Annotated in this window: 41 protein-coding genes, 2 tRNA genes, 3 rRNA genes and 4 pseudogenes (1 of these 50 running past the window's edge); 18 read left to right on the forward strand and 32 right to left on the reverse strand. The window is 64.9% G+C overall.

What is annotated here, in order from left to right:
• From D3880_RS22045 to D3880_RS22080, 8 genes are all read right to left on the reverse strand, one after another.
• A protein-coding gene (locus D3880_RS22045) for a peptidoglycan DD-metalloendopeptidase family protein (RefSeq protein WP_119895543.1) crosses the window boundary here: on the reverse strand, positions 1 to 463 show its 5' portion. It extends 434 nt beyond the left edge of the window; the window shows 463 of its 897 coding nt (coding positions 1-463); its start codon is at positions 461 to 463; the stop codon falls past the left edge of the window.
• Positions 464 to 675: 212 nt separating this feature from the next.
• On the reverse strand, positions 676 to 1,572 hold the full coding sequence (locus tag D3880_RS22050; protein ID WP_119895544.1) for a response regulator: 897 nt from the start codon (positions 1,570 to 1,572) through the stop codon (positions 676 to 678).
• Between the two features lie 81 nt (positions 1,573 to 1,653).
• Positions 1,654 to 2,397, reverse strand: a complete 744-nt coding sequence (phoU, locus tag D3880_RS22055; RefSeq protein WP_119895545.1) for a phosphate signaling complex protein PhoU — start codon at positions 2,395 to 2,397, stop codon at positions 1,654 to 1,656.
• Between the two features lie 154 nt (positions 2,398 to 2,551).
• Positions 2,552 to 3,385 carry a phosphate ABC transporter ATP-binding protein PstB gene (pstB, locus tag D3880_RS22060; protein ID WP_119895546.1) on the reverse strand — a complete coding sequence of 278 codons (834 nt, stop codon included), beginning with the start codon at positions 3,383 to 3,385 and terminating at the stop codon, positions 2,552 to 2,554.
• Between the two features lie 128 nt (positions 3,386 to 3,513).
• On the reverse strand, positions 3,514 to 5,184 hold the full coding sequence (pstA, locus tag D3880_RS22065) for a phosphate ABC transporter permease PstA (RefSeq protein WP_119895547.1): 1,671 nt from the start codon (positions 5,182 to 5,184) through the stop codon (positions 3,514 to 3,516).
• 180 nt (positions 5,185 to 5,364) lie between these two features.
• The gene (locus D3880_RS22070) at positions 5,365 to 7,398 is read right to left on the reverse strand and encodes an ABC transporter permease subunit (RefSeq protein WP_177412205.1); all 2,034 of its coding nucleotides are present in this window, start codon (positions 7,396 to 7,398) and stop codon (positions 5,365 to 5,367) included.
• Positions 7,399 to 7,773: 375 nt separating this feature from the next.
• Entirely contained in the window at positions 7,774 to 8,745 is a 972-nt protein-coding gene (locus tag D3880_RS22075) for a phosphate ABC transporter substrate-binding protein PstS family protein (RefSeq protein ID WP_119895549.1), read from the reverse strand.
• Between the two features lie 577 nt (positions 8,746 to 9,322).
• Entirely contained in the window at positions 9,323 to 10,612 is a 1,290-nt protein-coding gene (locus tag D3880_RS22080; RefSeq protein WP_119895550.1) for an MFS transporter, read from the reverse strand.
• A 274-nt stretch (positions 10,613 to 10,886) separates the two neighbouring features.
• On the opposite strand from D3880_RS22080, the gene D3880_RS22085 reads away from it, so the two are divergent.
• Entirely contained in the window at positions 10,887 to 11,294 is a 408-nt protein-coding gene (locus D3880_RS22085) for an acyl-CoA thioesterase (RefSeq protein WP_119895551.1), read from the forward strand.
• Positions 11,295 to 11,345: 51 nt separating this feature from the next.
• On the opposite strand, the gene D3880_RS22090 is transcribed toward D3880_RS22085, so the two are convergent.
• Genes D3880_RS22090 through D3880_RS22105 form a run of 4 tightly spaced genes read right to left on the reverse strand, consistent with a single transcriptional unit; the run spans position 11,346 to position 15,590 of the window.
• The gene (locus D3880_RS22090) at positions 11,346 to 12,542 is read right to left on the reverse strand and encodes an ABC transporter permease (protein WP_119895552.1); all 1,197 of its coding nucleotides are present in this window, start codon (positions 12,540 to 12,542) and stop codon (positions 11,346 to 11,348) included.
• Positions 12,542 to 13,753, reverse strand: coding sequence for an ABC transporter permease (locus D3880_RS22095; RefSeq protein WP_119895553.1), 1,212 nt, complete (start codon positions 13,751 to 13,753; stop codon positions 12,542 to 12,544). Before D3880_RS22095 ends, D3880_RS22090 begins: the two co-directional genes overlap by 1 nt.
• Positions 13,753 to 14,436, reverse strand: coding sequence for an ABC transporter ATP-binding protein (locus D3880_RS22100; RefSeq protein ID WP_119895554.1), 684 nt, complete (start codon positions 14,434 to 14,436; stop codon positions 13,753 to 13,755). The genes D3880_RS22095 and D3880_RS22100 overlap by 1 nt, the downstream gene beginning before the upstream one ends.
• On the reverse strand, positions 14,433 to 15,590 hold the full coding sequence (locus D3880_RS22105) for an efflux RND transporter periplasmic adaptor subunit (protein WP_119895555.1): 1,158 nt from the start codon (positions 15,588 to 15,590) through the stop codon (positions 14,433 to 14,435). Before D3880_RS22105 ends, D3880_RS22100 begins: the two co-directional genes overlap by 4 nt.
• A 408-nt stretch (positions 15,591 to 15,998) precedes the next feature.
• Here D3880_RS22105 and D3880_RS22110 point away from each other — a divergent pair, with 408 nt between their 5' ends.
• Both D3880_RS22110 and D3880_RS22115 read left to right on the forward strand, forming a co-directional pair.
• Positions 15,999 to 16,913, forward strand: coding sequence for a D-hexose-6-phosphate mutarotase (locus D3880_RS22110; RefSeq protein WP_119895556.1), 915 nt, complete (start codon positions 15,999 to 16,001; stop codon positions 16,911 to 16,913).
• Between the two features lie 203 nt (positions 16,914 to 17,116).
• Positions 17,117 to 18,457, forward strand: coding sequence for a tetratricopeptide repeat protein (locus D3880_RS22115; RefSeq protein WP_119895557.1), 1,341 nt, complete (start codon positions 17,117 to 17,119; stop codon positions 18,455 to 18,457).
• Positions 18,458 to 18,464: 7 nt separating this feature from the next.
• Here D3880_RS22115 and D3880_RS22120 read toward each other — a convergent pair whose 3' ends face one another.
• Together D3880_RS22120 and D3880_RS22125 are read right to left on the reverse strand one after the other, a co-directional pair.
• A complete protein-coding gene (locus D3880_RS22120; RefSeq protein ID WP_338014448.1) occupies positions 18,465 to 18,953 on the reverse strand; it encodes a gamma-glutamylcyclotransferase in 489 nt (162 codons plus the stop codon).
• A pseudogene (locus D3880_RS22125) lies at positions 18,872 to 19,240 on the reverse strand (transposase); the annotation flags it as partial. The pseudogene D3880_RS22125 and the gene D3880_RS22120, both read right to left, overlap by 82 nt.
• Between D3880_RS22125 and tssM the strand changes: the two are divergent.
• The 3 pseudogenes from tssM to D3880_RS22140 all read left to right on the forward strand — a co-directional run.
• Positions 19,228 to 22,212 (forward strand): annotated as a pseudogene (gene tssM / locus D3880_RS22130) (type VI secretion system membrane subunit TssM); the annotation flags it as partial. The pseudogenes D3880_RS22125 and tssM overlap by 13 nt on opposite strands.
• Positions 22,212 to 22,840: pseudogene (locus D3880_RS22135) on the forward strand (PP2C family protein-serine/threonine phosphatase). The pseudogenes tssM and D3880_RS22135, both read left to right, overlap by 1 nt.
• Positions 22,837 to 23,827, forward strand: a pseudogene (locus tag D3880_RS22140) (serine/threonine-protein kinase). The pseudogenes D3880_RS22135 and D3880_RS22140 overlap by 4 nt, the downstream one beginning before the upstream one ends.
• A gap of 146 nt (positions 23,828 to 23,973) precedes the next feature.
• Here D3880_RS22140 and rrf read toward each other — a convergent pair.
• From rrf to D3880_RS22195, 10 genes are all read right to left on the reverse strand, one after another.
• Positions 23,974 to 24,089 (reverse strand): 5S ribosomal RNA (gene rrf / locus D3880_RS22145).
• A 149-nt stretch (positions 24,090 to 24,238) separates the two neighbouring features.
• Positions 24,239 to 27,129: ribosomal RNA gene (locus D3880_RS22150) — 23S ribosomal RNA — on the reverse strand.
• 235 nt (positions 27,130 to 27,364) lie between these two features.
• Positions 27,365 to 27,440: transfer RNA gene (locus D3880_RS22155), tRNA-Ala, on the reverse strand.
• 30 nt (positions 27,441 to 27,470) lie between these two features.
• Positions 27,471 to 27,547, reverse strand: a tRNA-Ile gene (locus D3880_RS22160).
• A gap of 93 nt (positions 27,548 to 27,640) precedes the next feature.
• A 16S ribosomal RNA gene (locus D3880_RS22165) occupies positions 27,641 to 29,177 on the reverse strand.
• The 16S, 23S and 5S rRNA genes sit together here with 2 tRNA genes alongside, the layout of an rRNA operon.
• A gap of 525 nt (positions 29,178 to 29,702) precedes the next feature.
• Complete coding sequence (locus D3880_RS22175) at positions 29,703 to 30,233, reverse strand: DUF3299 domain-containing protein (protein ID WP_119895559.1); 531 nt, start codon at positions 30,231 to 30,233, stop codon at positions 29,703 to 29,705.
• 85 nt (positions 30,234 to 30,318) lie between these two features.
• Positions 30,319 to 30,564 (reverse strand): GlsB/YeaQ/YmgE family stress response membrane protein, encoded by a 246-nt coding sequence (locus tag D3880_RS22180; protein ID WP_119895560.1) that lies wholly within the window; start codon positions 30,562 to 30,564, stop codon positions 30,319 to 30,321.
• A 127-nt stretch (positions 30,565 to 30,691) separates the two neighbouring features.
• Positions 30,692 to 31,777 carry a 5-(carboxyamino)imidazole ribonucleotide synthase gene (locus D3880_RS22185; RefSeq protein WP_119895561.1) on the reverse strand — a complete coding sequence of 362 codons (1,086 nt, stop codon included), beginning with the start codon at positions 31,775 to 31,777 and terminating at the stop codon, positions 30,692 to 30,694.
• A gap of 5 nt (positions 31,778 to 31,782) precedes the next feature.
• Positions 31,783 to 32,274, reverse strand: a complete 492-nt coding sequence (gene purE / locus D3880_RS22190; protein WP_119895562.1) for a 5-(carboxyamino)imidazole ribonucleotide mutase — start codon at positions 32,272 to 32,274, stop codon at positions 31,783 to 31,785.
• A 202-nt stretch (positions 32,275 to 32,476) separates the two neighbouring features.
• Positions 32,477 to 33,385: a LysR substrate-binding domain-containing protein gene (locus D3880_RS22195; protein WP_119895563.1), complete on the reverse strand. Its 909-nt coding sequence runs from the start codon at positions 33,383 to 33,385 to the stop codon at positions 32,477 to 32,479.
• 174 nt (positions 33,386 to 33,559) lie between these two features.
• Between D3880_RS22195 and D3880_RS22200 the strand changes: the two genes are divergently transcribed.
• From D3880_RS22200 to D3880_RS22225, 6 genes are all read left to right on the forward strand, one after another.
• Positions 33,560 to 34,984, forward strand: coding sequence for an aspartate ammonia-lyase (locus D3880_RS22200; RefSeq protein WP_119895564.1), 1,425 nt, complete (start codon positions 33,560 to 33,562; stop codon positions 34,982 to 34,984).
• A 125-nt stretch (positions 34,985 to 35,109) separates the two neighbouring features.
• Complete coding sequence (locus tag D3880_RS22205) at positions 35,110 to 36,102, forward strand: asparaginase (RefSeq protein WP_119895565.1); 993 nt, start codon at positions 35,110 to 35,112, stop codon at positions 36,100 to 36,102.
• A 261-nt stretch (positions 36,103 to 36,363) separates the two neighbouring features.
• Complete coding sequence (locus D3880_RS22210) at positions 36,364 to 36,810, forward strand: GNAT family N-acetyltransferase (RefSeq protein ID WP_119895566.1); 447 nt, start codon at positions 36,364 to 36,366, stop codon at positions 36,808 to 36,810.
• A 58-nt stretch (positions 36,811 to 36,868) separates the two neighbouring features.
• Complete coding sequence (locus D3880_RS22215; RefSeq protein WP_119895567.1) at positions 36,869 to 37,864, forward strand: AraC family transcriptional regulator; 996 nt, start codon at positions 36,869 to 36,871, stop codon at positions 37,862 to 37,864.
• Positions 37,865 to 38,012: 148 nt separating this feature from the next.
• Entirely contained in the window at positions 38,013 to 39,041 is a 1,029-nt protein-coding gene (locus D3880_RS22220) for a histone deacetylase family protein (RefSeq protein WP_119895568.1), read from the forward strand.
• A gap of 29 nt (positions 39,042 to 39,070) precedes the next feature.
• Positions 39,071 to 40,171 (forward strand): polyamine ABC transporter substrate-binding protein, encoded by a 1,101-nt coding sequence (locus D3880_RS22225; protein WP_119895569.1) that lies wholly within the window; start codon positions 39,071 to 39,073, stop codon positions 40,169 to 40,171.
• A gap of 111 nt (positions 40,172 to 40,282) precedes the next feature.
• Here the strand turns inward: D3880_RS22225 and oadA are convergent, their stop codons facing one another.
• Both oadA and D3880_RS22235 read right to left on the reverse strand, forming a co-directional pair.
• Positions 40,283 to 42,106, reverse strand: a complete 1,824-nt coding sequence (gene oadA, locus D3880_RS22230) for a sodium-extruding oxaloacetate decarboxylase subunit alpha (protein WP_119895570.1) — start codon at positions 42,104 to 42,106, stop codon at positions 40,283 to 40,285.
• Positions 42,107 to 42,116: 10 nt separating this feature from the next.
• Positions 42,117 to 43,532 (reverse strand): acetyl-CoA carboxylase biotin carboxylase subunit, encoded by a 1,416-nt coding sequence (locus D3880_RS22235; RefSeq protein ID WP_119895571.1) that lies wholly within the window; start codon positions 43,530 to 43,532, stop codon positions 42,117 to 42,119.
• A 203-nt stretch (positions 43,533 to 43,735) separates the two neighbouring features.
• Here D3880_RS22235 and D3880_RS22240 point away from each other — a divergent pair, with 203 nt between their 5' ends.
• The gene (locus tag D3880_RS22240; RefSeq protein ID WP_162935061.1) at positions 43,736 to 44,674 is read left to right on the forward strand and encodes a LysR family transcriptional regulator; all 939 of its coding nucleotides are present in this window, start codon (positions 43,736 to 43,738) and stop codon (positions 44,672 to 44,674) included.
• On the opposite strand, the gene D3880_RS22245 is transcribed toward D3880_RS22240, so the two are convergent.
• Together D3880_RS22245 and hexR are read right to left on the reverse strand one after the other, a co-directional pair.
• Positions 44,625 to 44,849, reverse strand: a complete 225-nt coding sequence (locus D3880_RS22245; RefSeq protein ID WP_119895573.1) for a PA3496 family putative envelope integrity protein — start codon at positions 44,847 to 44,849, stop codon at positions 44,625 to 44,627. The two genes, D3880_RS22240 and D3880_RS22245, sit on opposite strands and share 50 nt — an antisense overlap.
• A 95-nt stretch (positions 44,850 to 44,944) precedes the next feature.
• Complete coding sequence (gene hexR / locus D3880_RS22250; protein ID WP_119895574.1) at positions 44,945 to 45,811, reverse strand: transcriptional regulator HexR; 867 nt, start codon at positions 45,809 to 45,811, stop codon at positions 44,945 to 44,947.
• A 107-nt stretch (positions 45,812 to 45,918) separates the two neighbouring features.
• Here hexR and zwf point away from each other — a divergent pair, with 107 nt between their 5' ends.
• Complete coding sequence (gene zwf, locus D3880_RS22255; RefSeq protein WP_162935031.1) at positions 45,919 to 47,403, forward strand: glucose-6-phosphate dehydrogenase; 1,485 nt, start codon at positions 45,919 to 45,921, stop codon at positions 47,401 to 47,403.
• 246 nt (positions 47,404 to 47,649) lie between these two features.
• Here the strand turns inward: zwf and D3880_RS22260 are convergent, their stop codons facing one another.
• A complete protein-coding gene (locus D3880_RS22260) occupies positions 47,650 to 48,369 on the reverse strand; it encodes a hypothetical protein (RefSeq protein WP_119895576.1) in 720 nt (239 codons plus the stop codon).
• Between the two features lie 143 nt (positions 48,370 to 48,512).
• On the reverse strand, positions 48,513 to 51,398 hold the full coding sequence (locus D3880_RS22265) for a putative bifunctional diguanylate cyclase/phosphodiesterase (RefSeq protein WP_119895577.1): 2,886 nt from the start codon (positions 51,396 to 51,398) through the stop codon (positions 48,513 to 48,515).
• 166 nt (positions 51,399 to 51,564) lie between these two features.
• Here D3880_RS22265 and uvrD point away from each other — a divergent pair, with 166 nt between their 5' ends.
• On the forward strand, positions 51,565 to 53,751 hold the full coding sequence (uvrD, locus tag D3880_RS22270) for a DNA helicase II (protein WP_119895578.1): 2,187 nt from the start codon (positions 51,565 to 51,567) through the stop codon (positions 53,749 to 53,751).
• A gap of 164 nt (positions 53,752 to 53,915) precedes the next feature.
• Complete coding sequence (locus tag D3880_RS22275) at positions 53,916 to 54,494, forward strand: TetR family transcriptional regulator (RefSeq protein ID WP_119895579.1); 579 nt, start codon at positions 53,916 to 53,918, stop codon at positions 54,492 to 54,494.
• A gap of 196 nt (positions 54,495 to 54,690) precedes the next feature.
• On the opposite strand, the gene D3880_RS22280 is transcribed toward D3880_RS22275, so the two are convergent.
• Positions 54,691 to 55,329, reverse strand: a complete 639-nt coding sequence (locus D3880_RS22280) for an FMN-binding negative transcriptional regulator (protein ID WP_119895580.1) — start codon at positions 55,327 to 55,329, stop codon at positions 54,691 to 54,693.
• A gap of 169 nt (positions 55,330 to 55,498) precedes the next feature.
• Between D3880_RS22280 and D3880_RS22285 the strand changes: the two genes are divergently transcribed.
• The gene (locus tag D3880_RS22285; protein WP_119895581.1) at positions 55,499 to 56,353 is read left to right on the forward strand and encodes a Tim44 domain-containing protein; all 855 of its coding nucleotides are present in this window, start codon (positions 55,499 to 55,501) and stop codon (positions 56,351 to 56,353) included.
• A 165-nt stretch (positions 56,354 to 56,518) separates the two neighbouring features.
• On the opposite strand, the gene D3880_RS22290 is transcribed toward D3880_RS22285, so the two are convergent.
• Positions 56,519 to 56,983 carry an aminoacyl-tRNA deacylase gene (locus tag D3880_RS22290; protein WP_119895582.1) on the reverse strand — a complete coding sequence of 155 codons (465 nt, stop codon included), beginning with the start codon at positions 56,981 to 56,983 and terminating at the stop codon, positions 56,519 to 56,521.
• Positions 56,984 to 57,154: 171 nt separating this feature from the next.
• Here D3880_RS22290 and D3880_RS22295 point away from each other — a divergent pair, with 171 nt between their 5' ends.
• Positions 57,155 to 57,562 carry an SMI1/KNR4 family protein gene (locus D3880_RS22295; RefSeq protein ID WP_119895583.1) on the forward strand — a complete coding sequence of 136 codons (408 nt, stop codon included), beginning with the start codon at positions 57,155 to 57,157 and terminating at the stop codon, positions 57,560 to 57,562.
• The last annotated feature ends 109 nt before the right edge of the window (positions 57,563 to 57,671 follow it).

Below are 57,671 nucleotides of genomic sequence, written 5' to 3' on the forward strand. Positions count from 1 at the left end.
CGCGCCAGGGCAGCGGATAGGCGTAGAGCTGCGGTTGCAGGCGCGGGTCGCCGAGGGCGTAGCGCAGTTTCGGGGTGTAGCGCAGCGGCTTGCCGGGCTCACGCGGGGCCAGGGTGGCCAGGCGGATCTTGCTGCGCGCCGGCAGTACCCAGCGGATCGGCTCGTCCGGCGCACCCGTGGCGTTGTCCACGGCGGTCAAACGCAGCTCCACCTCCACCGGTGCGTACAGGTCGTTGCGCACCAGCAGGGTCTCGCCGGCGGCGTGCTTCTTGGTTTCCAGCTGCACCAGGTTGTCTAGACGTTCGATCATGCGATCGCGGAAGACGAACACCTGCGCGCCGGACACCGCCTTGTCGCTGTAGGTGACCACGCCGTTGGCGTCGGTGTACTTGTAGATGGTCAAGGCCAGCGCCGGCGCGGCCATGCCGAGCCCGGCCAGCACCAGGAATATGCGCCCCAGCATGATTCCCCCGCTCCCGTTTTTATCGTTATGTCGGCGACGACCGGCCCGGCCTGGCGTTGCCCACGGCCCGGCGGCGTCTTTGTTTGGCTGATCTGTGGCCAAGACTAGCAGCGGCGCCGGGCGCCGACGAGCCGCCGGCCGTCGGCTTGTGCGCCAGGTCGCGGAGCTTGCCGGCGATCACGTTCGATGGGTATCGCTGCGCTCAACCCATCCTACGCGCCGGGGACGAAATGCCGCTGCGCCGTGCCGCGGGCGATCAGGCGCGACAGGTAGTCGAGCTTCTGCGGGTCCTGGTCGACGAAGCGCAGGGTCAGTTGCAGCCAGTCGCTGTCCGGCTTCGGTTCGAAGGCGGCGACCGCGTGCAGGTAGCCGTTGAGGCGCGCCACCTCCGCGCCGCCCTCGCCCTGCTGCAGATCCAGCACCGCGCTTTCCAGCACCTGCGGCAGCAACTCGCCACGCTTCACCAGCAGCAGCGCTTCCTTGAGGCTCAGGGCCTTGATCACGCAGGCCAGGGTGCCGCCGGGTAGGCGCAGCTGGCCCTGACCATGGCTGCCCGCCGGCGCCTTGCTGGTGGCGGCCGCGGCAGGTGCGAAAGCCGCGGCGGCGCGCGGTGCAACAGCGGTGGGCTTGAGCACTTCGGCCCTGCCGCCGGTCAGGGTCGCCAGCGAGTCGTTGGCGAACGCCGAGGTCGCGGCCTTCGGCGCGCTGGCCAGCAGGCCGTCGAGCTTGCCGGCGCGGCTCAGGGCCTTCTTCACCTTGGTGATCAACTGGTCGTTGGAGAAGGGTTTGCCAATGTAGACGGATACCCCGGCCTGGATGGCCTGCACCACGTTGTCCTTGTCGCCGCGGCTGGTGACCATGAAGAACGGTGTGGTCTGCAGGCTGTCCTGCTGGCGGCACCAGGCGAGCAGTTCGAGGCCGCTCATTTCCGGCATTTCCCAGTCGCAGAGGATCAGGTCGAAGGCCTGGCGGCCGAGCAGCTGCTGGGCCTTGCGGCCATTCACCGCCTCGTCGATGAGGATGCCGGGGAAATGGCTGCGCAGGCTCTTCTTGACCAGATCGCGGATAAACGGCGCGTCATCGACCACCAGCACACTGACTTTGCTCATCGGCCACTCCTCAGGGAATCGCCGCAAGCATAGCCGCGAGTGCTGGCCAATAGCCAACCGTGCTGCCGGCCGGCTCCGGGCTCAGACCCCGCTGTCGTCCTTGCCCCGGTCGCCCTGCACTTCTTCCTGCATGCGCGTCAGGCCGAGGTGGCGCACGTCGGTGCCGCGCACCAGGTAGATCACCAGTTCGGCGATGTTGCGCGCGTGGTCGCCGATGCGTTCCAGCGAGCGCAGCGCCCAGATCACGTTGAGCACCCGGGAGATCGAGCGCGGGTCTTCCATCATGTAGGTGACCAGCTCGCGCAGCGCGGTCTTGTATTCGCGGTCGATGGTCTTGTCGTACTGCGCCACCGACAGCGCCAGATCGGCGTCGAAGCGGGCGAAGGCATCGAGCGCCTCCTGGACCATCTTGCGCACCTGTTCGCCGATGTGGCGGACCTCGACGTAACCGCGCGGCGACTCGCCTTCCTCGGTGAGGAGGATGGCGCGCTTGGCGATCTTGGTCGCCTCGTCGCCGATGCGCTCGAGGTCGATCACCGACTTGGAGATGCTGATGATCAGGCGCAGGTCGGAGGCGGCCGGCTGGCGGCGGGCGAGGATGCGCAGGCATTCCTCGTCGATGTTGCGCTCCATCTGATTGATCTGGTCGTCGACCTCGCGCACCTGCTGGGCCAGGCCGGAGTCGGCGTCGATCAGCGCGGTGACCGCGTCGTTGACCTGCTTCTCGACCAGGCCGCCCATCGCCAGGAGGTGGCTGCGCACGTCCTCCAGTTCGGCGTTGAACTGCTGGGAGATGTGATGGGTGAGGCTGTCTTTGTTGATCATGGTCGAGCCCTTGCGAAACTGATTAAGGTTCTTTAATTCGTAACCGACCCGGCCCTTTGGAAATTGTGTTGGGCAAGGAGGCGCCGCGCAGACAGTACGATTAGTACGGCAAGCGGCGCCGACGCAGCCCAGCGCGATTTCACATGGCCAGGGGTTAACCGTAACGGCCGGTGATGTAGTCCTCGGTCTGCTTCTTCGCCGGGTTGGTGAACAGCGTGTCGGTGTCGCCGTACTCGATCAGCTTGCCCATGTACATGAACGCCGTGTAGTCGGAAACCCGCGCGGCCTGCTGCATGTTGTGGGTGACGATGACGATGGTGAACTTGGACTTCAGCTCGTAGATCAGCTCCTCGACCTTGAGGGTCGAGATCGGGTCGAGCGCCGAGCAGGGTTCGTCGAGCAGCAGCACTTCCGGCTGCACGGCGATGGTGCGGGCGATCACCAGACGCTGCTGCTGGCCGCCGGACATGCCCAGCGCCGACTCGTGCAGGCGGTCCTTGACCTCTTCCCACAGCGCCGCGCCGCGCAGCGACTGCTCCACGGCCTCATCGAGCACGCGCTTCTGGTTGATGCCCTGGATGCGCAGGCCGTAGGCGACGTTCTCGTAGATGCTCTTGGGGAAGGGATTGGGCTTCTGGAACACCATGCCGACCCGGCGGCGCAGCTCGGCGACGTCCTCGCCCTTGCGGTAGATGTTGCTGCCGTCGAGGTTGATCTCGCCTTCCACCCGGCAGCCGTCGACCAGATCGTTCATCCGGTTGAAGCAGCGCAGCAGGGTCGACTTGCCGCAGCCGGACGGGCCGATGAAGGCCGTCACCCGCTGCTTGGGGATGTCCAGGCTGACGTCGTAGAGCGCCTGCTTGTCGCCGTAGAACAGGCTCAGGCCGGGCACTTCCAGGGCCACGGTTTCTTCGGCCAGATGCAGGCTCTGCTTGTCGCGACCGAGGGCGGACATGTTGATGCCGCGGCTGTGGGTTTCTTGCTGCATGGAGGAACCTCAATGCTTCGTTGTGTGCTTGGGGCGGCTCCGGCGCGCAAGGCCGGAACCACCCATCAGTCGGGTCCAACGCTGGCGCACTCGCGCGGCCAGCGTGGCTTGCTCGCGGACGAGCCTTATCAGTTGTCCAGCGCCTTGTATTTCTCGCGCAGGTGGTTGCGGATCGCCACCGCCGACAGGTTGAGCACGGCGATCACCAGCACCAGCAGCAGCGCGGTGGCGTACACCAGCGGCCGCGCGGCCTCGACGTTGGGGCTCTGGAAGCCGACGTCGTAGATGTGGAAGCCGAGGTGCATGATCTTCTGGTCGAGGTGCAGGTAGGGGTAGTTGCCGTCCACCGGCAGGCTCGGCGCCAGCTTGACCACGCCGACCAGCATCAGCGGCGCGACTTCGCCGGCGGCGCGCGCCACGGCGAGGATCATGCCGGTCATGATCGCCGGGCTGGCCATCGGCAGCACCACCTTCCACAGGGTTTCGGCCTTGGTCGCACCGAGCGCCAACGAACCCTCGCGCAGCGCCCGCGGAATCCGCGCCAGGCCTTCCTCGGTGGCGACTATCACCACCGGCACGGCGAGCAGCGCCAGGGTCAGCGAGGCCCACATCAGCCCGGGGGTGCCGAAGGTCGGCGCCGGCAGCGACTCGGGGAAGAACAAGCGGTCGAGCGAGCCGCCCAGCACGTAGACGAAGAAGCCCAGGCCGAACACGCCATAGACGATCGCCGGGACCCCGGCGAGGTTGTTCACGGCGATGCGGATGATCCGCGTCAGCACGCCCTGCTTGGCGTACTCGCGCAGGTAGACGGCGGCCAGCACGCCGAACGGGGTGACGATCACCGCCATGATCAGGGTCATCATCACGGTGCCGAAAATCGCCGGGAAGATGCCGCCTTCGGTGTTGGCCTCACGCGGGTCGTCGCTGAGGAACTCCCACAGCTTCTTGAAGTAGAAGCCGAGCTTGCTCAGCGCCGACATGCTGTTCGGCTGGTAGGCGTGAACGATATTACCGAGGCCGATCTCCACTTCCTGGCCGTTGGCCGCGCGCATCACCACGCTGTCGCGGTTGAATTGCTGGTGCAGGCCGCTCAGCTCGGTTTCCAGCACCTGATAGCGGGCCTCTAGTTCGGCGCGCTCGGCGGCGATGTCGGCCTGCGCGGCCTCGGTGAGCTGACCATTCAGCTCCAGCTTGCGGCTTTGCAGACGCAGGCGCTCGAGGCCGTGGTTGATCCCGCCGATGTCCTGCTTCTCCAGCTTGGAGACCTGCGCATACAGCGCATCGACGCGCTGCAGGCGCTTTTGCAGCTCGGCCATGGCGGCGACGCCTGCGGCTACTACCTGGCCCTGCTCCTTGATGCTGACCAGGCTGCCGTAGAAGTTGCCCCACTCGCGGCGCTCGAGGGTCACCAGCTCGGCCGGCGTACTCGGTTCATGCAGCCATTCACCGACCACCCAGCTGAAGTCGCTGCCATAGACATCGCGGTTGCCGACCTTGAGCAGCTCGCGGGTCATGAACTCGGAGCCTTCGGCCGGCACTGGCAGGCCGGCGTTCTTCAGCCGCGCGCGCGTCACCTCTTCGGCCTGCACCAGCTCGCCGACGATCGCCACCGGCGCCTGCCCCGGCACCGCGTAGCTGGCCTGCACCAGGTCGGCCGGCCAGAAGTGGCCGAGGCCGCGCACGGCGATCACGGCGAGCAGCCCGATGGTCATGATCACCGCGATCGACACCGCACCACCGCTCAGCCAGACGCCGGGAGCGCCGCTCTTGAACCAGCTTTTCAGGGAATTCTGTTTCACAGTTCAGAACCTTTCATCGATCGCTCCCCTCTCCCGCCCTTCTCTACATGAAGAGAGGGAGAGGGGTTGGGGGAGAGGGCTAGGGCCAGCACGCAATTGCCGACTTCCCCTCTCCCGCCCTGCGGGCACCCTCTCCCCAGAGGGGCGAGGGTCATCGGTTGGCCTGCTGCGCAGGCATGTTTAAAGGGACGCATATTTCTTCCGCAGGCGCTGACGAATCAGTTCCGCCAGGGTGTTCATCACGAAGGTGAACAGCAGCAGCACCAGGGCGGAGAGGAACAGCACCCGGTAGTGCGAGCCGCCGACCTCGGATTCGGGCATCTCCACCGCGACGTTAGCGGCCAGGGTGCGCATGCCCTCGAACAGGTTCATCTCCATCACCGGGGTGTTGCCGGTGGCCATCAGCACGATCATGGTCTCGCCGACCGCGCGGCCCATGCCGATCATCAGCGCCGAGAAGATGCCCGGGCTGGCGGTGAGGATCACCACCCGCGTGAGGGTCTGCCAAGGCGTCGCGCCGAGCGCCAGGGAGCCCAGGGTCAGGCTCTTCGGCACGCTGAACACGGCGTCCTCGGCGATCGAGTAGATGTTCGGGATCACCGCGAAGCCCATCGCCAGGCCGACGATCAGGGCGTTGCGCTGGTCGTAGGTGATGCCTAAGTCGTTGCTGATCCACAGGCGCATGTCGCCGCCGAAGAACCAGGCCTCGAGGTGCGGGCTGACGCCCAGGGCGAACCAGCCGACCGCCAGCACCACCGGAATCAGCAGCGCGCTTTCCCAGCCTTCGGGAATACGCTGACGCCACGACTCGGGCAGGCGCGAGCCGAAGAAACCGGCGAGGAGGATGCCCAGCGGCGTCAGCAGCAGCAGGCTGAAGATCCCCGGCAGGTGGCCTTCGACGTAGGGGGCGAGGAACAGCCCGGCGAAGAAGCCGAGGATCACCGTCGGCAGCGCCTCCATCAGCTCGATCACCGGCTTGACCTTGCGACGCATGCGCGGGGCCATGAAGTAGGCGGTGTAGATCGCCGCGGCGATGGCCAGCGGCGCGGCCAGGAGCATGGCGTAGAACGCCGCCTTGAGGGTGCCGAAGGTCAGTGGCGCGAGACTCAGCTTGGGTTCGAACTCGGCGTTGGCGGCGGTGGACTGCCAGATGTACTTGGGCTCGTCATAGCTCTCGTACCAGACCTTGCTCCACAGCGCGCTCCACGACACTTCCGGGTGCGGGTTGTGCAGGCTGAAGGGCTTGAGCTGGTGCTCGCTCTCGATCAGCACGCGGTTGGCGCGCGGCGACAGGGCCAGCAGCTCGGCGCCCTTGGCCAGCGGCTCGATCAGCAGGGTGCGCTGCGCCGTGCTGTGGAACACGCCCAGTTCGCCGGCGGCATTGCTGGCGATAAAACCCTTGCGCCGCTCTTCCGGCTTGATCTGCTGCACCGCGCTGGCGCCCAGGCGGAAGTCGCGGATGTGCTTCAGGCGCGGCTCGCCGTCCGGGTCGCGGGCCATGAACCACTGACCGATGCCACCCTTGGAGTCGCCCACCAGCAGGGAGATGCCGCCGAGCAACTGGGCGCTGGCGGTGACTTCCGCGGCGGAATCCTCGAGCAGCTTGTAGCGACCGTTGAGGCTCTTGCTGCGCAGGTCGAAGACGTCGGCCTGGGCGCGGCCGTTGATCACATACAGCCACTGCTGGCGTGGGTCGACGTACAGCGCCTTGATCGGCTCGGCGATCTGCGGCAGGACGATGCGCTGCTGCTCCAGGCTGGTCTCGCCGGTGAGCATGTTCTCTTCCTGAGTCAGCGCCAGCAGGTGCAATTCGTTGCCAGTCGAGCCGGCCAGCAGCAGGGTTTCGTCAGTCGCACTGAGGCTGACATGCTCCAGCGCGCGACCCTGCGCATCCAGGTTCAGCGGCGCCTCGCCGTAGGGGTAGGCGATCTGTGGGCTGATGGTCTTCTGATTGTCCGGGTAGGTCACCTTGTAGACATGCTTGAACACCAGCGCGCTGCCGTTGGACAGGCCCAGCGCCAGCAGATTGCTGCCCGGCAGGCCCTGGCCGATCGAACTGATCTGGGTGCCGGCCGGCAACGGCAGGCTGACGCGGTTGAGCTCGGCACCGTTCTTGGCGGCGAAGAACACCACCTCGCCGTTGGCGGCGACGCGCATGCCGACCTGGTTCTGCTCCTCCAGGGCCAGCAGCAGCGGCGCGCCGGCCTGCTGCAACCAGGCTGGAGTCTGCGCCTTGCGCGCCGTCAGTTCGGCGCCCTGGAACAGCGGCACCACCACGTAGGCGAGGTAGAAGAAGATCAGGGTGATGGCGCCGAGCACGGCCAGGCCGCCGACCAGCACATACCAGCGGGTCAGGCGGTCCTTGAGGGCCCGCAAGGAGCGTTTGCGCTTGAGCTCGGGCGTATTGAAATCAATCTGCACGGGCGGGGGATTCGCAGTCATGGGGGAGTTGGCCAGATCGTTCATGGGCACACCCTAACGGCTCCATATGACAAAAAGATTACAGCCTGTTGACGTGCTGAAGCCCACCCAAAGGCAACCCCTTGGGCGGGCTCACGCCAGAGGAGCGGCGGCGCCGCTCCTCGTGGCTTACAGACCGAGGTCTTTCAGCACTTTCTCAGCCACCTTGGCCGGCACCGGGATGTAGCCATCCTTGACCACCACCTGCTGACCGGTCTGCGACAGCACCAGCTTGATGAACTCGGCTTCCAGCGGCGCCAGCGGCTTGTTCGGCGCCTTGTTGACGTAGACGTAGAGGAAGCGCGACAGCGGATACTTGCCGCTCAGGGCGTTCTGCTCGTTGGCTTCTTCGAGCGCACCGCCTTCGCTCTTGGTCAGCGGCACGGCGCGCACGCTGGCGGTCTTGTAGCCGATGCCGGAGTAGCCGATGCCATTCAGCGACGAGCTGATCGACTGCACCACCGAGGCCGAACCCGGTTGTTCGTTGACGTTGGCCTTGAAGTCGCCTTTGCACAGGGCTTCTTCCTTGAAGTAGCCGTAGGTGCCGGACACCGAGTTACGGCCGAACAGCTGGATCGGCTTGGCCGCCAGGTCGCCGGTCACGCCCAGGTCGCCCCAGGTCTTGACGCCGCTCTTGGCCCCGCACAGACGGGTGGCGGAGAAGATCGCATCGACCTGCTGCACGGTCAGGCCCTTGATCGGGTTGTCCTTGTGCACGAATACCGCCAGGGCATCGACGGCCACCGGGATGGCAGTCGGCTTGTAGCCGTATTTCTCTTCAAAGGCTTGCAGCTCGACGTCCTTCATCTTGCGGCTCATCGGACCGAGGTTGGCAGTGCCCTCGGTCAGGGCCGGCGGCGCGGTGGAGGAGCCGGCGGCCTGGATCTGGATGTTGACGTTCGGGTATTCGCGCTTGTAGGCCTCGGCCCACAGGGTCATCAGGTTGGCCAGGGTGTCGGAGCCGACGCTGGACAGGTTGCCGGAAACGCCCGTGGTCTTGGTGTAGGCCGGGATGGCCGGATCGACAGCAGCAACCGCGCTTGCGGTGGCGACGCCAGCGGCGACGAAAGTCAGGGCCGCCATCAAACGCTTCAGTTTCATGCCTTGCTCCTAGCAGGATAGGGTTGTGATGGAACGGGCCCAAGTATCTGCAGGCCGCATGACTACTCTATGAACGGAATATGACAATTAGATGAAAGGCCAGCATAGCGCTGGCCTGGCAGAAACAGCGCGGTTGCACCCATCTCTCGTTTACGAAAGAGGGGCGAGAGAAAGGGTAGGTTAGCGGTGCCTGCGCGCAAGCCGGGTTCCCCGCAAGGGGCCGGCGCGCCACGTAACCCAGCGGCGGCAGATCGCGCCGGTGATGGATTCGCGGCGCTTAGAGCCTGTTTACGATCTCGCGAGCTAGAGCCATTTTTAAGGCTCTGTCCCAGTTACCTGTTGGAGATGTCGTAGCCCGGATGCAATCCGCGGTGCCGCATCCCCTGCCCCTGTGGGCTGTCAGCACATGCCGAACCTGTAGGAGCGAATTCATTCGCGAAAGGGTTGGCACCGCCTTTATCCCGGGTTCGCGGATAAATCCGCGCCTACCAAAAGCACCGACCCGTGCAACCCGTAACTGGGACATTGCCATTTTTAACGCCGTATGGCCGACGCGCAGCAGATCGTAAACAAGCCCTTAGCGCCGCTGGCTGAGCAGATACAGGCCGACCAGCAGGCCCAGGCCGCACAACGCCGCCACGTAATAGGCCGGGCCCAACGGGTCGGCCTTGAGCAGCAGGGTCACGACCATCGGCGTCAGGCCGCCGAAGATGGCATAGGCCAGGTTGTAGGAGAACGACAGCCCGGAGAAGCGCACCACCGCCGGGAAGGCGTTGACCATCACATAGGGCACCGCGCCGATCACGCCGACGCACAGGCCGGTCAGCGCATACAGCGGGAACAGCCAGTCCGGGTGCGCCGCGAGGCTGCTGTAGAAGGTCCAGGACACCGCCGCCAGCAGCAGGCTGCCGACCAGTAACACGCGCCCGGCGCCGAAACGGTCGGCCAGTGCGCCGGCGGCGACGCAGCCGAAGCTGAGGAAGACGATGGCCAGGCTGTTGGCCTTGAGCGCGGTGGCGGCGGCGAAACCGTACTGCGTCTGCAGCAGGGTCGGGGTCATCAGGATCACCACCACGATGCCGGCGGTCAGCACCCAGGTCAGCAGCATCGACAGCAGCACCGCCGCGCGATGCTCGCGCACCACCGTCTTCAGCGGCAGCTCCTCGGCCAGCGCCTTGCGCAGCTGCAGCTCGGCGAACACCGGCGTCTCGTGCAGCCACTGGCGCAGGTAGACGGCCAGCAGGCCGAACACCCCGCCGAGCAGGAACGGCAGACGCCAGGCCCAGGCGAGCACTTCTTCGGCGGAATAGATGCTGTTGATCAGCGTCGCCATCAGCGAGCCGAGCAGGATGCCGGCGGTCAGCCCCGCGGTCAGGGTGCCGCAGGCGTAGCCGACATGCCGGGTCGGCACATGCTCGGAAACGAACACCCAGGCGCCCGGCACCTCGCCGCCGATCGCCGCGCCCTGAATCACCCGCAGCGACAGCAGCATGATCGGCGCCCAGATGCCGATCTGCGCGTAGGTCGGCAGCAAGCCCATCAACAGGGTCGGCACCGCCATCAGGAAGATGCTCAGGGTGAACATGCGCTTGCGCCCGAGCAGGTCGCCGAAATGCGCCATGACGATGCCGCCCAGCGGCCGCGCCAGGTAGCCGGCGGCGAAGATGCCGAAGGTCTGCAGCTGGCGCAGCCATTCGGGCATGTCGGCGGGGAAGAACAGCTTGCCGACCACCGCGGCGAAGAACACGAAGATGATGAAGTCGTAGAACTCCAGCGCGCCGCCGAGGGCGGACAGCGACAGGGTCTTGTAGTCGTTACGGGTCAGTGGGCGCGCGCTGGGCACGGCGCTGAGAGACGCGGATGACATGGTGGCGGCTTTCTCATTATTTAAGGGGGCGCGGCAGGTGGCGCACGATAGCAAATTGCTCACGCCGACACAGCCTGCGCGCCCCGGCCGGTCGAATGTGGAACCGAACGGTCGTCGCCCGCCGCAAGCCCCGATATACTGCGCCCTGAACCTCGACAACCGCGGACCAGCTCCCAGTTAGAGCGGCCGGGGGTATGCAGTCCACATCACGGTGCGGGTCGCCGTCTTGCCCGTAGGCCGACCATCACGCCCAACCAGTAAGAGGCCCCTCGGCATGATCGAACACGAAGAAGAAGAAAACCTCACGCCACTGGGCGACCTCGCCTTGCAGATCACCGCCCTGCCGCGCGAAACCAACGGCTTCGGCGATATCTACGGCGGCTGGCTGGTGTCGCAGATGGACCTCGCCGGCACTGCCATGGCCAGCAAGGTCGCCGGCGGCCGGGTGTCCACCGTGGCCATCGACCGCATGGCCTTCCTGGTGCCGGTCGCGGTCGGCGCGCAACTGTCGTTCTACACCCAAACCCTGCAGGTCGGCCGCAGCTCGATCCAGATGCTGGTCGAAGTGTGGAGCGACGACCCGCTGTCCAGTGAGCAGCGCAAGGTCACCGAAGCGGTGTTCGTCTTCGTCGCCATCGACGGCAGCGGCCGCACCCGCCCCGTCCCGCCGCGGCGCGGCTAAAAAAGCACAGAAACGCCGGCAGACGCCGGCGTTTCTGCCTGAGCCGCCCGCCTATTCGCTGCGCAACGCCTCCACCGGCCGCAACCGCGCCGCCCGCCGCGCCGGCGCCAGGCCGGCGGCCACGCCCACCAGTGCCGCCAACAGCAAGGCCAGCAGCACCAGCGCCGGGCTCAGGCGCAGCGGCAGACCCGGCGCCAGCTCCTGCAGGGTCACCAACAGCAGCCCCACCAACCCCAGGCCGAGCAGCCCGCCGAGCAGGGACAACAGCGTCGCCTCGGCGAGGAACAGTCCCAGCACCTGCCGCGGCGCGGCGCCAATGGCGCGCAGCAGGCCAATCTCCGCGCTGCGCTCGCCCACCGTGGTGGTCATGATGGTGAGGATGCCCACCGCCCCCACCAGCAGCGAGATGCCACCCAGTGCCGCGATCCCCAGGGTCAGGGTGGCGAGGATGCGGTTCAGGCTGCCGAGCAAGTCGTCCTGCGAGGTGAGGCTGAAGTCCTCGCGGCCGTGCCGCTCCACCAGCAGTCGACGCACCCGCTCGGCGAAGGGCGCCGCGCGGGTGCCGGTATCGAACAGCACATGGACCTTCACCAGGCCGTTGCGGTTGAACAGGCTCTCGGCCCAGTCCACCGGAATGTAGGCGATGTCGTCGAGGTCGAAGCCGAGCAGGTTGCCCTTGCGCCCCATCACCCCGATCACCCGGAAGCGCGTGCCGCCGACCCGCACCAGGGCGCCCAGCGGGTTGGCCGTGCCGAACAGCTCCTCGCGCAGTTTGTGGCCGAGCACCACGTAGGGCGGCGAACGGCCGTCGCGCGGCGCCGGCAGGAACTGCCCGAGGGCCATCCGCACCTGCCAGGCCGTGGCCAGCTGATGACCGCTGCCGAGGATGTCGACGCGCCGGTTCAGGGCGCCGCTGTGGATATCGCCGTTACCTTGGATGATCGGCACCACCGCCTCGACATGCGGCAGCCGGCGCAGCGCCTCGGCATCGGCGATGGCCAGCGGCCTGACGCTGGCGAGCAGGCCGCCGAGGCCGGCGGTGTGGATCTTGCCCGGACGCACCGTGACCACCCGCGTGCCGAACTGGGCGAAGCTCTCCAAGACGTAGCCGCGCAGGCCCTCGCCGATGGCGGTGAGGATGGCCACCGCGGCGATGCCGACGGCTACCCCAAGCAGGGTCAGCAGGCTGCGCAGCGGCTGGCTGGTCAGCGCCGAGCCGGTCAGCCGCAAGCCGTCCTGCCAGCGCATCAATGGCTCCCCGCCGGCTGCAGTGCCTGCACCGGCCGCAGCGCCGCGGCATGGCTGGCCGGCAGCCAGGCGAACAGCAGCGCAGCGCCCAGGGCCAGCGCCAGGGCGCTGCAGCGAGCCCACCAGGGCGCGTACAGCGGCAGGTCGCTGGCCAGCCGCCCCAGCCACAACAGGCTTTCGCCCAGCAGCAGGCCCGCGCCGGCGCCCAGCAACGCCAGCAGCGCCGCCTCGCCGAGAAACAGCAGGCGTACCTGCGCCGCGCTGGCGCCGATGGCCTTGAGCAGGCCGATCTCGGCGGTACGCTGCAGCACCGCGACCCAGGTGACATTCATGATCAGGATGCCGGCCACCACCAGGCTGATGGCGGCGATGCCGGCCAGGGCCAGGGTCAGGGCCCGGAGGATGCCGTCGCTGGCGGCGAGCAGCGAGTCCTGGCTGAGCAGGGTGACGTCCTCCTCGCCCTCGTGGCGCGCCGTCAGGGTCGCCAGCACCTGGCGCCGGGCACTCGCGAGGAAGCCCGGTCCGCGCACCTCGACGAACACCCGCTGCAGCCCCGCGCGGTTGAACAGCGCCTCGGCGCTGGCCACCGGAATGATCAGCGCCTCGGCGAAATCCATGCCGAGGGATTCGCCGCGGTCGGCGAGGATGCCCACCACCCGCAAGCGCCGGTCGCCGGCCCGCAGCCACTGGCCGAGGGCCGGGGCGCTGCCGAACAGCTCGGCGCGCAAGCGGCTGCCGAGCACGCAGACATCCTCCGCCTGCCCCGCCGCCAACTCCGGCAGCGCCTGCCCCTGGGCGAGGCGCAGCTGGCGGATGGCAAAGAAGGCGCGGGTGGTGCCGAGGGTCAGCGCCTCACGGCTGCGATTGCCCTGGCTGACCTGCAGTTGCCCGGCGTGCAGCGGTGCCACCCGGCGGATCGCCGGCAGCCGGGCGATGGCCGCAGCGTCGCCCAGGGTCAGGTCGCGCGGTGCCATGCCGGTGATCGGCGGCATGCCGCCGGTGGTTTCATTGCGCCCAGGGAGGACGATCAGGATATTGCGCCCGAGCAGGGAGAACTCGCCGAGGACGAAGGCCCGCACACCCTCGCCGAGGCCGCTGAGCAGGGTCACCGCCAGCACGCCGATGCCGATCGCCAGCAGCAGCATGACGCTGCGCGAGCGATGCCCGCGCAGGGCGCCGAGCCACAGCCGGCAGGCGTCCCCGGCGCGCATCAGGCGGCTCCCTGGCGCCTGTCGCTGAGGATGCGCCCGTCGCGCAGCTGCAGCTGGCGGTGGGCACGGGCGGCGTGCTGGGCATCGTGGGTGACCAGGATCAGGGTCAGCCCCTCAGCATTCAACTCCTCCAGCAGCGCCACCACTTCGGCACCGGACTGACTGTCGAGATTGCCGGTGGGCTCGTCGGCCAGCAGCAGCGCCGGCTGCATGACCATCGCCCGGGCGATGGCCACCCGCTGGCGCTGGCCGCCGGAGAGCTCGGCGGGGCGATGGCGCAGGCGCTCGCCGAGGCCCAGGCGCTCCGCCAGGCGCAGGCTGCGGCGGCGCCGCTCGGCCGGCACCAGGCCGGCCAGGAGCATGGGCAGCTCGATGTTCTCCAGTGCCGTCAGCCGCGGGATCAAGTGGAAGGCCTGGAACACGAAGCCGATCTGCCGGCTGCGCAGGCTGGCCCGGCGCTCCTCGCTGAGGCCCGCGGTCGGCTCGGCATTCAGCCAGAACTCGCCGGCGTCCGGCGCATCCAGCAGGCCGAGAATGTTGAGCAGGGTCGACTTACCCGAGCCCGAGGCCCCGGTGATCGCCAGGTACTCGCCGTCCGCCACTTCCAGATCGAGCGCATCGAGGCCGCGGACCTGCTGGTCGCCCAGCTGGAAGCAACGGCTCACCTGGCGCAGGCGGATCATCGCGGCGACTCCGCGGCGCCGCCCGCTTGCGGGCTCACCAGGCGACCATCCGCGAGGCCTTCCTGGTCCAGGCTGGCGGTAACCCGGTCGCCGACCTGCAGGCCGCCGGTCACCTCGCTCCAGCGCCAGTTGGCCAGGCCGACCTCGACCTGCTGCTCGCGCAGATGACCGCTGGCGGGGTCGTAGCGCAGCACCCGGCCGCCCTCCAGCAGGCTCTCGGTGGGCACCCGCAGGGCCTGCGGGCGTTGCGCCAGGAGGATCTCCACATCGGCGCTGTAGCCGCTGAGCAGCACCAGCTCCGGCGTCAGCCGTTCGAAGCGCACCTCGATGTCGACGGTGCGCGCCTGCTTCTCCAACTCGCGCACGAAGGGTGCGATGCGGCTGACCCGGCCGTCGAAACTGCGACCCCGAAAGGCATCCAAGCTGATGCGCACCGGCATCCCGGGACGCACCAGGGCGGCATCCACCTCATCGATAGGCGCCTCGACATACAGGCACTGGTCATCGATCAGGTCGACCGCCGGTGGCGTCGGGATGCCCGGCGGCGACGGGGTAACGAACTCGCCGAGTTCGCCGTTGATCTCCGCGACTATGCCGGCGAAGGGCGCCCGCAGGGTCGCCTGGTCGAGCTGCGAGTGCTGCAGCGCCAGGCTGGCCTCGGCCTCGCGGATCTTCGCCGCGCCGCCCGTGCACAGCAGCTGTGACAGCCGGGCGCGGGTTGCGCTCTGGTCCAGCAGGTCCTCCGAGGCCAGCCGGCGTTCGGCCAGGTGACGCAGGCGCTTGAGATCGCGCTGGTCCTGGCTGGCCTGCTGGCAGCTTTGCTCGCGCTGGCTGCGCTGCGCATCGAGCCGCGCCTGGGCCTCGGCGACCCGCGCCTCCAGGTCGTCCTGACGCAGGCGCATCAGCACAGCGCCGGCCTCCACCCGCTGGCCTTCCTGGATCAGCAGCTCGCTCACCTGGCCCCCGCGATTGAACGACAGATGCGAGCGCCGACAGGCCTTGACGGTGCCCGCCCGGGTGTTGGCGACCAGGGTTTCCACCGGGCCTGGAGCCACCTCCACCAACTGCACCGGCAGGGGTTGCGGACGCTTCCAAAAGCCGAGCAAAGCCATCAAAACGGCTAAAATAGGAATAATTATCAATAGCTTGCGCATGTTGGCGGGCTCCACTCGCGAGCGGTCACCTGAGTCTAGGCCAGCCCGGCGCGCTGCCAGCCCGCCCATCTGCCAGTCGTCGACTCAGGCCCCGTGCGGGTGGCCCGCCGATGTTCCCAAGGGGGGGCCCCAGCCCCCGAAAATCAAGGTCTTAGCCTCGCCGCGGGGGACCTGCGACTAAAGTCTGGACTCGGTCGAAATCGTCAATTAACCGACGAGTGGCGTGCGAACGAGCACATAAGTAACACTCGCGTCAACTTGTCGGCGAAATATGCCGCGCCGCGCCACCTATGGGCCCAGACCTGGGCGAAAACAGCGAATAGCACTTGCCGCACCCGCCCTGCTGGTTCGAAATAGCAACTGGCGCCCGAGCGCTCTCAACCCGGCCACAGCCAGCGGAGACCAGCGATGTACGACGAAACCCTGCCCACCGTGGACCAGCTACAGCTTGGCGAATTGGCCTGCTGGCGCGTGCATACCCGCCATGCCGAACTGCTGGTGGCGCAACAAGGCGCGCAGGTATTGAGCTACCAGCCCCACGGCCAGGAGCCGTTGATCTGGCTCAGCGAGCAGGCCGACTACCAGCCCGGCCAGTCCGTGCGCGGCGGCGTGCCAGTGTGCTGGCCCTGGTTCGGCGACCTCAAACGCAACCCCGCCACCCTCCAGGCGCTCTATCACGGCAGCGCGCCGGCGCCGGCCCACGGCCTAGTGCGCGGCCTCGACTGGGAACTGCTCGGCATCGACACCGAGGACTCCGCCGTCAACCTTCGCTTCGCCTGCCTGCAGCCCGAAGCGGGCCTGCCCGGCTGGCCGCACGCGGTCGACCTGCAGCTGCACATCCAGCTCGACGAGCGCCTGTGCCTGACGCTCAGCAGCCACAACCGCGGCGACCAGCCCATCGTCCTCAGCCAGGCCCTGCACACCTACTTCGCCGTCAGCGACATCCACCAGACCCGCGTCAGCGGCCTGGCCGGCAGCCGCTACATCGAAACCCTCGAAGGCTGGCAGGAGCGCCAACAGGCCGGCGACCTAAAATTCCACGGCGAAACCGACCGCATCTACCTCGACACCCCCGCCCGCCTGAGCATCCTCGACCCCGGCTGGCAGCGACAGATCCACCTCGAGGCCAGCGGCTCGCGTTCGGCTGTGGTCTGGAACCCCTGGATCGACAAGGCGCAACGCCTGTCGCAATTCGCCAGCGACGCCTGGCAAGGCATGCTCTGCATCGAAACCGCCAACGTCCTCGATGACGTACTGCACCTGGCGCCCAACGAGCAGAAGAGCCTGGCGGTTAGTTTGTGGGCGGAGCCTTTGCAGGAGTAATTCCTGCCCTTAATGAAGGTTTGCTCTTTCTAACTAGTGACACATTCGTCATAGAAACCAGAATGCGGTGACAGCTAACGGGCCAGAAGCAGCCATTCACGTTTCGTCGGAAAAGTGTCTCTGAGCCAAGTTCGGGGGGACAATCGAGAGCGATCTTCACATCTCGATCATGTATGCCCTTAGGGCGTGGTCAGGAGGAAACCATGAGCAAACGCGACAAGCGTGGCAATCCTGTTTCCTATGACTCGCAGGAGGCAATCGATGCTCTGGATAGAGCTTGCGACTTGCTGCATGCCTACCAGGCCGATCCTCTGGCTGCGGCTGACAAAATTATCGCGGAGCACCCGGATTTTGCGCTGGCCTACGCCTTTCGTGCTGGCGCGATTGCGACTGCGACCGACAAAGCGTTTGACTCAGAGCTGTTCAAGAGCTTGGACGCGGCAGAGCGGTTGGCACCGAAAGCGAATGATCGCGAGCGGCAGCATATCCATGCAGTACGCGCTTGGTTCGACGGCGACTGGGAGCGGGCAATCGCAAACTGGGGGCGTGTTTCGATTGAGCACCCCCGCGATCTGCTGGCACTGCAATACGCCCATTTGGGCGACTTCTATCTAGGTTACTCGCACATGCTACGTGATCGCGTGGCTCGTGTGATGCCGCGCTGGGATAACGACGTTCCTGGCTTTGGCTTTGTGAAAGGGATGTATGCCTTTGGCCTGGAAGAGGCAGGGGATTACCGGCAGGCCGAAGAGCAGGGTCGCGAGGCTGTTGCCTTGAACCCGCAGGATGGTTGGGCAGTGCATGCCGTCACTCATGTCATGGAAATGCAGGGCCGTAGCGAAGAGGGGGCTAAGTACCTTTCATCCAGCGCCAATGCTTGGGCTCCCAATAGCATGTTTGCCTTCCATTTGTGGTGGCACAAAGCGCTATTCCTCCTTGAGGCTAATGACGTGGCTGGCGCGCTTCGTCTCTTTGATGAGGACATTTCAGCGGGTGGATTTGGTCAAGCGCTTGAGCTACTTGATGGATCAGCGCTGCTCTGGAGACTCTCCCTGCTCGGTCATGACGTTGGAGATCGGTGGAAAGGACTGGCCAAAAAATGGGAGTCCCGTTGTGAAGACGGCTTCTACGCCTTTAACGACGTGAACGCGATGATGTCATTCGTGGGTTCTGGAAACAGTCGCGCACAAGCTCAGCAGTTGGATGCCCTGAAGCGGGCCGCTGCTGGCAGTGGTACCAACGCCATGATGAGTAGAGAGATTGGTGTGCCAGCGTGCGAAGGGTTGGTGGCGTTTGGTCGTGGGGATTACGCCCAAGCTATAGCGTCGTTGATGCCGCTACGCGCCAAAGCTAACCGCTTCGGCGGTAGTCACGCGCAGCGCGATGTCTTCTCATGGACGCTGACCGAAGCAGCTATTCGCCTTGGCAACCGCGCACTTGCCGAGGCACTGGTTGCCGAGCGCCTTGCATTAAAGCCTGAGAGCCCGATCAACCGCGCCTGGAAAATGCGCGCTGGTCAATTACAGTCGCTGCATGCGGGATAGCAGGAAGTCAATCAGCCGCGCACTGCGAAGGCGCGCCCGATCTCGTTTGCGACGAGGGATTGGAGGCGCCACATATTGCGATCATGAATTCCGTGCTGCTAAAGCATGGTGACGGTTCGCAGCAGGTATTGTGCAGCCGACCCCAGTGCCCCGCCGCGTGGGCGAGTATGTGGGCAACCTCGGGAAGCGGTAACTTCCCAGCATAAGCCCGTCCATTTCGGTCAGCGACAAAGGCCAGCGCGAGCAATGGGCCACTGTCGGTCTGTATCTTTATCCAACGTGGAATATTCGTCGGCGGGTTGGCATCAATCTCGCGGCGCATCAACAGATCAAGTTGCCCTCGGTGATCTTTTGACGGAAGCCTGTAAGCCATTCCGTGAGGGTGTGCAGAATTTTGTGTAACCGGGGTTGGGGTTACGGCTGTGACAGCCTGTCCTCGTAGCTGATCGTAAAGCGGGTCAGCGCCGCCTTCCAGTCGCGGATCGGCATCGTCCATTTCTTGCTGATGTTGCGCAGCGCCAAATAGAAGAGTTTCAGCAGCGCTTCGTCGCTGGGGAACGAGCCGCGGTTCTTGGTGATCTTGCGCAGGCTCATGTTCACCGATTCGATGGCATTGGTGGTGTAGATCACCTTGCGGATTTCCGGCGGGAAGTCGAAGAACGGCGTGATCCGTGCCCAGTTGCGCCGCCAGGATTGGCTTATCGGCAGATAGTCGTCCCACTTGGCCTCGAACTCGCCGAGGCGTAGTTCGGCTTCATCCGCCGTGGTGGATTGATACCGCCGGCCGCTACCTGACCCAGCCCGAGCCGCAGGTCGACGGCCGCGCCTGGGCCAGCCTGCTCGGCCTGCTGCGCCAGTCCCGCGCCCGCCCGCTCAACGGCGTGCTGGTGAATATTCCGATCGAGCAGCTGAAAAATGGCAACGAACGGGAGCTGGAGACCCTGTCCCGGCAGACCCGCCAGCGCCTGCAGGAGATCCACCAGCGCTTGGGCGCCGACCTGCCGGTCTACCTGGTGCTGAGCAAGGCCGACAAGTTGCTCGGTTTCGACGAGTCCTTCGACCAGCTGTCGCGCGAGGAAAGCGATCAAGTGCTCGGCGCCAGCTTCCGCAAGGAACAGGACGCCACCGACGCACGGGTGGTACGCCAGGAGCTCGAGGAACTGCTGCGTCGCCTCAATAGCCAGGTGATCCTGCGCATCCATCAGGAGCGCGATCCTCAGCGCCGTGGCCGCATCCTCGACTTCCCCCACCAGCTCGGGCAGATCGGCGAGCACCTGGGCCTGCTCATCGAGCTGGCCTTCGCCGGCAATCGCTATCAGCGCGCCAGCCAGTTGCGCGGCTTCTACCTGACCAGCGCACCGCAACTGGCGGCCACGCTCGACCCACTGACCGCCGGCATCGGCGACCGCATCGGTCTGCCGCGCAATGTCCTGCCGACCTTCCGCAGCGGCCGAGCGCGCTTCATCAACCAGTTGCTCGGCCGAGTGATTTTCCCCGAGGCCGAACTGGCCGGTCTGGACCAACGCGAAGTACGCCGCATCGACTGGGGCCAGCACGCCATGTACGCCACCGCCCTTGCCATGCTGGCGTTGTTCGGCGTGCTTTGGGCCACTGGCTTCTCGGCCAACCATGGGCGCCTGGAACAGCTGCGCGAGATCGCCCAGCAACTGAGCCGTCAGCATGACGCCATCGCCCCGCAAGACGACGCCCTGCAGACCCTCGAGGCGCTGGACAACAGCTATGCCGCGACCCGCGTGTTTCCGCCGGTGGGCGAGGTTTCCGCCCTGCAGCACAGCGGCCTGTACCAGGGCGAACGGGTCGACCCAACCCTGCACCGCAGCTACCGCAGCGAACTGGAAAACCTGCTGTTGCCCCGCGTGGCACACCAGCTGGAAGTGCGGATCCGTGCCAATCTGGGCGACCGCGAGCGCCTGCTCGACAGCCTGCGCGCCTATCTCATGCTCAATCTCGAGGAGCGCCGTGATGTGCGCTTCCTGCAGGAGTGGCTGGCCGCCGACTGGTCGCTGCGCTACCCCGGCAACAGCAGCGGCCAGCGTCGCCTGAATGAGCACTTCGGGCGCCTGCTGAGCGAGCCCTTCGCCCCCTACGCGCTGAATGCCCAGCTGGTGGCGCAGGCGCGGCAGGCGCTGCGCAGCGAATCCCAGGCCAACGTGGTCTACCGCATGCTCCGCGAGGAGGCCCTCAGCCTGCCGGACTACCGCCTGAGCGACAAGCTCGGCCCGCAGGGCGCAGTATTCGCCGGCGGCGACACCAGCATTCCTGGCCTCTACACCCAGCATGGCTATCAGCAGTACTTCGCCGCCCGGAGTGCCGGCCTGGTGCGCGAGCTGCTGCGCGACAACTGGGCACTCGGCGAGGGTGACGAGCTCAGCAGCGGCGACCTCAACGCCCTGCTAGTGGAAATGGAGCAACTGTACTTCCGCGATTACGCCAACTATTGGAGCGAGGCCATCGCCCAGCTGAGCCTGGAGCCGATCAGTAGCGTCGAGCAGGGCGCCGGGCAACTGAACGCGCTGACCGCGGCCAACTCACCGCTGCTCGCCCTGCTGGTGGAAGTGCGCGACAACACCCGCTTCCAGGGTCTGGCCGCAGCCACCGATGACATCGATGAAACTGCCAAAGCCCTGCAGGGCGCCAAGGGCCAGCTGGGCAAGGCCCCCAAACTGGCCGGCGCCACGGCTCAGCAAGTACAAGCGGCGCTGGTGCAGAACCTGCCGGACACTGCCCGTCAGGCCCTGGAACGCCGCTTCGCGCCGCTGCATCAATTGCTCGACGGCAGCGGCGGCCCCAGCGCCAATCTGGTCGCGGCCCTGCAGACACTCGACGCCCTGCAGCAGCAGCTCGCCGGCCTGGTCCATGCCAGCGCCCCGGAGCAAGCCGCCTTCGAACTGGCCAAGGCGCGCATGGGCGGTCAGCACGATGCCGTTAATCAGCTGCGCAGCAGCGCTGCACGGTTGCCGCCACCGCTTGCCGGCTGGCTCGGTCTACTCGCCGAAGACAGCTGGATGCTGGTGCTCAACGATGCCTACCAGTTCCTCAACCAGCGCTACCAGAGCGAGCTGTACGCCGCGTACAAGGGTTCGCTGAAGCAGCGCTACCCGTTCAGTGCGCACAGTGAGAGCGACGTGGCGCTCGCCGACTTCCGCGAGTTCTTCAAGCATCAGGGCATTGCCGAGCAGTTCTTCGACAGCTACCTGAAACCCTTTGTCAGCGGCAGCGCGGGCGACTACCAGCTGCGTCACATCGACGGACGCAGCCTGCCGCTGTCACGCGAATTTCTCGCCCAGATGGGCCAGGCGCAGGCCATTCGCCGCAGTTTCTTCGCCGAGAATCCGGTCGAGCCGTTGGTGCGCTTCAAGCTCGAACCCTATTCGCTGGATTCCAGCCTCGGTCGCGCCGACTTCCGTCTTGGCGACCAGCAGCTGGAATATCGTCACGGCCCTATCGCCCAGGCAGACTTCCGCTGGCCGGCGGAGGCCGGCGAAGGGCGTACCAGCTTGGTAGTGGAAGAGCTAGGGGGGCGTAGGGTCGGTATCGAGAAGAACAGCGGTCCGTGGTCGCTGTTCCGTCTGCTCGACCTGATGCAGACCGAGTACCACAGCGGCCGCGATGTGCTGATGGTCAAGGCCAACCTGGGCGGCCTACATGCCAATTACCTGCTGCATAGCCAGCGCGCGCCGAATCCCTTCGATATCGCCATGCTGCGCAACTTTAAGCTGCCGGCCAACCTGTGATGAACGTCGTCACCAGCCCCTGGCGCAGCGCCGCGCGCACGGACACCGGTAAGGTCAGGAGGCGCAACGAGGACGCCTTCCTCGACCTCCCGGAGCAGGGCCTGTGGGTGGTCGCCGATGGCATGGGCGGCCACCAAAACGGCGCCCTGGCCAGCCGCCTGATCGTCAAGCAGCTCGCCGAACTGCCCCATGACGGCGGTCTGGACCGGCGCCTGAATGGGCTCCGTCAGTGCCTGCATAGCCTCAATCGCCGCCTCGGCCAAGAGCTGACAGTCACCGCCGCTCGCCCGGACACCTTGATCGGCAGCACCGTGATCGCCCTTCTAGTGGAGGGCCAACGCGGTGTCTGCGTGTGGGCCGGCGACAGCCGCTGCTACCTGTCGCCCACGCGCTGACCCGCGCAGTGGGCGCCAGTGATCGACTGGTGCTGGATACCCTCGAGTTCAGCGTTTACCCCGGCGATACCCTGCTGCGGTGCAGCGATGGCCTGTATCAGAACCTAACGGCGGACAGCATCGGCGCCGCACTCGATCTGCCATCTGTTGGGCTGAGCCTGCAGCGCTTGTTCGCTCAGGCGCTCGACGGCCCGGCCCGCGACAACCTCAGCGCCGTGGTGATCCGCCTATGAGCGCACCAATAGAAGACCAGCTGCCGGCAGATGCGTCATCGAACCTGACCTACTTCGCCTTCGCCGCCGCTAGCAGTGCCGCACCCGCCGCAGGGACGACGGCTCGGCCGCTGGGGGAGCTGCCGAAGCTGCTATGCAACCGCTACAAGATCGAACGCCTGCTTGGCGTCGGCGGCATGGGCGCGGTCTACCGCGCGCGATCTGCTGCGTGAACAGTTCGGCGAGCCCGAGCCCTACGTGGCGCTGAAGACCTTGAGCGAGGACTTTGCCGAATATCCGGACGCCAATGCCCTGCTTTACAGCGAGTTCGCCCTCACCAGCCGCCTGCGTCACCCCCATGTGATCCAGCTGCATGCCTTCGAGGTTGGCCCGACCAGCCAGCGGGCCCTCCTCACCTTGGAACTGCTCAAGGGCTGCACCCTCGATCAACTGCTCAGCGCGCACCCGCGAGGCCTGCCCTGGGCCCTTGCCCGCGAGATCGCCGTGCCACTGCTGGAGGCGCTGACCCATGCCCATAGCCTCGGCGTGCTGCATGGCGACCTCAAGCCGAGCAATGTGATGCTCGGCGACCAGTGTTTGCGCCTGTTCGATTTCGGCCTCGGCCAGGCCGAGGAAAGCTGCCTGCCCGGTTTGCCGCGCCTGTGCCGCAGCCGCTTCGCCGCCTGGACCCCACGCTATGCTGCGCCGGAACTGCTGAACGGTGGACCGCTGAGCCGCGCGACGGATGTCTATGCCATTGCCTGTGTACTCTATGAGCTGTGCAGCGGGCAGCACCCGTTCCGCCGTCTCAGTGCCAAACAGGCCAAGGCCATGGAGCTGCTACCGACACCGCCCATGGCTCTGCCACAGCCGGCCTGGCAAGTGTTGCACCGCGGCCTGGACTTCAACCAGCACAGCCGTTGCTCGCTTACAGAGTTACTCAGCGTTTTCCGCGATACCCCGGCGTCTTCACGTCAGCGCCGCTGGTTCAAATTGCCCCACCGCTGAACCCGGCCAAGCCGCCCACTCGGCGTCGAATCACAGGCGTCCCGCCAGTTGTGGCCCGGCGTTGCCTAGGAACGGCGGGCAAACTTTTCCCGCGCGCAAAGACAAACCCCCAGCCTGCTGTCGCGGGCTGGGGGTTTGGGATAGGAGCTTGACGATGACCTACTCTCACATGGGGAGACCCCACACTACCATCGGCGATGAGTCGTTTCACTACTGAGTTCGGGATGGGATCAGGTGGTTCCAACTCTCTATGGTCGTCAAGCAATTGGGTTGGGATGTCGTGGTGAGACGCCATCCCGAATGGGTATGTGACAGTGCCTTGCGGCGGGTATTAAGCGAGTTCTGTCGAACTTTCGGTATTTGTCGACTTCACCGTCCAACACCACAATCGTCAGATTGTTTGGGTGTTATATGGTCAAGCCTCACGGGCAATTAGTATTGGTTAGCTCAACGCCTCACAGCGCTTACACACCCAACCTATCAACGTCGTAGTCTTCGACGGCCCTTCAGGGAGCTCAAGGCTCCAGTGAGATCTCATCTCGAGGCAAGTTTCCCGCTTAGATGCTTTCAGCGGTTATCTTTTCCGAACATAGCTACCCGGCAATGCCACTGGCGTGACAACCGGAACACCAGAGGTTCGTCCAACCCGGTCCTCTCGTACTAAGGTCAGCCCCTCTCAAATCTCAAACGTCCACGGCAGATAGGGACCGAACTGTCTCACGACGTTCTAAACCCAGCTCGCGTACCACTTTAAATGGCGAACAGCCATACCCTTGGGACCGGCTTCAGCCCCAGGATGTGATGAGCCGACATCGAGGTGCCAAACACCGCCGTCGATATGAACTCTTGGGCGGTATCAGCCTGTTATCCCCGGAGTACCTTTTATCCGTTGAGCGATGGCCCTTCCATACAGAACCACCGGATCACTAAGACCTACTTTCGTACCTGCTCGACGTGTCTGTCTCGCAGTCAAGCGCGCTTTTGCCTTTATACTCTACGACCGATTTCCGACCGGTCTGAGCGCACCTTCGTACTCCTCCGTTACTCTTTAGGAGGAGACCGCCCCAGTCAAACTGCCCACCATACACTGTCCTCGATCCGGATGACGGACCAGAGTTAGAACCTCAAGCATGCCAGGGTGGTATTTCAAGGATGGCTCCACGCGAACTGGCGTCCACGCTTCAAAGCCTCCCACCTATCCTACACAAGCAGGCTCAAAGTCCAGTGCAAAGCTACAGTAAAGGTTCACGGGGTCTTTCCGTCTAGCCGCGGATACACTGCATCTTCACAGCGATTTCAATTTCACTGAGTCTCGGGTGGAGACAGCGCCGCCATCGTTACGCCATTCGTGCAGGTCGGAACTTACCCGACAAGGAATTTCGCTACCTTAGGACCGTTATAGTTACGGCCGCCGTTTACCGGGGCTTCGATCAAGAGCTTCGCTTGCGCTAACCCCATCAATTAACCTTCCGGCACCGGGCAGGCGTCACACCCTATACGTCCACTTTCGTGTTTGCAGAGTGCTGTGTTTTTAATAAACAGTCGCAGCGGCCTGGTATCTTCGACCGGCATGGGCTTACCGAGTAAATCGTTCACCCTCACCGGCGCACCTTCTCCCGAAGTTACGGTGCCATTTTGCCTAGTTCCTTCACCCGAGTTCTCTCAAGCGCCTTGGTATTCTCTACCCAACCACCTGTGTCGGTTTGGGGTACGGTTCCTAGTTACCTGAAGCTTAGAAGCTTTTCTTGGAAGCATGGCATCAACCACTTCGCGCTCTAAAAGAGCACTCGTCATCAGTTCTCAGCCTTAAGATCCCGGATTTACCTAAGACCTCAGCCTACAACCTTAAACTTGGACAACCAACGCCAAGCTGGCCTAGCCTTCTCCGTCCCTCCATCGCAGTAACTAGAAGTACAGGAATATTAACCTGTTTCCCATCGACTACGCTTTTCAGCCTCGCCTTAGGGACCGACTAACCCTGCGTCGATTAACGTTGCGCAGGAACCCTTGGTCTTTCGGCGTGGGTGTTTTTCACACCCATTGTCGTTACTCATGTCAGCATTCGCACTTCTGATACCTCCAGCAAGCTTCTCAACTCACCTTCACAGGCTTACAGAACGCTCCTCTACCGCTCGTCTTACGACGAACCCGTAGCTTCGGTGTATGGTTTGAGCCCCGTTACATCTTCCGCGCAGGCCGACTCGACTAGTGAGCTATTACGCTTTCTTTAAAGGGTGGCTGCTTCTAAGCCAACCTCCTAGCTGTCTAAGCCTTCCCACATCGTTTCCCACTTAACCATAACTTTGGGACCTTAGCTGACGGTCTGGGTTGTTTCCCTTTTCACGACGGACGTTAGCACCCGCCGTGTGTCTCCCGTGCTGACACTTGCTGGTATTCGGAGTTTGCATCGGTTTGGTAAGTCGGGATGACCCCCTAGCCGAAACAGTGCTCTACCCCCAGCAGTGATACACGAGGCGCTACCTAAATAGCTTTCGAGGAGAACCAGCTATCTCCGAGCTTGATTAGCCTTTCACTCCGATCCACAGGTCATCCGCTAACTTTTCAACGGTAGTCGGTTCGGTCCTCCAGTCAGTGTTACCTAACCTTCAACCTGCCCATGGATAGATCGCCCGGTTTCGGGTCTATACCCAGCGACTAAACGCCCTATTAAGACTCGCTTTCGCTACGCCTCCCCTATTCGGTTAAGCTCGCCACTGAATATAAGTCGCTGACCCATTATACAAAAGGTACGCAGTCACCTAACAAAGTAGGCTCCCACTGCTTGTACGCATACGGTTTCAGGATCTATTTCACTCCCCTCTCCGGGGTTCTTTTCGCCTTTCCCTCACGGTACTAGTTCACTATCGGTCAGTCAGTAGTATTTAGCCTTGGAGGATGGTCCCCCCATATTCAGACAAAGTTTCTCGTGCTCCGTCCTACTCGATTTCACTTCAAAGATCCTTTCATATACGGGGCTATCACCCACTATGGCCGCACTTTCCAGAGCGTTCTATTAGAATCAATGAAGCTTAAGGGCTAATCCCCGTTCGCTCGCCACTACTAAGGGAATCTCGGTTGATTTCTTTTCCTCAGGGTACTTAGATGTTTCAGTTCCCCTGGTTCGCCTCTTGCACCTATGGATTCAGTACAAGATAACCATCTTATGATGGCTGGGTTCCCCCATTCAGAGATCTCCGGATCAAAGTCTGTTTGCCGACTCCCCGAAGCTTATCGCAGGCTACCACGTCTTTCATCGCCTCTGACTGCCAAGGCATCCACCGTATGCGCTTCTTCACTTGACCATATAACCCCAAGCAATCTGGTTACTGTCTCGAACGTGAAGACGACATTCGCCGAAAATTCGCGCTTGAACTCGCAAATTTTACCTTGACTTGAATAATCACCAGTGAAAGAGATTATTCAGTCTACTTCTATCACATACCCAAATTTTTAAAGAACAGTTACTGGCGCAAAGACCAGAATTCAAGGCTCACTCTTTAAGCATTCAATTCTGAGCTTTCAGCGATTGCGTGATAATGGTGGAGCCAAGGAGGATCGAACTCCTGACCTCCTGCGTGCAAAGCAGGCGCTCTCCCAGCTGAGCTATGGCCCCATCTAATGACCGGCCACATCCCTTGACAATTGGTGGGTCTGGGCAGATTCGAACTGCCGACCTCACCCTTATCAGGGGTGCGCTCTAACCAACTGAGCTACAGACCCAATCGTCTCACTCTCGGGTCTAAACCCAATCGCTTTTCGCAAGTGAATCAAGCAATTCGTGTGGGAGCTTATGAGAAAGCTGATGTCGTCGATTAAGGAGGTGATCCAGCCGCAGGTTCCCCTACGGCTACCTTGTTACGACTTCACCCCAGTCATGAATCACACCGTGGTAACCGTCCCCCTTGCGGTTAGACTAGCTACTTCTGGTGCAACCCACTCCCATGGTGTGACGGGCGGTGTGTACAAGGCCCGGGAACGTATTCACCGTGACATTCTGATTCACGATTACTAGCGATTCCGACTTCACGCAGTCGAGTTGCAGACTGCGATCCGGACTACGATCGGTTTTGTGGGATTAGCTCCACCTCGCGGCTTGGCAACCCTCTGTACCGACCATTGTAGCACGTGTGTAGCCCTGGCCGTAAGGGCCATGATGACTTGACGTCATCCCCACCTTCCTCCGGTTTGTCACCGGCAGTCTCCTTAGAGTGCCCACCATAACGTGCTGGTAACTAAGGACAAGGGTTGCGCTCGTTACGGGACTTAACCCAACATCTCACGACACGAGCTGACGACAGCCATGCAGCACCTGTCTTACAGTTCCCGAAGGCACCAATCCATCTCTGGAAAGTTCTGTAGATGTCAAGGCCAGGTAAGGTTCTTCGCGTTGCTTCGAATTAAACCACATGCTCCACCGCTTGTGCGGGCCCCCGTCAATTCATTTGAGTTTTAACCTTGCGGCCGTACTCCCCAGGCGGTCGACTTAATGCGTTAGCTGCGCCACTAAGTTCTCAAGGAACCCAACGGCTAGTCGACATCGTTTACGGCGTGGACTACCAGGGTATCTAATCCTGTTTGCTCCCCACGCTTTCGCACCTCAGTGTCAGTATCAGTCCAGGTGGTCGCCTTCGCCACTGGTGTTCCTTCCTATATCTACGCATTTCACCGCTACACAGGAAATTCCACCACCCTCTACCGTACTCTAGTCAGGCAGTTTTGGATGCAGTTCCCAGGTTGAGCCCGGGGCTTTCACATCCAACTTACCAAACCACCTACGCGCGCTTTACGCCCAGTAATTCCGATTAACGCTTGCACCCTTCGTATTACCGCGGCTGCTGGCACGAAGTTAGCCGGTGCTTATTCTGTCGGTAACGTCAAAATACTCACGTATTAGGTAAGTACCCTTCCTCCCAACTTAAAGTGCTTTACAATCCGAAGACCTTCTTCACACACGCGGCATGGCTGGATCAGGCTTTCGCCCATTGTCCAATATTCCCCACTGCTGCCTCCCGTAGGAGTCTGGACCGTGTCTCAGTTCCAGTGTGACTGATCATCCTCTCAGACCAGTTACGGATCGTCGCCTAGGTGAGCCTTTACCTCACCTACTAGCTAATCCGACCTAGGCTCATCTGTTAGCGTGAGGTCCGAAGATCCCCCACTTTCTCCCGTAGGACGTATGCGGTATTAGCGTCCGTTTCCGGACGTTATCCCCCACTAACAGGCAGATTCCTAGGCATTACTCACCCGTCCGCCGCTCGCCGGCATCCCGAAGGACCCGCTGCCGCTCGACTTGCATGTGTTAGGCCTGCCGCCAGCGTTCAATCTGAGCCATGATCAAACTCTTCAGTTCAATACTGCTTGGGTTTTGTGAAAACCCTAAACTTGGCTCAGCAATCGCAAATAAACTCTCGAATTCACGAGTGTTACTTGTGATGCTGATAATCAGGTGACTATCAGTCTTACCTCACAAGCACCCACACGAATTGCTTGATTCAGTTGTTAAAGAACAGTTGGCTAAGTCTTTCGTCTCAACCGAGGCGCGCATTCTACAGCAGCCCCTCATTTCGTCAAGCGATTTCGAAAATTTCTTTTCTACTTCAACCGCTTGCGCTTCCGATCAGCCTTCAGCATCTCGTCAGCGGGAGGCGAATTCTACAGCGTTTCAAACCGCTGTCAACCTCCTCTTGCACCGCTGTCGATCACACCGATCGAACCACCTCCAGCACCCTGAAAATCTCTCTAACCTATTGATTATCAAGATCTTTTACATCAGGACTGCGCCGGAAGTGGTGCGCATTATAGGCCCACTAAAACTCCCGTCAACAGCTTATTGCGCAATTTACTGACTTTTAGGTTAAACCCTCGTGAATGGGGCCTAAAGATCAGTTTCCTCCACCACCTTCACCTTGGCTGCATCCAATACATAAGCTGCATCGGCCAGGTCTCTACTGATCTTCTCGACCTGCAGCTTGCCGGTGACCCACAGAGGCATATAGATGTCGTCGAGCTGAATGCCCTTGGGGTAGCGCACTAGCACCAACTGATTGGGCGGCGGCGGTGGCACATGGATGCAGGCGCCAGGGTATGGAACCAGGAAGAACTGGGTGCTACGTCCCTTGCTGTCGGACTCCAGCGGCACCGGATAACCGCCAATGCGAATCTGTTTGCCGTTCATGGCCGCCACGGTTTTCGCCGAGTACATCACCGCCGGCAGACCCTTCTCCTGCTTTAGGCCACCCTTACTGGTAAACGTGCCACCGGCCTCGGCGCCCTGATGACTGATGTCCGGCATGGCTTCGAGGGCCTTGCGGTCTGCTGGCGGCATCAGCTCGAGCCAGTCGGTTTCCGGTAATTCGGCGTAAGCCAGGGTGCTGCACAATAGGAGAACAAAAGGCAGGCGGCGCATGAGGATGCTCAGAAGCAAGGATTGAAGCCGGACATACTAGCCGCCGCCCCTCTCCGACTGCAGCCGAGAGAGGCCGCGCGGCTGCTTATTTCTTGGTGACCATGCCGTAGATGACCAACAGGATGACCGCGCCGATGACCGCACCGATAAAACCCGCGGCTTGCCCGGCCTGATAGATGCCCAACGCCTGACCGCCGTAGGTGGCCGCCAGCGAGCCACCTACACCTATCAGGATGGTCATGATCCAGCCCATGCTGTCATCGCCGGGCTTGAGGAAGCGTGCGATCAGACCGACGATCAAACCGATAACGATGGTACCGATGATACCCATGGCATTGTCTCCGCATGACTGATTGGTCAACAGAGCCTAGCTGCGGCTCTGCCGGCTCGCCATCAGGCGGATGATGCCTTTGAGCTCAGGAGAACGCCCGACCTCGTACCGCGGTCGGGCTGGCACTTCAGCCTTGCTTGATCAACGCCTCGACGGCGGCGATCTGGCGATCCAGGCTGGCGCGATCGGCGCTGCGCAGGGTGGCGTGACCGACCTTGCGGCCGACCTTGAAGGCCTTGCCGTAGTGGTGCAAGTGGCAGTCGTCGATGGCGATGACTTTATCCACCGTTGGCACTGCGCCGATGAAGTTGAGCATGGCGCTCTCGCCGACCTTGGCGGTGGAGCCCAGCGGTAGACCGGCGACGGCCCGCAGGTGGTTCTCGAACTGGCTGCACTCGGCGCCTTCGATGGTCCAGTGCCCGGAGTTGTGCACGCGCGGGGCGATCTCGTTGGCCTTCAGGCCGCCATCGACTTCGAAGAACTCGAAAGCCAGTACGCCGACATAATCCAGCTTGCTCAGCACGCGACCGACATAGTCCTCGGCCAGCGCCTGCAGCGGGTGATCCGTACTGGCGATAGACAGGCGCAGGATGCCGTTGTCGTGGGTGTTGTGCACCAACGGGTAGAAACGCGTCTCGCCGTCGCGGGCGCGCACGGCGACCAGCGACACCTCACCGGTGAAGGGCACGAAGCCTTCGAGGAGGCACGGCACGCTGCCCAGCTCGGCGAAGGCACCGCTGACATCTGCAGGCTGGCGCAGGACCTTCTGGCCCTTGCCGTCGTAGCCCAGGGTGCGGGTCTTGAGTACCGCCGGCAGGCCGATGGCGGCGGCCGCGGCATCCAGATCGGCCTGCGACTGGATATCGGCGAATTCCGGCGTCGGAATGCTCAGCGCCTTGAACATCGACTTCTCGAACCAACGGTCGCGAGCGATACGCAGCGACTCGGCGCTCGGGTAGACCGGGACGAACTGCGAGAGGAAGGCCACGGTCTCGGCCGGCACGCTCTCGAACTCGAAGGTCACCAGATCGACTTCGTCAGCCAGCTGGCGCAGGTGGTCCTGGTCGCCGTAGTCGGCGCGGATGTGCTCGCCGAGGGCCTGGGCGCAGGCATCCGGCGCCGGGTCGAGGAACGCGAAGTTCATGCCCAGCGGAGTACCCGCCAGGGCCAGCATGCGGCCGAGCTGGCCGCCACCGATTACACCGATTTTCATCTGACTCAGGCCTCGCGCGGGTCCGGGTTGTCCAGCACGCTATTGGTTTGTTCCTCGCGGAAACGCTTCAGCGCTTCGTGGTATTGCGGATGCTGGTGACCGAGGATGCTCGCCGCCAGCAGCGCGGCGTTGACCGCACCAGCCTTGCCGATGGCCAGGGTGGCGACCGGGATACCGGCCGGCATCTGCACTATAGATAGCAGCGAATCGACGCCGGAGAGCATTGACGACTGTACCGGCACGCCGAGCACCGGCAGGTGGGTCTTGGCCGCGCACATGCCCGGCAGATGGGCGGCGCCGCCGGCACCGGCGATGATCACCTGGATGCCGCGCGTTTCCGCCTGCTCGGCGTACTGGAACAGCAGATCCGGCGTGCGGTGCGCGGACACCACCTTCACTTCGTAAGGGATGCCGAGCTTGTCCAGCATCTCCGCGGTGTGGCTCAGGGTGGACCAATCGGACTTGGAGCCCATGATCACGCCAACCAGTGCGCTCATCGTCGTGCCTCTTCTTCATTGGCGCCCGCAGGCGCGACAAAAACTAACAAGCCACGCTGGGTAACCAGGCGTGGCTTGTTGGCGAATGAATTATGGCCGCCGTGGGGCTGGCCAAGGGCCGCGCAGTATACCGCAAAGCCACGGCTGGCGAGCACTGCTGGTCATTTTCTGCACGGCCAGCAGTTCGCGCAGCGGCGCCCGGCTATTGAGCGGCGCCCAGGCCGCCTTCCAGCTTGCGCCAGAGCAGGCGCACCGCCGCCTTGCGCTGCAGGGCGCAGCGGTACAGGCGGATCTCCAGGGGAATCTGCCAATGACTGCCGCCGCAGATCGCCAACTCTCCGCGCGCCAGTTCGGCGGCGATCGACAGCCGCGGCACCCAGGCCACTCCGAGTCCTTGCAGAGCCATGCTCTTCAGGCTGTCGGCCATCGCCGTCTCGTACACCGTGGTCGAACGCAGCGCGCGCTGGCGCAGCAGGGCGTTGACCGAGCGGCCGAGGAAGGCGCCGGCGCTGTAGGCCAAGAGCGGCACGCTCTGCCCGCTGTCGAGGTCGAACAGCGGCCGGCCCGCGTCATCCACCGCACACACTGGCAACATCTCGCTGCCGCCCAGGTGCAGCGAGGGGAAGATCTCCGGATCGAGCTGCAGCGCCGCGTCGGGGTCATAGAACGCCAGAATCAGGTCGCAGCCGCCCTCGCGCAGGGCGTGCACGGCCTCGCCAACGTTGGTCGCCACCAGCCGGCTGGCGATATTCAGGCCCTCGCCGCGCAGGCGGGCGATCCACTGCGGGAAGAAACCCAGCGCCAGCGAGTGGGCGGCGGCGAACTGCAGCACCTCGCCCTGCTGACCTTCCAGGTGGTGCAGATGGCGCACCACCTCGCCGAGTTGCTCGATCAGGCTGCGCGCGGTGACCAGGAACAACTGGCCGGACTCAGTCAGCTCCACCGGGGTGCGCGCGCGGTTGACCAGCGTCAGGCCCAACGCGGCCTCCAGGCTGCGAATGCGCCGACTGAAGGCCGGCTGGGTGACGAAGCGGCGTTCGGCGGCCTGGGAAAAACTGCGGGTGGCGGCCAGGGTGACGAAGTCCTCCAGCCATTTGGTTTCCAGATTCATAAAGCCCGCCGATCTGTTAAATATTCTGCACGCACATTAACAAATGAAAGTCACGCCGGCATTATGCCGTTTATGCATGGCCCAGCGCTTAACAGCATTGGCCTGATCGGCGCTACAAGTCCTAGTCTAACGGCATCGCGGCGCTGGCCGTGCTTCCTCGAGATGATTCTCATCATGTCCTCTGCTGCATCATTCCGCGTCGAAAAAGACCTGCTCGGCAAGCTCGAAGTCCCCGCCGAGGCCTATTACGGCATCCAAACCCTGCGTGCTGTGCAGAATTTCCGTCTATCCGGGGTGCCGCTGGCGCACTACCCGAAGCTGGTGATCGCCCTGGCGATGGTCAAGCAGGCCGCCGCCGACGCCAACCGCGAGCTCGGCCACCTGCCGGCGGCCAAGCACACGGCGATCAGCACCGCCTGTGCGCGGATCATCCAGGGCGAGTTCCACGAGCAGTTCGTGGTCGACATGATCCAGGGCGGCGCCGGCACCTCGACCAACATGAACGCCAACGAGGTGATCGCCAACGTGGCGCTCGAGGCCATGGGCTTCGAGAAGGGCGACTACCAGCAGCTGCACCCGAACAACGACGTGAACATGGCGCAGTCGACCAACGACGCCTATCCGACCGCGATCCGCGTCGGCCTGCTGCTCGGCCACGACGCCCTGCTCGGCAGCCTCGACCGGCTGATCACCGCGCTGGCGGCCAAGGGCCTGGAGTTCGGCCATGTGCTGAAGATGGGCCGCACCCAGCTGCAGGACGCCGTGCCGATGACCCTCGGCCAGGAATTCCGCGCCTTCGCCGTGACCCTCGGCGAAGACCTGCAGCACCTCAAGCTGCTCGCCCCGACCCTGCTCACCGAGGTCAACCTCGGCGGCACGGCGATCGGCACCGGCATCAACGCTGACCCGCAATACCAGCAACTGGCGGTGCAACGCCTGGCGATCATCAGCGGCCAGCCGGTCGTGCCGGCTGCCGACCTGATCGAAGCGACCTCGGACATGGGTGCCTTCGTGCTGTTCTCCGGCATGCTCAAGCGCCTGGCGGTCAAGCTGTCGAAGATCTGCAACGACCTGCGCCTGCTCTCCAGCGGCCCGCGCACCGGGATCAACGAGATCAACCTGCCAGCGCGCCAGCCGGGCAGCTCGATCATGCCGGGCAAGGTCAACCCGGTGATCCCCGAGGCGGTCAATCAGGTGGCCTTCGAGGTGATCGGCAACGACCTGGCGCTGACCCTCGCCGCCGAGGGCGGGCAGCTGCAGCTGAACGTCATGGAGCCACTGATCGCCTACAAGATCTTCGACTCGATCCGCCTGCTGCAGCGCGCCATGGATATGCTGCGCGAGCTGTGCATCGACGGCATCAGTGCCAACGAGGCGCGCTGCCGTGAGCTGATGGAGAACTCCATCGGCCTGGTCACCGCGCTCAACCCCTACATCGGCTACGAGAACGCCACGCGCATCGCCAAGCTGGCGCTGGACAGCGGCCGCGGCGTGCTGGAACTGGTGCGCGCGGAGCAGCTGCTCGACGAGGCCGTGCTGGCCGACATCCTGCGCCCGGAAAACATGATCGCCCCGCGCCTGGCGCCGCTGCCGGGCTGAGCCGACGAACTCACCAGAGGGGCTCCTGCCCCCTCACCTTGATAGGGATGGCTCTGCCATCCCTTTTTTTGTCCGCGCGCCCTAGACTGAAAGCCTGTTCAGCCACCGCCCCGACGAGGACCGTCATGTCCGCAGTGAACAAACTCCTGGTGCTCTACACCGGCGGCACCATCGGCATGCAGATGAGCGCCGCCGGCCTCGCCCCGGCCTCCGGCTTCGAGGCGCGGCTGCGCGGCCAACAGGCGCTGGAGAGTGGGCGCCAGTTGCCGCCGTGGATCTTTCGCGAGCTGCTGCCGCCGCTCGACAGCGCCAATATGACCCAGGCCAACTGGCTGAGCATGCGCGACGCCATAGTCCAGGCGGTGGACGCCGACGGCTGCGACGCCGTGCTGGTCCTGCACGGCACCGACACCTTGGCCTACAGCGCCGCGGCGTTGAGCTTCCTGTTGCTCGACCTGACGGTGCCGGTGCTGTTGACCGGCTCGATGCGGCCGGCCGGCAGCCCGGGCAGCGATGCCTGGAGCAACCTGTTCGGCGCCATGCAGGCCCTGCAGCAGGGCGTGCCGGCCGGCGTGCAGCTGTTCTTCAACGGCGCGCTGCTGCACGGCGCGCGGGTCAGCAAGCTGAAAAGCGATGCCTTCGACGCCTTCAGCGTGCTGCCGCGCCGGCGCCAGGGCGAAGCCGTCGCGATCCTCCCCGGCCACCTCGATTATCGTCAGCCGCGTCAGCCGGTGAACCTCGCCGTGCTGCCGCTATTTCCCGGCCTGCAGGCCGCACAGGTCGAGGCGTTGCTGGCCAGCGGCGTGCGCGGCCTGCTGCTGGAATGCTACGGCAGCGGCACTGGACCCGCGGACAATGCGGCGCTGCTGGCCGCGCTCAAGAGCGCGCATGGCCGGGGCGTGGTGCTCGCCGCGATCAGCCAGTGCCCGCACGGGCATGTCGAGTTCGGCGTGTACGCCGCCGGCAACCTATTGCAGCAGACCGGCCTGGTCAGCGGCGGCGGCATGACCCGCGAGGCGGCGCTGGGCAAATTGTTCAGCCTGCTCGGTGCCGGCCTCAGCCAGGCCGAGGTGGAGCATTGGTTCGTCCGCGACCTGTGCGGCGAGCTGGTCGAGTAAACGCTTTGCGTGGGGGGAAACCCCACGCCGCGTTTTCCACCGCGCACCGGTGGATGTAAAAAGCGACATCCACCCTACAGGTGCTGTCCCGACCCTAGAGGAGCGGATTTATCCGCGATCGGGGCCAGCACCCGACCATCGTCATCGCGAATGAATTCGCTCCTACCAGCGAGGGGTTCATCGATATGCAGCGGTTGCCGCGACCGCCACAACGGTCGCAGGATGGAAGCCCCCTCCGCCAATAAGAGAAAGGAGCTTGCCATGCCCCTGGAGATACGCCCGATCAGCGCCGCCGACCACGCCGTCTGGCTGCAGCTGTGGCAGGGCTACCAGCGTTTCTATCAGACCGAGATCCCAGAATCGACCAGCGCCGTCACCTGGCAGCGCTTCCTCGCTGCGGACGAACCGCTGCACGCCGCCCTGGCCTGGCGCGACGGCGAGGCCATCGGCCTGGTGCACTGGATCTTCCACCGCTCGTGCTGGACGGTCAGCGACTACTGCTACCTGCAGGACCTGTATGTCGCCGAGGAGCTGCGTGGCGCTGGCATCGGCCGCGCGCTGATCGAGCACGTCTACGCCGCCGCCCAGGCCGCCGGCGCCAACCGCGTGCACTGGCTGACCCAGGAAGACAACCTGCGCGGCCGTCAGCTCTACGAGCGCATCGCCAGCCGCTCGGGCTTCATCCAGTACCGCCAGCTGCTCGGCTGAGGCGCGCGAGGCATACTTCTTGCCTCGCATATTGCCGTCTTCCCGGCCGATAGCTTCCATGCCGCACTCACACCTGACCACCCTGAACGGCGTCGCGCTGATCCTGCAGACCCTCTGCGTCGACGGCGAAATCCCCGCGCAGAGCCTGCTCGCCGGCAGCGGCATCCGTCTCGAGGACCTGCAGCGCGCCGACCTGCGCATCACCACCGCCCAGGAAATGCACGTCTGCGCCCATGCCGTGGCCCGGTGCCACGACCTCGGCCTGCTGCTCGGCCGGCGCATGCACGTATCGTCCTATGGGTTGCTCGGTTACACCCTGCTGTCCGCCGCCACCCTGGGTGACGCCCTGCGCCTGGCCCTGGAGTACCCGGCGCTGCTCGGCACCTACTTCGAGCTGAGCCTGCAGCGCGAGGGCGACAGCGTCTGGCTGCAGGCCGAGGGCTACCGCGACCTGGCCGCGCTGGAGATATTCAGCGTCGAGTACTGTCTGGCCTCGCTCAAGCGCATCTGCGACGACCTGCTCGGCCAGCCGCTGCCCCTGCAGGGTGCGCGCTTCCAGCATGCGGCGCCGGATTACCAGGCGGAATACGCCGCCAGCTTCGCCTGCCCGCAGCAGTTCGCGGCCCGGCACAACGCCTTCGGCTTCGCCGCCGAGTGGCTCGAGCAGCGCCTGCCGCTGGCCGATCCGGTGACCCACCGCGACATGCGCGAGCGCTGCCGCCAGCTGAACAGCCAGTTCGTCTGCCGCCAGGCTTGGATCACCCGCACCCGCCAGCTGCTCGCCGCACAGCTGCTGGCCGCGCCGGGACTGGAGCAACTGGCGCGCCAGATGCGCTGCTCGCCGCGCACCCTGCGCCGCCACCTGCACGAGGCCGGCACCAGCTACCAGGCGTTGCTCGACGAGCTACGCTTTGAACACGCGCGGCAGCTGTTGGCACAGGAACGCATGCCGATCCAGCGCATCGCCGAAGCCATGGGCTACAGCGAAACCGCCAGCTTCCGGCATGCCTTCCAGCGCTGGAGCGGCGTCTCGCCGAGCCGCTTCCGCGCCTGAGCGGACAGCGGTCTGTGGGCACGGCAGCCGCCCTCCGACGGCGGCATAAAATGGCCATATCTATCCCCTTTTGGCCACTCCGCGCGTTTCCTCTGCCGCCGCCGCCTGCCAACAATTCAGCGACAGGCACCTAACGGAGAACAACCAGATGCTGACCATCTACAGCGACGACCACCGGTTGCACCACGGCCGCTGCGAACTGATCGACGGCGAGCTGAAGCCCTGCTTCGAGATGCCCGCGCGCGCCGACCACGTGCTGCAGCGGGTCAAGGACCAGCGCCTGGGCGAGGTCCACGCGCCGCAGGACTTCGGCCGCGCGCCCATCGCGCGCATCCATGCCGCCGGCTACTTGGCCTTCCTGGAAAGTGCCTGGAGCCGCTGGGCCGCGCAGGGCCACAGCAACGACCTGCTGCCCTACACCTGGCCGGCGCGTACCCTGCGCAGCGTCTGCCCGGACACCCTGCACGGGCAGCTCGGCTACTACAGCTTCGACGCCGGCGCGCCGATCACCGCCGGCACCTGGCAGGCGGTCTACAGCTCCGCGCAGGTGGCGCTGAGTGGTCAGCAGCTGATCGCCGGCGGCGCGCGCAGCGCCTTCGCCCTGTGCCGGCCACCGGGCCATCACGCCGCCGCCGACCTGATGGGCGGCTACTGCTACCTGAACAATGCCGCCATCGCCGCCCAGGCCTGCCTCGACCAGGGCGCCACGCGGGTGGCCATCCTCGATGTCGACTACCACCACGGCAACGGCACCCAGTCGATCTTCTACGACCGCGCCGACGTGCTGTTCACCTCGATCCACGGCGACCCTAAGTTCGAGTTCCCGTTCTTCCTCGGCCATGCCGACGAGACCGGCGCCGGCGCCGGCGCCGGCTACAACCTCAACCTGCCGCTGGCCGCCGGCAGCGCCTGGGATGTCTGGGGCGCGGCACTGGACAGCGCCTGCCAGCGCATCGCCGCCTATGCCCCCGACGTATTGGTGGTGTCGCTCGGCGTCGACACCTTCAAGGAGGACCCGATCTCGCAGTTTAAGCTCGACAGCCCGGACTACCTGCGCATGGGCGCGCGCATCGCTCGTCTCGGCAAGCCGACCCTGTTCGTCATGGAAGGCGGTTACGCGGTGGCGGAAATCGGCATCAACGCGGTGAACGTACTGGAAGGCTTCGAGGGCGCCTGAGGCGTCCCTCCCTATTCGCGGAGAACCACATGAACAGCATCAAGCACTTGTTCGGCGCCGCGCTCTGCGGTGCCGCCCTGCTCGCCGGCGCGGTGCAGGCCGAGCAGCGCGAACTAAGGGTCTACAACTGGGCCGACTACATCCTGCCGTCGGTACCCAAGGATTTCGCCAAGCAGACCGGCATCAAGCTGACCTGGGACATCTTCGACACCAACGAGGCGCTGGAGGCCAAGCTGCTCACCGGCAACTCCGGCTACGACCTGGTGGTGCCGTCGAACATGTTCCTGGCCAAGCAGATCGAGGCCGGCGCCTTCCAGACGCTCGACCACAGCAAGCTGCCCAACTGGCAGCACCTCGACCCGCAGCTGCTCAAGCTGCTGGCGACCAACGACCCGGGCAACCAGTACGGCGTGCCCTACCTGTACGGCACCGTGCTGATCGGCTTCAACCCGGCCAAGGTCAAGGCCGCGCTTGGCGAGAACGCGCCGGTGGACAGCTGGGATCTGATCTTCAAGGAGGAGAACATCAGCAAGCTCAAGCAGTGCGGCGTCGCCCTGCTCGACTCGCCGTCGGAGATCCTGCCGCTGGCCCTGCACTACCTGGGGCTGCCGCCCAACAGCACCGAGCCCAAGGATTATGACAAGGCCTCCGAGCTGATGATGAAGATCCGCCCCTACATCGCCTACTTCCACTCGGCCAAGTACATGACCGACATCGCCAACGGCGATATCTGCGTGGCGGTCGGCTACTCCGGCAGCTTCTACCAATTCGCCAACCGCGCCAAGGAAGCCGGCAGCGGCGTAGTGATCGACTGGCGCCTGCCCAAGGAAGGCGCACCGATCTGGTTCGACACCTTCGCCATTCCCAGGGACGCAAAGAACATCGATGAGGCCCACGAGTTCCTCAACAACCTGCTCAAGCCCGAAGTCATCGCACCGATCAGCGACTTCCTCGGCTACCCCAACCCCAACAAGGACGCCATGCCGCTGGTCGCCCCCGCAATCCGCGACAACCCCAATCTGTCGCCCAGCGCCGAACAGCAGAAGACCCTGTACATCCTCGAGCCCCTGCCGCGCACGGCCGAACGGGCGCGGACCCGGGCCTGGACCAAGATCAAGTCGGGCAGCTGAACTCCGCCCAAAGCCGGCCGCACTGGCCGGCTTTTGCTTGGGCGCGCCCTGCAACAGCGCATAAAAAAGGGGAGCCTCACGGCTCCCCAGGGGGACTTGCTCTTTACCCGGTCAGGCGACGATTTCGATCAGCACCTCGCCCGGGTTGACGCGGTCGCCCTTGACCACGTGCACGGCCTTGACGGTACCGGCGATCGGCGCCTGCACTTCGGTTTCCATCTTCATCGCCTCGGTGATTAGCACGGCCTGGCCGGTCTTGACCGTGTCGCCTTCCTTGACCAGCACGTCGACGATGTTGCCCGGCATGGTGGTGCTGACGTCGCCCGGCGCGCTGGCCTGCTTGCGCTTGCTGCCGCCACCGCCGACGAACTCGTTGAGCGGCTCGAACACCACTTCTTCCGGCATGCCGTCGATCGACAGGTAGAAGTGACGCTTGCCTTCGCCTTTCAGGCCGACACCGGTGATGTCGACGCGGTAGGTTTCGCCGTGCACGTCGATGACGAACTCGGTCGGTACGCCTTCGCCGCCGGCTGGAGCCACACCGTTGCCGGTCGGCATCGGCAGCAGCTCTTCCGGTTTCAGGGTGCCGGCTTCGCGCTCCTCAAGGAACTTGCGTCCGATGTCCGGGAACATGGCGTAGGTCAGTACGTCTTCCTCGGACTTGGCCAGCGCGCCGATTTCGCCACGCAGTTTGGCCAGCTCCGGCTTGATCAGGTCGGCCGGGCGCACGTCGATCACGTCTTCGCTACCGATCGCCTGACGGCGCAGCTGCTCGCTGACTTCGCCCGGCGCTTTGCCGTAGCGGCCCTGCAGGTACAGCTTCACCTCGTTGGTGATGGTCTTGTAGCGCTCGCCGGCGAGCACGTTGAAGAACGCCTGGGTGCCGACGATCTGCGAGGTCGGGGTGACCAGCGGCGGGAAGCCGAGGTCGGCGCGCACCTTGGGGATTTCCGCCAGCACTTCGTCCATGCGGTTCAGCGCACCCTGCTCTTTGAGCTGGTTGGCGAGGTTGGAGATCATCCCGCCCGGCACCTGGTTGACCTGCACGCGGGTGTCGACGCCGGTGAAGGCGCTCTCGAACTGGTGGTACTTCTTGCGCACGGCGTAGAAGTACAGGCCGATCTCCTGCAGCAGCGGCAGATCCAGACCGGTGTCGTATTCGGTGCCGCGCAGCGCGGCGACCATCGACTCGGTGCCCGGGTGGCTGGTGCCCCAGGCCATGCTGGAGATCGCCGTGTCGATATTGTCGGCGCCGTTCTCGATGGCTTTCATCTGACACATGGCGGCCACCCCCGCGGTATCGTGGGAGTGGATGAACACCGGCAGTGACTGCGCGGCCTTCAGCGCCTTGACCAGCTCGCCGGTGGCGAACGGGGTCAGCAGGCCGGCCATGTCCTTGATCGCCAGCGAGTCGCAGCCCATGGCTTCCAACTGCTTGGCCTGGGCGACGAAGGCGTCGATGGTGTGCACCGGGCTGGTGGTGTAGCAGATGGTGCCCTGGGCGTGCTTGCCGGCGGCCTTCACCGCCTCGATGGAGACGCGCAGGTTACGCACGTCGTTCATCGCGTCGAAGATGCGGAACACGTCGATGCCGTTGACCGCCGCCTTGGCGACGAAGGCGCGCACCACGTCGTCGCTGTAGTGGCGGTAGCCGAGCAGGTTCTGGCCGCGCAGGAGCATCTGCAGGCGGGTGTTGGGCAGCGCCGCCTTGAGCTTGCGCAGGCGCTCCCAGGGGTCTTCCTTGAGGAAGCGCACGCAGGCGTCGAAGGTGGCGCCGCCCCAGACTTCCAGCGACCAGTAGCCGACCTGGTCGAGCTTGGGACAGATCGGCAGCATGTCTTCGGTGCGCATGCGGGTGGCCAGCAGCGACTGGTGGGCGTCGCGCAGGATGGTATCGGTGACGGTGATTTTTTTCGGGTTAAAGGTCTTGCTCATTGTTCGTTCCTCACAGGCCGGCGTGGGCAGCAATGGCGGCGGCGATGGCCAGGGCCAGCTCGTCCGGTTTGCGCTTGATCGAATAGTTGGTCAGTTCCGGGTGGGCCTCGACGAAGCTGGTGTTGAACTGGCCGCTGCGGAACTCGGGGTCACGCAGGATTTCCTGGTAGTAGGCGGCGGTGGTCTTCACCCCCTGCACGCGCATGTCGTCGAGCGCGCGCAGGCCGCGGTCCATCGCCTCTTCCCAGGTCAGTGCCCAGACGATCAGTTTCAGGCACATCGAGTCGTAGTACGGCGGAATGGTGTAGCCGGTGTAGATCGCCGTGTCGGTGCGCACGCCGGGGCCGCCGGGTGCGTAGTAACGGGTGATCTTGCCGAACGAGGGCAGGAAGTTGTTCTTCGGGTCCTCGGCGTTGATGCGGAACTGCAGGGCGAAGCCGCGATACTGGATGTCTTCCTGCTTGACCGACAGCGGCAGGCCGCTGGCGATGCGGATCTGTTCGCGGACGATGTCGATGCCGGTGATTTCCTCGGTGATGGTGTGTTCCACCTGCACCCGGGTGTTCATCTCCATGAAGTACACCTCGCCCTCGGCGAGCAGGAACTCCACGGTACCGGCGTTTTCGTAACCGACCGCCTTGGCCGCGCGCACCGACAGGTCACCGATATAGGCGCGCTGCTCGGGGGTCAGCTGCGGGCTGGGGGCAATCTCGATGAGCTTCTGGTTGCGACGCTGGATCGAGCAGTCGCGCTCGAACAGGTGCACGGTGTTGCCGAAACTGTCGGCGAGCACCTGGGCTTCGATGTGTTTGGGGTTGACGATGCACTTCTCGAGGAACACCTCGGCGCGGCCGAAGGCCTTGGTGGCCTCGGAGATCACCCGCGGGAAGGCCTGTTCCAACTCTTCGGCGCTGTTGCAGCGACGAATGCCGCGACCGCCACCGCCGGAGGTGGCCTTGAGCATCACCGGATAGCCGATGCGCTCGCCTTCGCGCAGCGCCTCGGCGATATCCGCGACGTTGCCTTCGGTGCCCGGGGTGACCGGCACGCCGGCGGCGATCATGCTGCGCCGCGCCTCGGTCTTGTCGCCCATGCGGCGGATCACCTCGGCGCTAGGGCCGATAAATTTGATCCCGCGCTCGGCGCAGATATCCGCCAGCTCGGCGTTCTCGGAGAGGAAGCCGTAGCCGGGATGGAGGGCGTCGCAGCCGGTTTCCACCGCCAGGTTGACCAGCTTGCGCGGGTTCAGGTAGCCGGCCAGCGGCTCGGCGCCGATGCTGTGCGCTTCGTCGGCGCGCTTCACATGCAGGGCATGGCGGTCCGCTTCGGAATAGATGGCCACCGAGCGGATGCCCATCTCGGCGCAGGCGCGCACGATGCGGACGGCAATCTCACCGCGGTTGGCGATCAGGATTTTCTTGATCACGGCAGGTTTCCCTCAGCCTGATGAACAGACAAGCGGTGCATACCGCTCGACACTCGATCGCAGCGCAATGCCCGATCACGCCCTAACCCTAGCGCCCCGAGCCAATTAACTAAAATCAATAATTGTTGGGTTAGCTATTAGCTAAGACTTATAGTTGAGTGAACACGCCCCGGCAACAGGTGACCCGCATGCGTAAGTCCTTGATGCGCCTGACATTGCGCCAGCTGCAGGTGTTCCGTGCAGTATGCGAAAGCCGCTCCTACAGCCGCGCGGCGGAGGAGATGGCGCTGACCCAGCCGGCGGTCAGCCTGCAGATCCGTCAGCTGGAAGAGCTGGTCGGCCAGCCGCTGTTCGAATACGTCGGCAAGAAGCTCTACCTGACCGAAGCCGCCGAGGCGCTGCACAAGGCCAGCGGCGACATCTTCGGCCGCCTGGAGAGCCTCGACATGCAGCTCTCCGACTTGCAGGGCTCGCTGCAGGGCCAGCTCAAGCTGGCGGTGGAGTCCAGCGCCAAGTACTTCGTCCCGCACCTGTTCGCCGCCTTCAAGCGCCAGCATCCGGAGGTCAGCCTGCATCTGGTGGTGGTCAACCGCGCCCAGGTGATCAAGCGCCTGGCCGACAACCGCGACGACCTGGTGATCATGTCGCTGGTGCCGCAGGACATGGCCCTGGAATTTCTGCCGTTCCTCAACAACCCGATAGTTGCCGTGGCGCCGCCCGAGCATCCGCTGAGCCACGCCGCGCAGCTGACCCTCAAGGACCTCGAACCCTATCCGCTGCTGGTGCGCGAGCCCGGCTCGGGCACGCGCAAGGCCTGCGAGGAATACTTCCAGCAGAAGCGCGTGCACTTCGCCCAAACCCTGGAAGTGGCCTCGCTGGATGCGCAGCGCGAATGCGTGGTGGCTGGCCTCGGCCTGGCCCTGCTGCCGCGCCACGCGCTGAGCCTGGAACTGGCGGGCGGCCTGCTCCGCGAGCTGCCGGTGGAGGAGCTGCCGCTGTACCGCAGCTGGTGCGTGGTGCACGCTCGCGGCAAGCGCCTGTCACCGGTGGGACAGGCGTTTCTGGCGTTCATCCGCAGCGAACGGGCGCAGATCAGCGCGCTGGCGGCGCGTTTCGGCGGAACGCCGCATGTGCCGCGATAAGGTAATCGGCGGCGATCAGTTCCGGGTATTCGGCCAGTTCCTGCTGCAACTGACGCTGTTCGGCGTAGGCCTCGACGGCCCGGCGAAAGGCCATGCGCCGTAGGTCTTCCTGCTGCTGGCGAGTTTTCGTCGTGCGCGTGGCCTGCTCGGCGGCAACCTGCTGATAACGAGCCATCTGGCGTCTCCCATAATGAAGGGTGGGGAGCACCAGCATCGACCGCCGGGATGACGTTTTGACGGCAGAGCGATGAAACTGTGGTGACCGCGGCCTCAGTCTTCCCCGCTCTTCACCGTCTTCGGCGACAGCCGCAGGCTGCGCAGGCTGCGCTTGACGCTCTTCAGGTGGTTGACCAGGGTCGGTCCGCGCGCCATGGCCACGCCCATGGCCAGCACGTCGATCACCACCAGATGGGCGATGCGCGAGGTCAGCGGCGTGTAGATCTCGGTGTCTTCCTGCACATCGATCGCCAGGTTGACCGTGGCCAGATCGGCCAGCGGCGTCTGGCTCGGGCACAGGGTGATCAGCGTGGCGCCGGCCTCGCGCACCAGATTGGCGGTGATCAGCAGGTCCTTGGAGCGCCCGGACTGGGAGATGCAGATCGCCACGTCGCTGGGCTTGAGGGTCACCGCCGACATCGCCTGCATATGCGGGTCCGAGTACGCGGCCGCGGTCAGCAGCAGGCGGAAGAACTTGTGCTGGGCATCCGCCGCCACCGCGCCGGAGGCACCGAAGCCGTAGAACTCCACGCGCTGCGCCTGGGCGCAGGCGGCGATGGCGCGTTGCAGCGCCTGCGGGTCGAGCTTCTCGCGCACTTCGATCAGGGTGTGCAGGGTGGTGTCGAAGATCTTCAGGCTGAAGTCGGCGACCGAATCGTTCTCGTTGATCGCGAACTGGCCGAAGCTGGCGCCGGCGGCCAGGCTCTGCGCCAGCTTCAGCTTGAGGTCCTGGAAGCCGCTGCAGCCGATGGCGCGGCAGAAGCGCACGATGGTCGGCTCGCTGATGCCGACGCTATGGGCCAGATCGGCCATCGAGCTGTGCATCACCGCGGCCGGGTCGAGCAACACGTGGTCGGCCACCTTGAGCTCCGACTTGCGTAATAGATGGCGCGACTGGGCTATGTGCTGCAGCAAATTCACGAAGGGACTCTCAAAGGCTGACGAGCGGGCCAGATAACCATCCACTGGGCCCTGACTCGGTTATGATCGGCACACGCCGGATTGTAGTGTGTTTGTAGTTATACTACATGAACTTGTCCAGCGCTCAGCTAAACCGCGTCCGGAGAGCTTTTTTGACCATCCCCTGCGACATGCTGGTCTTCGGCGGCACCGGCGATCTGGCCCTGCACAAACTGCTGCCCGCCCTCTACCACCTGCACCGCGACGGCCGCCTCGATCCGCAGACGCGCATCCTCGCCCTCGCCCGCCAACCGCTCAGCCGCGCCGACTACCAGGCCCTGGCCGAACGCCGTTGCCGTGCCCAAGTGGCCCGTGCCGACTTCGACGGCCCGACCTGGCAGAGCTTCGCCGCGCGCCTCGACTATTTCGCCATGGACGTCGCGCAGAGCGCCGACTTCGGCCGCCTGGCCAAGCGCCTGGACAGCCGCGAGCGGGTGCAGGTGTATTACCTGGCCACCGCGCCCAAGCTGTTCGAGGACATCGCCGCCCACCTGGCCATCGCCGGGCTGGCCGGGCCGCAGGCGCGCATCGTGCTGGAAAAACCCATCGGCCACTCGCTGGAGTCGGCCAAGGCGATCAATGCCGCGATCGGCGCGGTATTCGACGAATCGCGGGTGTTCCGCATCGACCACTACCTGGGCAAGGAAACCGTGCAGAACCTGATGGCACTGCGCTTTGCCAACGCCCTGTTCGAGCCGATCTGGCGCGCCGGACATATCGATCACGTGCAGATCAGCGTCAGCGAAACCCTCGGCGTAGAAAACCGCGGCGCCTACTACGACCACTCCGGGGCTATGCGCGACATGGTGCAGAACCATCTGCTGCAGCTGCTCTGCCTGGTGGCCATGGAGGCGCCGGTGCGCTTCGACGCCGAAGCCGTGCGCGACGAAAAGCTCAAGGTGCTGCAGGCGCTGAAACCCATGCACGGCCTCGACGTGCAGGACAAGACCGTGCGCGGCCAGTACATCGCCGGGAAGATCGGCGGGCAGGAAGTGCCGGCGTACTACTTCGAGAAAAATGTCGACAACGACAGCGATACCGAGACCTTCGTCGCCCTGCAGGCGGAAATCGACAACTGGCGCTGGGCCGGCGTACCGTTCTACCTGCGCACCGGCAAACGCCTGGCGAAGAAGAGTTCGGAAATCGTCATCCAGTTCAAGCCGGTGCCGCACCGCCTGTTCAACGGCGGCGAGGCCAACCGCCTGCTGATCCGCCTGCAGCCCGAGGAGCGCATCAGCCTGCAGCTGATGGCCAAGGCGCCGGGCAAGGGCATGCGCCTGGAGCCGGTGGAGCTGGACCTCAACCTGGCCCAGGCGTTCCAGCAGAAACGCCGCTGGGATGCCTACGAGCGCCTGCTGCTGGACGTGATCGAAGGCGACTCGACGCTGTTCATGCGCCGCGACGAAGTCGAAGCGGCCTGGGCCTGGGTCGACCCGATCCTGCTCGGCTGGCAAGAGTACTACCAGAGCCCGCGGCCCTACCCGGCCGGCTCCAGCGGCCCGGAACAAGCTCACAGCCTGCTGGAACTGCAAGGCCGCAGCTGGCACGACTGACTGCGCCACAAGCTGCCAGCTGCCAGCCCCAAAGCGCCGGGAACATCCCGTCAATACCGCGCCAGCACTGGGCCGCACGGCAGCTGCGCAGGTTTCTGCCCAGCATTGCGCAGCGCGTGGCGCAGTTTTCCCGCCTAGCACCGCCAACGCAGCCAAGCTTTAAATCCAAGCCTTTGTTTTATAAAGGCTAAAAACTCCTGGCACGCGCCTTGTTATAGCCCCGGCTCCCGGACCAGTTGGGCTTCCTCACTTAAATGTAGAAAACTGCTCTACAAGATCGTTATCTCCAAAAGTCCCAGTCGATTGCTCTATCACCCGCAACAACCGCACCGGCAAATACTCTCGCAACCCCTGATCGCCGGCGGCTAGCAGCTCCAGCAATAGTCCCTGCAAGGCATTAGGGTGCAGATTGGCGCAGACATCCGCTTGGCGGGCCAACGGCAAGCCGCCAAGGACGCGTACAACCACCGCGCCGTTGCCATCGGCGAGCGCCGCTTCGGTGAGCTTGCACAGGTAACCGCTGGAGAACGTCCGCAGCGCCTGCACGATCAGGTCCATGTCCTGGATATGGCGGGCGATCTGCAGCACATTTTCCGGTGAGTTGAGACCGAAGATCAGCACCTTGAGCTGCTTGGCCGACAGGCATTCGGCGTAGCGTGCGGCGGTGGCGAACTGGCGGTCGTCACAGAGTTGGCGGGCGACCTCGAGGTGCAGGCTGTCCGGCAGGCTGAGGTAGGCCTCGAGGATCAGCCGTGGATCGAGGTGAACGGTGGCCTGGGCAAGAAAGTCGATGGGCAGCGCGATGATCAGCTCGCGTAACTGCTCGGCCGGCATGTGTGGCGCCATCTGCGCGACGCGCTGCGGCCCCAGTTGCAACACCACCGGCACCTTTACCGCCAGGGGCGCGAGACCTTGCGAAGCCAGCAACAAGCGCTGGCCAAGACTCAGGATCGGTTGTTTCGCCATGGATGAAATCCTTCTCCGGCAAATCGAACGGCAGGCACGAGCCAGCGATTGCGTCCGCCAAGCATGGGGCAAACGCCTGCGACAAGGCAGCCATCTTTGATTGGGGCTGGCGCCAGCGGCCGTAACACTGATAGCGCGTGCTGTTACTGCCAGAGCGCCGCGGCCTGTTCCTTGAGCAGTTGAGCGAAGACCTGCGCCTCCACCGGTCGGCTGATCAGGTAACCCTGGATCTCGTCGCAGCCCTGGGCCTTGAGGAAGTCCATCTGCGCCTGGGTTTCCACCCCTTCGGCCACCACTTTCAGCTCCAGGCTGTGGGCCATGGCGATGATCGCGCGGGTGATGGCGGCATCCTCGCCGTTGGCAGAGAGGTCGCGGATAAAGGTCTGGTCGATCTTCACGTAGTCGACCGGGAAGCGCTTGAGGTAGCTGAGTGACGAGTAGCCGGTGCCAAAGTCGTCGATCGCCAGCTTCACCCCCAGTTCGCGCAGCTGGCGGAAGGTGCTGATCACGCTCTCGACGTTATCCAGCAGCTGGCTTTCGGTCAGCTCCAGCTCCAGCAGGCGCGGCGGCAGTTCGGTTTCCGTCAGCACCTGGCGCACCAGGCTGACCAGGTTGCCCTGGCGCAGTTGATGCATGGAGATGTTCACCGACACGCGCAGATCGGCCAGGCCCTGGCGTTGCCACTCGCGCGCCTGCTGGCAGGCGCGGCGCAAGACGATCTCGCCGATCGCGCCGATCAGTCCGGTTTCCTCGGCCAGGCCGATGAACTCGCCCGGCGGCACCAGGCCGAGCTCGGGATGGCGCCAGCGCACCAGCGCCTCGGCGGCGTTCAGGCTGTCATCGGCCAGGCACAGCTTGGGCTGATAGAAGACCTCCAGCTGGCCCAGCTCGATGCCTTTGCGCAACTGGATTTCCATCTGTAGGCGTTCCAGCGTGCAGGCCTGCAGATTGTCGGTGAAGAACTGGAAGGTGTTGCCGCCCAGGTGCTTGGCATGCTGCATGGCCATGCCGGCCTGGGTGACCAGGGTGGAGATTTCCCGCGCGTTGTCCGGCAGCAGGCTGATGCCCAGCGAGGCGCTGACCACCAGCTCGTGGCCGCCGATGTTCATTGGCACGCGCAGCTTGGCCAACAGCCGGCTGGCGGTGCGCGCCAGGCTCGACAGGCTGCCGTAGGAATCCAGCAGCACGGCGAATTCGTCGCCGGACAGCCGCGCCAGGGTATCGGCCTCCGGCATCGCCTGAGTCAGACGGCGGCTGACCTGACGCAGCAGCTGGTCGGCGACTTCGTGGCCGAGGCTGTCGTTGAGCAGCTTGAAGCGATCCAGATCGATGTGCAGCAGGGCCAGGCTGCGGCCGCTCTGGCGTGCGCGCTGGCTGGCCTCGTGCAGGCGCTCCTTGAACAGTGCGCGGTTGGCCAGGCCGGTGAGTTCGTCGTAGTGCGACAGGTAGCGCAGGCGCTCCTCGGCCTCGCGGCGCGCCGAGAGGTCGGCGAAGAAGCCGACGATATGGCTGACCCGGCCCTGGCTGTCGCGCACCACGTTGAGCTGCAGCCACTGCGGATAGAGTTCGCCGCTCTTGCGCGTCTCCATCAGCTCGCCCTGCCAGCTGTCGCTCTGCTCCAGTTCCTCGCGAATCCGCTCGTACTGGCGGCGGGTGTCGCGGTTTTTGACCAAGCCGGCGACCTGCTGCCCCTGCAACTCGTCCCGGCGATAACCGGTGACTTCGCTGTAGGCCTGGTTGACCGCCAGCACGCGGTACTGCGGATCGAGGATGATGATGCCTTCGCTGGCGGCCTCGAATACCGTGGCGGCCAGGCGCTGTTCTTCCTCGCGGTGCTTCCAGGCGCTGATGTCGCGGCGGGTGCCGAGCATGCGCAGGACCTTGCCGCCGGCGTCGCGCTCGACCGCGCGGCCGCGATCCTCGACCCAGAGCCAGCGGCCGTCGGCGTGGCGCACGCGGTATTCGATCTGGTAGCCGTCGCTGCGACCCTTCATGTGTTCGACCAGCGCCCGGCGCAGCGTCGGCAGATCCTCCGGATGCAGGCGCGGCTTGAGGTGGCTGAGCACGCCCTTCACGTCTTCCTGCTCGATGCCGAAGATTGCCTGCAACTGCGAGTGATGCACCTCGTCGGTTTCCAGGTTCCAGTCCCACAGGCCGAGCTGACTGGCCTCCACCGCTTGGGCCAGGCGCTCCTCGCTCTTGCTTAGGGCCTGGCCAGTGGCCGCCAGCTCCCGCGTGCGTTCAACCACGCGCATCTCCAACTCGCCATGCGCCTGGCGCAGCTCGCGTTCGGCGCGGCGGCGCTGCTCCACCTCGCGGGCCAGCTCATGGTTGAGCCCTTCGGCCTGCGCCTTGGCCTGCTCCAATCCCTGGATCAGCGCCTGGTTGTGGAAACGCTGCAACAGGCTGCGCTGCACCAGGCGGTTGACCTGCCAGGCCACCACCGTCAGCGCCACCAGCAGGATCGCCGCCAGCAGCCCCCAGCCGCGCAGCAGCGGGTGCTCGTTGAGCAGCAGATAGGTCACCGAAGGGATCAGGCAGGGCAAGGCGAAGGTCAGGAAGGCCGTCATGCTGATGGCGTAGGCGACGCTGGCGGAGAGGATCGCCGCGGCGATCAGGCCGAACACCAGCGCCTGCAGGATGAAGGCCTCGGGCGGCACCAGGGCGATGGCGCCGACCGCCATGCACAGGCCGGAGGCGCCGGCGCCGAGCAGGAACATGCGCCACCAGTGCGGATTGACTTGGCGGCTGGGCAGCGCCCGGTTGAAGGCCGCCACCTGGATCAACCGCAGCAGCGCCAGCCCCAGCAGGCCGATCAGCCAGGCGGACAACCACAGGCCATGCTGCGCATCCCAGAGCAGGAAGGCGCAGGCCAGACCGCTGAGCAGCATGAACAGGGTGGGAATCCGCGAGCCCTGATAGAGCAGGCGGGTGCGCTCGACGGCGATCTGCGCGATGAACTGCCGGCGGATCTCGCGATCGGCGTCCACGGACGGCCCGCTACGGCTGGGCCTGAAAGTCTCGGTCATAGGCGCTGTTCTTGTAATAGTCTGCCTAGGGATCGGCGGAGCATACCGGAGCAAGCAGCATCGCCCAAGGCTCGCATGCGTGCCCGCCCATCTTTAGTAGAGTTCGCTCGTCCGCTGCCCCGGCCGCTGGTTTGCCCTGCCCCGGCGCGATCCCTACAATGCGGCGATGCAAGATGATCTCTCCCAACTGCTGAACTCCCTCAACGACGCTCAACGCCAGGCGGTAGCCGCGCCACTGGGGCGTCAATTGGTCCTCGCCGGCGCCGGCTCGGGCAAGACCCGCGTGCTGGTGCACCGCATCGCCTGGCTGATCCAGGTCGAGCAGGCCTCGGCGCATTCGATCCTGTCGGTGACCTTCACCAACAAGGCCGCCGCCGAGATGCGCGTGCGCATCGAGCAGCTGCTCGGCCAGAGCCCCATGGGCATGTGGGTCGGCACCTTCCACGGCCTGGCCCACCGCCTGCTGCGCGCGCACTGGCAGGAAGCCGGGCTGAACCAGAACTTCCAGATCCTCGACTCCGACGACCAGCAGCGCCTGGTCAAGCGGGTGATCCGCGACCTCGGCCTCGACGAACAGCGCTGGCCGGCGCGCCAGGCGCAGTGGTTCATCAACGGCCAGAAGGACGAGGGCCTGCGTCCGCAGCACATCCAGGCCAGCGGCGACCTGTTCCTCGCCACCATGCGCAGCATCTACGAGGCCTACGAAGCGGCCTGCGCGCGCACCGGGGTGATCGACTTCTCCGAACTGCTGCTGCGCGCCCTGGACCTGTGGCGCGACCACCCCGGCCTGCTCGAACATTACCAGCGGCGCTTCCGCCACATCCTGGTCGACGAGTTCCAGGACACCAACGCCGTGCAGTACGCCTGGCTGCGCCTGCTGGCCAAGGGCGGCGCCAGCCTGATGGTGGTCGGCGACGACGACCAGTCGATCTACGGCTGGCGCGGCGCGCGGATCGAGAACATCCAGCAGTTCGGCGATGACTTCGCCGATGCGCAAACCATCCGCCTGGAGCAGAACTACCGCTCCACCGCCGGCATCCTCAAGGCCGCCAACGCGCTGATCGCCCACAATCAGGGGCGCCTGGGCAAGGAGCTGTGGACCGACGGCGGCGACGGCGAGCCGCTCAGCCTGTACGCCGCCTTTAACGAGCACGACGAAGCGCGCTACGTGGTCGAGTCGATTGAGGACGCGCGGCGCAAGAGCGGCCTCAAGCGCAGCGAGATCGCCATCCTCTACCGTTCCAACGCCCAGTCGCGGGTGCTGGAAGAAGCGCTGCTGCGCGAGAAGATTCCCTACCGTATCTACGGCGGCCAGCGCTTCTTTGAACGCGCCGAGATCAAGAACGCCATGGCCTACCTGCGCCTGCTCGACGGCCGCGGCAACGACGCGGCGCTGGAGCGGGTGATCAACGTGCCGCCGCGCGGGATCGGCGAGAAGACCGTGGAAACCCTGCGCGAGCTGGCCCGCCAGCAGCAGCTGTCGCTGTGGGAGGCGCTGCACCAGGCGGTCGGCAACAAGCTGGTCAGCAGCCGCGCCGCCGGTGCGCTGAACGCCTTCGTCGAGCTGATCGACGAACTGGCGCTGAAGGTCGAGCAGATGTCGCTGCACCTGATGACCCAGACCGTCATCGAGCAATCCGGCCTGCTCGCCTATCACCAGGAAGAGAAGGGCGAGAAGGCCCAGGCACGGGTGGAAAACCTCGAGGAACTGGTCAGCGCCGCGCGCGCCTTCGACAACGAGGAGCCGGAGGACGACCTCAGCCCGCTGCAGGCCTTCCTCGGCCACGCCTCGCTGGAGGCCGGCGACACCCAGGCCGGTCCCGACGAAGACTGCATCCAGCTGATGACCCTGCACAGCGCCAAGGGCCTGGAATTCCCGCTGGTGTTCCTGGTCGGCATGGAGGAAGGCCTGTTCCCGCACAAGATGAGCCTGGAGGAGCCCGGGCGCCTCGAGGAAGAACGCCGTCTGGCCTACGTCGGCATCACCCGCGCCATGCAGCAGTTGGTGATCAGCTACGCCGAGACCCGCCGCCTGTACGGCAGCGAGACCTACAACAAGGTGTCGCGCTTCGTCCGCGAAATTCCGCCGGCGCTGATCCAGGAAGTGCGCCTGTCCAACAGCGTCAGCCGGCCGCTGGCCGGCGGCAGTTACAGCAACAGCGCGCTGTTCGCCGGCGCCGCCGTGCCGGACACCGGTTTCAACCTCGGCCAGGCGGTGCGCCACGCGCTGTTCGGCGACGGCGTGATCCTCAACTTCGAAGGCGCCGGCGCCCAGGCGCGGGTGCAGGTGAAGTTCGAGAGCGAAGGCAGCAAGTGGCTGATGCTCGCCTACGCCAAGCTGCAAGCGCTGTAGCGGCCAAACGCAGCCCGTAGGGTGGAAAACCGAGCAGCGTTTTCCACCACAAGCCGGTGGATGTGCCAAGCGACATCCACCCCCACCCGCCCTACGGCTCCGCCGGTCGCCAGCCATGGCCCGGGCGATGCACCCGGCCATACTGAAAGGCGGAGGTGCCTCCCATGTCCCACGCGTCACCCTCAGCCGAGCAGATCCTCGACACCGCCCTGCAACTCGCCGACCTCTGCGGCTGGGAGCGCCTGCAGCTGTTCGCGGTGGCCGCCGAACTCGGCGTCGGCCTGGAGGCCATCGGCCGCCACTACCGGCAGAAGGACGATCTGGTGGAAGCCTGGTTCGACCGCGCCGACCGGGCCCTGCTGGCCCACGCCCAGGCCGAGGCGCTGATCGGCCTGGATGCCGCGCAGCGTCTGGAGGAACTGCTGCTGACCTGGCTGCACAGCCTGGCGCCGCACCGTACGGTGACCGGGCAGATGCTGCTGTACAAGCTCGAACCCGGGCATTTCCACCTGCAGGTACTCGGCCTGCTGCGGGTCAGCCGCACCGTGCAGTGGTGGCGCGAAGCGGCGCGCCGCGATAACCATCATCTGGCGCGCATCGTCGAGGAAAGTCTGCTGACTGGCGTGTATCTGCGCACCTTCGTGCACTGGCTACGGCACCCCGCGGAAGGCCAGAGCGAGCTGCGCGCCCTGCTGCGCCGCCAGCTGACACGCGGCCCCTTGCAACGCCTGTTGCGCCGTTAGCAGGCGGTTGAAAAACGTAGGCGAGGCAGCCGAGACAAGGCAAAAACGGCCGAAAAAGCGCAGCTTACGTGCGGTAAATGAGCATGACTCGTTTCACTCGCCCTTCGGGCCGCGCTAAAGCGCGTTAGCAGCAAGCTGCTTGCCGAGGCCGTTTTTAACGCCGTATCGGCAACGCAGGTAGTTTTTCAACAGCCTGTTAGTCATCGCGCGGCCAAGCCGCCATCTGCCCAGCGAGGCGCTGCTCCTCGGGCCGCACGGACTGCTCGAAGCCGCGCCGAACCCCGGCGATATCCTGCGCATCGCGGTTCTGGCTGAGCTTCCACTTGCCCTCGAGACGGCTGATCGGGATGGCGAAGCCGACGATGGCGCGCAGCATGGCGTCGATGTAGTCGGCCGGCGCGTCGCTCACCGCCCAGGGCTGCGCCCGCCCCTGCTCATGCCGCGCGCTCAGACGCGAGACCAGCGCCAGCAGCCGCTCGCGCTCATCGAATAGCTCGACCCGGCCGTAGGCATGCACCGCCAGGTAGTTCCAGGTCGGCACCACCTTGCCGTGCAGCGCCTTGCTCGGATAGACGCTTGGACTGACATAGCCCTCCGGCCCCTGGAACAGCACCAGCGCCTCGCCGCCGGCCAGCCCGCGCCACTGCGGATTGGCGCGGGCGAAATGGCCGTAGAGGGTGCCGAACTCGCCCTCCTCGCGCGCCAGCAGCAAGGGCAGGTGGCTGGCCTGCAGGCCTTGCACATCCTGGCTGACCAGGGTCGCCAACGGCATCGCCTCGATCAGGTCGTGCAGGCTCGGCAGATCGGTCTGGGCAAAAGCGGAGGGAATGTACACGGCGTGCGTCCTCGGAGCATTCTGCCGCAGGTGTAACACAGATGGCCCTGCAGATGGCCCTGGCTGACCAGCGGCAGCCGACATAAATCCGGAAACATTCTGTCGCTAGCCAGCGACGCCAAGACGGGGCAGCATGGCGCGCGTGCCATCCATCAAACGGGAATTCCCTATGCAACGCGTTCTCAGCCTCGTTCTGGCCCTGTGCGTCGGCCTGACGCTCAGCCTCGACGTCAATGCCGCCAAACGTCTGGGCGGCGGCAAGTCGTTCGGCTCGGCGCCGACCCACCAGACTCGCCAGGCCCAGCCCAGCACTCCAGCCGCCGCCCCCACCGCGCCAGGTCGCGCGCCAGCCGCCGCCAGCGGTGCCTCGCGTTGGCTCGGCCCACTGGCCGGGATCGCCGCTGGCGGTCTGCTCGCCTCGATGTTCATGGGCGACGGCTTCGAAGGTTTCCAGATGTTCGACTTCCTGATCGTCGGCCTGCTCGCCTTCCTCGCCTTCCGCCTCTTCTCCGCGTGGCGTAAACGCCAGGCCCACGGCCAGCCAGCCGCCGCCGGTCATGCGCCGTTCCAGCGGCAGATGCCGGACCAGGTCGCGCCGCAGCCATCGATCTTCGGTGGTAGCTCCGCAGCCGCCGCGCCGCGGATCAATGCCCCGGCCTGGTTCAACGAGCAGCGCTTCCTCGAGCAGGGCCGCGAGCATTTCCTCGCCCTGCAGCAGCACTGGGATGCCAACGAGATGGACAAGCTCGTCGAGTACTTCACCCCGACCATGCTCAACTTCCTCAAGGAAGAACGCGCCAGCCTGGGTGACGCCTACCAGTCCACCTATATCGACGACCTGCAGCTGCAGCTGGATGGCGTCGACGAACTGGCCGACAAGACCGTCGCCACCCTGACATTCAACGGAGTGGCCAAGAGCTCGCGCTTCGATCAGGGCGAAGCCTTCAGCGAAAGCTGGCGCATGGAGCGCGCCAACGGCGACAACCAGCCCTGGCTGGTGGCCGGTATCCGCCAGAACGGCTGATCCTTCTGCGCCATGAACAAACCCGGGCTTGCCCGGGTTTGTCGTTTCAGTGCCGGCGGTGCCGGCGCCGGGCGATCGAGCGGCGCAAGTAGAAGCGTGGCGGCGCCGTCGCCGGCAGCGTCAGTGGCCGCCCGGCAGGCCGCTGCTGCACGGGTGGGCGTCCTTTCAGTGGCACAGCTCGCAGACCTCGGCGTGCGGCACCAACTTGAGGTACTGGTCCATCTGCAGGTGCACCAGGTTCTGGTGATCGCCGGCCTCCAGGTAGATGTCCTGCTGGCGGGTCAGCTGCGGGTCGACCAGCATCTTCATGCCGTAGGGTTCGCCCAACGCCGGCACGGCGCCGAGTTCGCAATCGTGGAACAGCCCGGCGATGGTCGCCTCGTTGCTCAGCTGCCAGTCCGTCGCGTCCGTGCGCACCTTGCCCAAGTCGAGGTGACGGCTGGCCGGCACCACCGCCATCAGGTAGTGGCCGTGACGATCATCGAGGATCACCGACTTGGCCAGGCGCTCCGCCGGCACGTAGGCCACCCGCGCCGACTCCAGGCTGGTCGCCGAGTGCGGGTGGGCGACCAGCTCGAATTCGCAATGCGCGCTTTCCAGGCTGCGTTGTAGGGTTTTGGCCATTTGCATGATGTACCTCCCAGCCCGAGGGCCTTGGCGAAACCGCAATACTTCTGCTCAAATTTTAGTCAGCCCAGCCAGGGCCGGCGGCAGATTTTACGACCATCCGACCCGCGGATTTTTCCACCCACACAGCGGCTACTGTATAAAGCGCATCCCACTGCACGAGGGCCTGTAGGCATGGAAGAAGTCATCGAACAATTGCGCGAACTCAACGAGCCGGTACCGGTGCCACTGGAGCTACCGGACGAAGACCTGCTGGTGGAAATCGAGGAGCAGCTGCTGATCAACCTGCCCTTCGAGCTGCGCGAGTTCCTGCTCAAGGTCAGCGACGTGGTCTACGGCCACCTGGAGCCGGTGACCGCCAGCGATCCACAGTCGCACACCTACCTGCCGGAAGTCGCCTCGGTGGCCTGGGACCTCGGCGTGCCGCGCGACCTGGTGCCGATCTGCCAGGACGGCCGCGACTACTACGTGGTCGACATCGAGGGCGAGGTGACCCTGTGGTCCGGCGCCGAGGGCGAGCTGACCGACGAGACCTGGGATTCGGTGTGGCACTGGGCGCGGGATGTGTGGCTGGAGAGCTGAGCCCCGGCACGAACCCGCTCTTGTAGGTTGGCGCTGAGCGCAGCGAAGCCCAACGACGAGGCCGAGCCCAGCAAAGAAGCTGTGACAACCGCCACTTGTTGGGCTTCGG

This window comes from Pseudomonas cavernae (assembly GCF_003595175.1).
GTDB classification, from domain to species: Bacteria; Pseudomonadota; Gammaproteobacteria; order Pseudomonadales; family Pseudomonadaceae; genus Aquipseudomonas; species Aquipseudomonas cavernae.

Excerpts from the sequence above, each read along its gene's own strand:
- D3880_RS22295 (WP_119895583.1), top strand. The coding sequence starts at position 57,155 with ATGGAAGAAGTCATCGAACAATTGCGCGAACTCAACGAGCCGGTACCG.
- D3880_RS22110 (WP_119895556.1), top strand. The coding sequence starts at position 15,999 with ATGTACGACGAAACCCTGCCCACCGTGGACCAGCTACAGCTTGGCGAA.
- D3880_RS22115 (WP_119895557.1), top strand. The coding sequence starts at position 17,117 with ATGAGCAAACGCGACAAGCGTGGCAATCCTGTTTCCTATGACTCGCAG.
- D3880_RS22175 (WP_119895559.1), bottom strand. The coding sequence starts at position 30,233 with ATGCGCCGCCTGCCTTTTGTTCTCCTATTGTGCAGCACCCTGGCTTAC.
- phoU (WP_119895545.1), bottom strand. The coding sequence starts at position 2,397 with ATGATCAACAAAGACAGCCTCACCCATCACATCTCCCAGCAGTTCAAC.
- D3880_RS22080 (WP_119895550.1), bottom strand. The coding sequence starts at position 10,612 with ATGTCATCCGCGTCTCTCAGCGCCGTGCCCAGCGCGCGCCCACTGACC.
- D3880_RS22290 (WP_119895582.1), bottom strand. The coding sequence starts at position 56,983 with ATGCAAATGGCCAAAACCCTACAACGCAGCCTGGAAAGCGCGCATTGC.
- D3880_RS22105 (WP_119895555.1), bottom strand. The coding sequence starts at position 15,590 with ATGCGCAAGCTATTGATAATTATTCCTATTTTAGCCGTTTTGATGGCT.
- D3880_RS22215 (WP_119895567.1), top strand. The coding sequence starts at position 36,869 with ATGCCGCACTCACACCTGACCACCCTGAACGGCGTCGCGCTGATCCTG.
- D3880_RS22185 (WP_119895561.1), bottom strand. The coding sequence starts at position 31,777 with ATGAAAATCGGTGTAATCGGTGGCGGCCAGCTCGGCCGCATGCTGGCC.
- D3880_RS22100 (WP_119895554.1), bottom strand. The coding sequence starts at position 14,436 with ATGATCCGCCTGCGCCAGGTGAGCCGTTGCTTCCAGCTGGGCGACCAG.
- D3880_RS22095 (WP_119895553.1), bottom strand. The coding sequence starts at position 13,753 with ATGCGCGCCGGGGACGCCTGCCGGCTGTGGCTCGGCGCCCTGCGCGGG.
- D3880_RS22225 (WP_119895569.1), top strand. The coding sequence starts at position 39,071 with ATGAACAGCATCAAGCACTTGTTCGGCGCCGCGCTCTGCGGTGCCGCC.
- D3880_RS22120 (WP_338014448.1), bottom strand. The coding sequence starts at position 18,953 with ATGGACGATGCCGATCCGCGACTGGAAGGCGGCGCTGACCCGCTTTAC.
- zwf (WP_162935031.1), top strand. The coding sequence starts at position 45,919 with ATGAACTTGTCCAGCGCTCAGCTAAACCGCGTCCGGAGAGCTTTTTTG.
- D3880_RS22240 (WP_162935061.1), top strand. The coding sequence starts at position 43,736 with ATGCGCCTGACATTGCGCCAGCTGCAGGTGTTCCGTGCAGTATGCGAA.
- D3880_RS22075 (WP_119895549.1), bottom strand. The coding sequence starts at position 8,745 with ATGAAACTGAAGCGTTTGATGGCGGCCCTGACTTTCGTCGCCGCTGGC.
- D3880_RS22200 (WP_119895564.1), top strand. The coding sequence starts at position 33,560 with ATGTCCTCTGCTGCATCATTCCGCGTCGAAAAAGACCTGCTCGGCAAG.
- D3880_RS22245 (WP_119895573.1), bottom strand. The coding sequence starts at position 44,849 with ATGGCTCGTTATCAGCAGGTTGCCGCCGAGCAGGCCACGCGCACGACG.
- purE (WP_119895562.1), bottom strand. The coding sequence starts at position 32,274 with ATGAGCGCACTGGTTGGCGTGATCATGGGCTCCAAGTCCGATTGGTCC.
- D3880_RS22180 (WP_119895560.1), bottom strand. The coding sequence starts at position 30,564 with ATGGGTATCATCGGTACCATCGTTATCGGTTTGATCGTCGGTCTGATC.
- D3880_RS22260 (WP_119895576.1), bottom strand. The coding sequence starts at position 48,369 with ATGGCGAAACAACCGATCCTGAGTCTTGGCCAGCGCTTGTTGCTGGCT.
- oadA (WP_119895570.1), bottom strand. The coding sequence starts at position 42,106 with ATGAGCAAGACCTTTAACCCGAAAAAAATCACCGTCACCGATACCATC.
- D3880_RS22220 (WP_119895568.1), top strand. The coding sequence starts at position 38,013 with ATGCTGACCATCTACAGCGACGACCACCGGTTGCACCACGGCCGCTGC.
- uvrD (WP_119895578.1), top strand. The coding sequence starts at position 51,565 with ATGCAAGATGATCTCTCCCAACTGCTGAACTCCCTCAACGACGCTCAA.
- D3880_RS22195 (WP_119895563.1), bottom strand. The coding sequence starts at position 33,385 with ATGAATCTGGAAACCAAATGGCTGGAGGACTTCGTCACCCTGGCCGCC.
- pstB (WP_119895546.1), bottom strand. The coding sequence starts at position 3,385 with ATGCAGCAAGAAACCCACAGCCGCGGCATCAACATGTCCGCCCTCGGT.
- D3880_RS22205 (WP_119895565.1), top strand. The coding sequence starts at position 35,110 with ATGTCCGCAGTGAACAAACTCCTGGTGCTCTACACCGGCGGCACCATC.
- D3880_RS22210 (WP_119895566.1), top strand. The coding sequence starts at position 36,364 with ATGCCCCTGGAGATACGCCCGATCAGCGCCGCCGACCACGCCGTCTGG.
- D3880_RS22085 (WP_119895551.1), top strand. The coding sequence starts at position 10,887 with ATGATCGAACACGAAGAAGAAGAAAACCTCACGCCACTGGGCGACCTC.
- D3880_RS22265 (WP_119895577.1), bottom strand. The coding sequence starts at position 51,398 with ATGACCGAGACTTTCAGGCCCAGCCGTAGCGGGCCGTCCGTGGACGCC.
- D3880_RS22285 (WP_119895581.1), top strand. The coding sequence starts at position 55,499 with ATGCAACGCGTTCTCAGCCTCGTTCTGGCCCTGTGCGTCGGCCTGACG.
- D3880_RS22275 (WP_119895579.1), top strand. The coding sequence starts at position 53,916 with ATGTCCCACGCGTCACCCTCAGCCGAGCAGATCCTCGACACCGCCCTG.
- D3880_RS22050 (WP_119895544.1), bottom strand. The coding sequence starts at position 1,572 with ATGAGCAAAGTCAGTGTGCTGGTGGTCGATGACGCGCCGTTTATCCGC.
- D3880_RS22090 (WP_119895552.1), bottom strand. The coding sequence starts at position 12,542 with ATGCGCTGGCAGGACGGCTTGCGGCTGACCGGCTCGGCGCTGACCAGC.